Below are 54,333 nucleotides of genomic sequence, written 5' to 3' on the forward strand. Positions count from 1 at the left end.
CTGTTCATCGCCATTCGGCCGCGGGGGCGGCCTCCCACAAAGTGCCTCAGATCACTTTGGCCACGTTTTTCAGCTTGTCCACCAGCGTGGCGACGTCAGGCACCTTGATGCCGGCGCTGCGCTTGGCGGGTTCTGCCACCTTGAGGGTCTTGATGCGGGGGGCCACATCGACGCCCAGGTCTTCCGGCTTGAAGGTGTCGAGCTGCTTTTTCTTGGCCTTCATGATGTTGGGCAGCGTCACGTAGCGCGGCTCGTTCAGGCGCAGGTCGGTGGTGACCACCGCAGGCAGGCTGATGCTGAGCACTTCCAGGCCGCCGTCGATCTCGCGGGTCACTTGCGCTTTGCCGTCCACGATCTCGACCTTGGAGGCGAAGGTGGCTTGGGGCAGGTCGGCCAATGCGGCCAGCATCTGACCGGTCTGGTTGCAGTCGTCGTCAATGGCTTGCTTGCCCAGGATGATCAGGCTGGGTTGCTCTTTGTCCACCAGGGCCTTGAGCAGCTTGGCCACGGCCAGGGGCTGCAGGTCCAAGTCAGCGGGGGTCTCGACCAGGATGCCGCGGTCAGCACCAATGGCCATGGCGGTGCGCAGAGTTTCCTGGCACTGGGTCACGCCGCAAGAGACGGCGATCACTTCGGTGGCCAGCCCTTTTTCTTTCAGGCGCACGGCTTCTTCAACGGCAATCTCGTCAAAGGGGTTCATGCTCATCTTGACGTTGGCAATGTCCACGCCCGAACCATCGGACTTGACACGGACCTTGACGTTGTAGTCCACCACCCGCTTGACGGGAACGAGAATTTTCATGAAAGCTTCTCCATTGATATCAAAACCCAAGCACCTGTCAACGCCACGATGTCATTGACGTTACGTAAACGTCAATTGTGCATCAAAACCACCAAACAAGCACCGCACATTTCTCAAAAAAGCACGACCGTTCGTATTTTAGACCGGTTTTTTGAAAACCATATTGATCATCTGTCTATCCTACCCCCGGGAATTCACCGACCAATCGGTAGGCAAATCAGGGTTAACATTAATTTTCATGATGATCGTTCAATATTACGATTATGTTTTGTAACCAAATCAATGGGGCAATTGGATGAAGAAAACTTTGATTTCCGTGGCTGTCGTTGCCTTGGCCAGCTTCACTGGCTTGGCTCAAGCTCAAACCGTCTTGACCGTATCCAGCTGGGTCCCTCCCACACACGGGCTGTCGATGTCCCAAAAAGAATGGTGCGACGACTTGGCCGCAAAAACATCCAACCGCGTGCGCTGCAACATCCTGCCCCGCGCTGTAACGCCTGCACCCGGCACTTACGACGCGGTCAGGAACGGCCTGGTGGATGTGTCTTTCACCGTTCACGGCTACACCCCCGGACGTTTTGTGCTGACCCAGATGGCCGAATTCCCATTTCTGGGCGACCGCGCTGAACCTCTGTCGGTGGCATTTCACCGCATCGCAAGCAAATACCCCGAATTCGCTGCCGAACACCAAGGCGTGAAAGTCTTGGGTTATTTCACCCACGGCCCAGGCATCGTATTCAACACCAAAAAACCGATCACCCGCGTAGAAGACCTCTCGGGCTTGAAGTTCAGGGTTGGCGGCGGCATGGTCAACGAGATCTCGAAAACGCTAGACATGAACGTGACCCTCAAGCCCGCACCGGAATCTTTCGAGCTCTTGTCAAGCGGCGTGATGGATGGCACCTTGTTCCCGGCAGAGTCCACAGACTCTTTCAAAATTGACAAGATCATCAAACACGCCACCCAGTTCCCAGGCGGTCTGTACAACACCAGCTTCGTCTTCATGATGAACCCGGCCAAGTACAACAGTCTGTCGGCGGACGACAAAAAAGTGGTGGACGAGTTGTCCGGTGAAGCCGTTGCGCGACGCTTTGGCAAAGCCTGGGACCGCGTGGACGATCTGGCCTTGAGCAATATGCAGAAAAACGGCGTGAAAGTCATCAAGGCCGACAACAACTTTGTCAGTGGTGTCACCGTTCGCGTGAACAAACTGGAGCGGGACTGGGCCCAAGCGGCCAAAGCCAAAGGACTGAAGGACCCTTCGGGCACTTTGTCTGAATTCCGCGCTGAAATCGCAAAGCTGCAAAAGCAAAAGTGATCTTTAATGCCCTGGGGAAATCACCCGGGGTGTGGGGACCACCAGCGGTATTTGCCCCTCAGCAAATACCGTTTTTTTATGGGTAACAAGTTGAAAAAAATTCTCGAAATCCTCTGTGGAACACTTTCAGGACTGGCCTTGTTCGCCATCATGGTGCTGACTTTTCTGGATGTCTCGGGGCGTAAAATGCTCTCCCACTCCATCACCGGTTCTTTGGAGTTGACCGAGTTGCTGATGGTGGTGGTCATTTTTGGGGCTCTGCCCTTGGTCTCTCTCAAAGGCGAGCATGTGGTTTTTGACTCACTGGACGCGGTGCTGCCGCATCTGGTCAGAAAATTTCAGCAAGGCCTGGTTCACCTGGTTTGCGCCGCCTTGCTGTTCGGACTGGCGTATTTGATGTGGCAGACAGGTGGGGAATTCGCGGTCACCGGCGAAACCACGGCCCAACTGAAAATCACCAAAGCACCTTTCATCCAAGGCATGGGGGTGTTGTGCGGCCTGACGGGTCTGGTGCACCTGGTCAAAGCGTTTAGATCAGACGACGAGACCGCCTCCGAAGGAGGCACGCTGTGACAGAAGCTTTGTTGGGTTTTTTGGCCATCTTCGTGATGGCCCTGTTGCGCATGCCCTTGGCTTTTTCCATGGGCCTGGTGGGCGTCGTGGGCATTGGTCTGACACGTGGCTGGTTGCCCGCCATGGCGAGCACCGCGCAAGTGGTTCATGAGACCGGTTTTGCCTACACCTTGTCGGTGATTCCCCTGTTCATCTTGATGGGCAATTTTGTGGCACGGGCGGGTCTCGCGCATGAATTGTTCCATGCGGCCTACACCTTCATCGGGCACCGCAAGGGCGGACTGGCGCATGCGACCATTGCCGCTTGCGCAGGTTTTGGGGCGATTTGTGGCTCATCGATTGCCACCGCTGCCACCATGAGCAAAGTGGCTTACCCATCGATGAAAAAACTGGGTTACAGCGATGCGATGTCAACGGGCGTGATCGCAGCGGGCGGTACCTTGGGCATCATGATTCCACCCTCCACCATTTTGGTGATCTACGGCATCATCACCGAAACCCACATTGGCAAACTGTTTGCGGCAGGGGTGTTGCCCGGTATTTTGACGGCCTGCCTGATGATGCTGGCGGTGGTGCTGATGACCTGGCACGACCCGGAACATGCACCCGCTGGCGAGAAATTCAGCTGGCGTGAACGGTTCAAAGCGGTGCGTGGCATCTGGGGCGTGCTGCTTTTGGTGGTGCTGGTGCTGGGTGGCATTTATGGCGGATTTTTCACCGCAACCGAAGGCGCAGGCATGGGGGCTACTGGTGCATTTTTCTTCGCCTTGGCTCGCAAGGCATTGACATGGAAAGTTCTGGTGCAGGTGCTGGTGGAGTCGGCACGCACAACGGCCATGTTGTTCACCTTGCTCATTGCAGCCACGATCTTTGCCAACTTCGTCAACTACACCAGCTTGCCATTTGAGCTCAAAGACTGGATCACCGGCCTGGGCCTGTCGCCCATCATGATCGTGGCAGCCATGATGCTGATTTATGTGCTGCTGGGCACCGTCATGGAAGAGCTCACCATGGTCTTGCTGACCATTCCGCTGTTCTTTCCGATTGTGGTGCAGCTGGGGTTTGACCCGGTCTGGTTTGGTGTGCTGATCGTGATGGTGATTCAGATCGGCCTGATCTCACCACCCGTGGGCATGAACCTGTTTGTGCTCAACACCTTGCTGCCCAGTGTAGGCTTGGGCACCATCTTCCGTGGCGTCTGGCCGATGGTGCTGGTGCTGGTCATCACCTTGGCCATCTTGCTGGCCTTTCCGGCCATCAGTCTGTGGCTGCCTTCGATGATGGACTGACCATGTGCATCACCCGCTGCGGGTATGGGATCTCGATCTTGTGCTCGCGCAGCGCGGCCAAAATCAGCATATTGATGGTCGAGCGCAAGGCCAATTGGCCGTTTTCCGGGTCGGCTATCCAGTAACTCACGGTGAACTCCAGACCGTCAGCGCCGAACTGGCTCAGAAAAGCATTTGGGGCGGGGTCTTTGAGCACCCGCTCCTGGCTCGCGCAGGCTTCAATCAAGAGTCGCCGCACCAAGTCCACATCGCTGTCATAGGCCACCGATACGATGGTGGTCTGCGACAGCTTGGGGTCCATCAAGGTGAAGTTCTCCACCCGGCTAATGATCAGAAACTCATTGGGCACGATGGATTCGCGGCCATTGAAAGCGCGGATCACGGTATAACGCGCCTTGATGTCGACGATGCGCCCCTCAAAACCGTCCACCAGCACCATGTCCCCGATGCGCATGCTGCGCTCGGCCAGGATGACAAAACCGCTGACGTAATTGGAAGCCAGCTTTTGCAGGCCAAAGCCGATGCCCACGCCCACCGCGCCGCCCAGCACCGACAAAGCCGTCAGGTCAATGCCCACCGCAGAAAGCGCCATCAACAAACCCACGAACATGAGCAAAGCCCGCACCGTGTTGCTGATGACCTTGCGCAGCGACAGATCACTGCCCGTGGCCGATTTGAGCAAACGCGCCTCGATGGCCGCTGACACCCACAGCGCCACAATCAGCACCGCCCCGGCCGTGAGCGCCCCCTCGATCAAGGTGCGCACCGACAACACGCTGCCGCCGATTTTCCAGCTGATCTGGTCCAGTTCATGGAGCATCAGCGGCAAAATACCCGTGACCCAAAGCACCACCGCGCCCCAGGCCAGCCAGGAAATCGTGCGCTCCAGCACCCGCACAAAAGGCGCATTGGAAAACGCCACCTGCAGCACTTTCACGCCCAAGCGGATCACCACCAACGAAATGCACACGGGCAACAAGACAGCAAACATCGGCGCAGGCTGGTGCTGGGTCAACACAATGCGCGCCACAAAAGTCAGGCCGAGCAGCAGCACTGGAAAAAGCACCCCGTCGATCAGTTTGTGACCCAGCAAAATGGCCAGTTCCTCACCGTTGAAAATCCGGCGCACACCCCAGACCATCAGCCAGGCCAGCACCAGGCAAGCGGCAAAAGCGCCCAAAGCCATCAGGGATTCGGGCCGCGCCAATGCGACCACCAGACTCATCGGATCGAGCACCGCCGTGTTGCTCACGCCCGCCATGAGGGATTCCTTTTCTCGATGAAGGCCAACACGCCCTCTTGTGCCACATCGTTCATCATGTTGCAGGCCATGGTTTGGCCCGCCAGCTGGTAAGCGGCTTCAATGCCCATTTCGCGTTGTTGGTAAAACAGGGCCTTGCCCAAACGCACCGCTTCACGCGGTTTGGCCAAGACGGCCTCCACCAACGCATCGATCTGAGCGTCCAGCTCTGACGCTGCACACACGCGGTTCACCAAGCCCCGGCTTTGCGCCTCGGCCGCCGAAATGAAGCCCCCTGTGAGCAGCATTTCCATGGCCTGCTTGGCGTGCATGTTGCGCACCAGCGGCACACTGGGCGTGGCACAAAAGAGGCCCACGTCGATGCCATTGACGCCGAAGGTGGCACTGTCCAACGACACCGCCAGATCACACTGCGCCACCAGCTGGCAACCCGCTGCAGTGGCCAGCCCTTGCACGCGGGCGACCACTGGCACAGGCAGCTTCTGAATGGCCAGCATCATGCGCGTGCACTGGGCAAACAGCTTTTGGTAATAAGCCAATTCAGGCTGTGCCCGCATTTCTTTCAGGTTATGCCCGGCACAAAAAGCCTTGCCTGCAGCCCCCAGCACCACCACACGGGCCTGCTCGTCCTGCGCGATGGCATCCAGGGCTTTTTGCAAAGCGGTCAGCATCGCCTCGCTCAAGGTATTGAAGCTGCCAGGGTTGTTCAGCGTCAGGCGGTGCACACCACGCGCATCGCGCTCGTGTAGCAGCAAATCGTGAACATTGGGAGTGTTTGAATCGGTCATGGCTTCGATTGTGCCAAACCCTCACCCCCAGCCCTTGTCAAACGTCGGCCAAGACGCGCAAGTGCGCTTCCACACTGCGACCCAAAGCGCTGAGGTTGTAGCCGCCTTCCAGGCAACTCACAATGCGGCCTTTGGCATGGCGCTGCGCCACTTCCTTGATGCGGTGGGTGATCCAGGCGTAGTCCTGTTCCACCAAGCCCATCTGGCCCATGTCGTCTTCGCGGTGGGCATCAAACCCCGCACTGATGAAGATCAGCTGGGGCTTGTGCGCCTCCAGGCGCGGCAGCCACATCATGTCGATCAACTCGCGGATGTCCATGCCCTTGGTGTAAGCGGGCACAGGCAGGTTGACCAGATTGGCCGCATTCGATGTCGAGCCGCCTTCCGGGTAAAACGGGTGCTGGAAAAAGCTCACCATCAAGATGCGCTCGTCGCCCGCCACGATGTCCTCTGTGCCATTGCCGTGGTGCACATCGAAGTCCACGATCGCGACACGCTGCAGGCCATGGCGCTCCAGCGCATATTTGGCTGCAATGGCCACGTTGTTGAAAAAACAAAAACCCATGGCCTTGTCTCGGCAAGCATGGTGCCCCGGGGGGCGCACGGCGCAAAACGCGTTCTCCAGTTCGCCCGCCAAAACGGCGTCGGTGGCATCGATGGCTGCGCCTGCCGACAACAAAGCCGCGTCCCAGGTGTGGGTGTTGATCAGGGTGTCCGGGTCTAAGGCGGTGTGCGTGGGTCCGCCTGCGGCCATGTCTTCGCGCAGCACATCGCCCAAGCCGCGCAGCGCAGCGACATGCATGCGGCCATGGGCCAGTTCAATGTCGGCCAGGGCCGCTGGGGTGGGCTCTCGGCGTTGCAAGGCCATGTCCAGCCCGGTGATCAGCAAGCGGTCTTCGATGGCGCCGAGGCGCTCCGGGCATTCGGGGTGCCCTGCGCCCATCTCGTGTTTCCAGCAGGTGGGGTGTGTGAAATAACCTGTCGCGCCCATACGGCTTGTCTTCCTGCATACCAGCCAGGGGCTGGTGCTGTTGGTTTTCTTGAGAACTTCAAATTTGCAGGTTTCAGCTTATCACGCCCACGCCACGCATCGCTCGATGGCCTGCGCGGGCTCCATTAAACTGGGCACCGCATGATTTTTCTCCCTCACCCCTCGAAAAAGCCCCCGCGGCACCACCTCCACGCGGTTTTGACCCTCTTGTTTTGTCTCATGCTGCCTTTGGCATGGCTGGGCGAGGCGCAAGCACAAAGCGCCAAAAATTCACCCGACAAGCCTGTCCGTCAAGCGGGCACCAAAGCCAAAAAGAAAAACACCCAAGCCAAGCCCCCATCCACCACCCAGCGCCAGCGCCTGGCCCGTAAAACTGCGGCCACGGTCGGCGTGCCCCTGACCGAAAACCCCGAGGTCGCCCTCTGGGCACAAGATGCCGCCACGCGCCTGCAACTCGACCCGGCTTGGGTTCAGCAAACCCTGGTCCAAGCCCAACGCTTGCCTGTGGTGGAAAAACTGGTCTTGCCCCCGGCCAGCCCCGTGGCCAAAGACTGGGGTGCTTACCGAGCCCGCTTCATCGAGCCCGTGCGCATCCAGGCCGGACAGCGTTTCTGGCGTCAACACCAGGCCACCTTGGCGCGGGCCGAGCGGGAGTACGGCGTGCCTGCGGCCATCATCGTCGGCATCATTGGCGTGGAAACGCTTTACGGTCAAAACACAGGCAACTTCCGCGTGGTGGACGCCTTGGGCACACTGGCCTTTCATTTCCCGCTGGCCCACCCCCGAGCCGCAGACCGCCAAGCCTTCTTTCGCAGCGAGCTCGAGCAGTTCTTGTTGCTGACTTCGCGCAGCGGCGCAGACCCACTGGCCATCCGCGGCAGCTACGCCGGGGCTTTGGGTTTGCCGCAGTTCATGCCCTCGAGCTGGGCCAAATTTGCGGTGGATTTTGATGGCGATGGCCGCATCGACCTGTTCGGCAGTCCTGCAGACGCCATCGGCTCGGTGGCCAATTACTTCAAGGCCTTCCAATGGCGCACGGGCATGCCCACGCATTACCCCGTCACCTTGACCCCGGGCCAGACCGACATGGACACCCTGATGGCCCCCGACATCCTGCCCACCTTCAGCGTGGCGAGTTTTGTGGCCAAAGGTGCGGCCCTCGAAGGCGCAGCCCTCAACCACACCGGGCCACTGGCCCTGATCGAGCTGCGCAACGGCCCCAACGCCCCGAGCTACGTGGCGGGCACCGAAAACTTCTACACCATCACACGCTACAACTGGAGCAGTTATTACGCGATGGCGGTGATTGAGTTGGCCGAAGCGGTAGGGCGTGAGATGAACAAGCCCTGAGGGCCTTCACCCATGAACCCCTTGAACCCCAAAAAAATGCTGCTGACCAAATGGACAGCGGTGAAACCCGTGGCCAAGCAAAAACACTTTTTGGTCAACCGGGTGATTCAACCTGAGCAGCCCACCGACCCGATTGAATCGGTGGAAATCGAAGCGGTGTTCTCCAAGGCCACGCAGGTGATCCGGTGGCGTGAACTGCAAGACGACAGCGTGTGGCGGCAGGGATGGGTTTGATTTCACCCAGCCCCATGCGCCTTCATCGCCTTGCCCACTTCCAGCGCTCCCTGCTCTGAGCCCGAGCGTGGCACCAGCTCGCCTTGACGGTCGGTGACTTGCGCCATGGCTGCAGCCAGGCGCTCGGCGGTGTCCGGGCCTGTGCCCAGGTGCACGCCCCGGGTCAGGGTGATGTGTGCCACCTCGAAGCTGCCGGCACCTGCGCAGATGATGGTGCGGTTGGGCGCGTCCTCGCTGGCCATGACCAGCATGGCGGGCACCACGGCGCTGGGGTCCAGCGCTTGCAGCACGGCCTCGGGCATCAGGCCTTCGGTCATGCGGGTGGCGGCGGTGGGGGCCAGACAGTTCACGCGGATGTGGTGTTTCTCGCCCTCGATCGACAGGGTTTGCATCAAGCCCGCCAGCGCCATCTTGGCAGCACCGTAGTTGGCCTGGCCGAAGTTGCCGTACAGGCCGCTCGACGAGGTGGTCATGACGATGCGCCCGTAGTTTTGCGCCTGCATGAGGGGCCACACCGCCTTGGTGCAGTGCACCGCACCCATGACGTGCACGTCCATCACCAGCTTGAAGTCGGCCAGCTCCATCTTGGCAAAACTCTTGTCGCGCAAAATGCCCGCGTTGTTGACCAGAATGTCCACCCGGCCCCAAGCGTCCACCGCCTGCTGGACCATGGCTTTGACGGCCTCAAAGTCGGTGACCGATGCGCCGTTGGCCATCGCCTCGCCACCTGCCGCACGGATTTCGTCGACCACGGCCTGCGCGGCCGACACCGAGCCGCCCACGCCGTGCACATCGCCGCCCAGGTCATTGACCAGCACTTTGGCCCCGCGTGCAGCCAACGCCAGCGCGTGTTGCTTGCCCAAACCGCCCCCTGCGCCCGTGACGATGGCGACGCGGCCTTTGAAATCGATGCTCATGTGGTCTTCCTTGATTGAATGCGTGTGAATGGGTGACAGGGCACGACGACACCATCTGATAATCTGGCCGCTGTCTGAAAACTCGCCCGACTTTAAAACAAGCAGCCCCGAGGCTGTGTTGCACGATTGACACCTGCGCCATGGAACTGAACCACGACATCATCACCACCCCGCCGCTGGACTCCGCATCGGTGGTCTTGCTGCGCGACAGTGCGCAGGGCCTCCAAGTGCTGCTGCTCAGGCGGCACCAGGCCTCCAACGTGCTCGGCGGTGCCCATGTGTTTCCAGGTGGCAAACTGGACCTGGCCGACCAAAGCCCGGCCTTGCTGACCAAACTCAGCCAAGACCCGTCCACCTTGCACCAGCGGCTGGCCGAGCCCGAACTGAGCACAGAGCGTGCAGCGGGCCTGTTTGTAGCGGCCATTCGCGAGGCCTTTGAGGAGTGCCGCATCCTGCTGGGACAGACCGGCACGGACTTGCAAGATCTGTCCGCGCTGCAAAGCGCTTTGGCCAGTGGCCAAAGCTGGTCAGAGGCGTTTCAAAGCCTGTCGCTGCGCCTGCGCACCGACGCGCTGGTGCCCTGGACGCGCTGGATCACGCCGCGGCAGGCCTCGGTGACCCACAAACGCTTTGACACCCGTTTTTTCATGGCCCGCGTGCCCGAAGGCCAAACCGCCGAACACGACAACTTTGAGGCGACCGAAACCCTGTGGATCACCCCGCGCGAGGCACTGATCCGGTATTGGGACCGCCAAATTGAGTTGGCCCCGCCGCAGATCATGGGTCTGGTGCAGTTGGCCAGGCACACGGACACCCACAGTGCGCTGGCCGAAGCCCAGAGCCGCCAGCCGCCCGTGGTGGAACCCGAACCTTTTGAACAAGACGGTATCCGGACCATTTGTTACCCCGGTGACCCCCGGCACTCGGTGCAGCAGTCGGCGTTTCCTGGCCCGACCCGCCTGATGTTCAAAAACAAACGCTTTGAGCCAGAGACGGGTTTGGCGGGTTTGCTTGATTAGAATCAGGTCTATTACAATTTGTAACCTTTATGGATACGCCCCTGCCTGTATGAGCCAAGCTGCTGCCCCTGTTTATCTGTCCGTCGAACGGGCCATGGAATTCATTGGCGACGCCAACGGGGTTTTGTCACTTCTGAACACCTTGCACCAAACCCTGGGCGAAGACCTGCCCAAAATTCAGGCCATGCTGGACAAAGACGATATGCACGGCGTCAACCGCCTGTTGCACCAGCTCAAAGGCTTCACCCCGGTGTTTTGCGTGGACAGCCTGGTGGAGCTGGTGGTCAGCGTTGAAAACCTGAGCAAGCATGGCGACTCAAACGACATCCGCGCCGCTTACAGCCGCCTGGCCCCTCAACTGGAGCAGTTACGCAGCGAAGTGGCCACTCACCTGAGTCTGCACCCTCAGGCCTGAGCGGCCAGCCACTGGTCGATCTTGACCGGATCGTGCAACAAACGCAGCTGATCAAAAGCTTCCTGGGCCTCCGGGTACACCCGGCGCAAATAATTGAGCCATTGCTTGAGCCGTCCGGCCCGGTGGCGCGGCGCCACCCGGAGGGCAATGCCCTGCCAGAACAGCCGCATCAAACCCACAATCTGCACCCACGTCACGGCACTTGATGCTGCGCCGCTGGCCATGGCGTCGTGCTGTGCAATCGACAAAGCCAGACCCGGATCGGCCACCATGCCGCGCCCGATCATCAGACGTTCACACCCGGTCACCTCTCGGCAACGCAAGGCATCCGCCAAAGTCCAGATTTCGCCATTGGCCACCAAAGGCACGCGCACGTGCTGGCGCAAATCGGCAATGCGTTCCCAATACGCAGGCGGGCGGTAACCATGGGCCTTGGTGCGGGCATGCACCACCAAATCGCTGGCCCCTGCGGCTTCGATGGCCAAAGCACACTCTTCTGCGCGGCTGTCGTCGTTGTAACCTAGCCGCATCTTGGCCGAGACCGGGATGTGCGCAGGCACCGCCCGGCGTACCGCCGCCACGATCTGGCCCACCAGCTCGGGCTCGTCCAGCAGCACAGCACCACCGCGGTGCTGGTTCACGGTTTTGGCTGGGCAACCAAAGTTCAAATCAATGCCCGCGGGCGCCAGCTCGGCCAAAGCCGCGGCATTGGCCGCCAAATAATCGGGGTCAGACCCCAATAACTGCACCCGCACAGGCACGCCCGCCACGGTGCGGCTGCCATTGAGCAGTTCTGGCGCGACCCGAATGAAAGCGCGGCGCGGCAGCACCGTGTTGGTGACACGGATAAATTCGGACACGCACAAATCCACCCCGCCCACCCGCGTGAGCATGTCGCGCAGGGTGTGGTCCAGCAGCCCCTCCATGGGAGCCAGCAGGATGCGCGCCCCAGAAGGTGTCAGGGGCATCAGCCCAGCTTGCGCTTGAGGCGCACTTCTTCGACCTTCACGCCGCCCAGCGGCACGGTGCGGGCGGTGTTCATCTCGCGTTTGAAGCCCGCCAACTCATGAAAGCGCAGGGTGCGCTCGTGCAGCAGCGGCAACCAGACCGTCACATCGGTGCAGTCTTCGTCTTGCAGGCCTTCACGGGCCGCGTCCCACAAGGCCAGGCCAATGCCTTGGCCAATGCGGTCGGGCGCGGCGTAGATGGCCCAGATCTCGCCCGTGGTGTTTTTGCTCTTGGGGTCGCGCGAGCGGTCAAAGCCCACAAAACCCACGATCTCGCGGCCATCGACCGCCACCATGACTTGCGGCTCACCGTACTCGATCGCCTCTTTCCAGAACGACACGCGTTTGGGCATGGGCGTGGCGCCCCAATGGGCATCGGGCACTTGGCCTGCGTAGGCGGCGCGGCAGGCGCCCACATGCAATGCGGCCACGGCGGGGGCGTCTTGTAGGGTGGCGAATCGGACTTGGATATCGGACATGGCTTGGTCAGAAAAAGAAAAAACAACGCACTGGGGCCACGGGGCTTTCGGCGCAAAACCCGACATTGTCGCCGCTTCGGTTATCTTCAGCGGATGAGGACGTATTTGAACCGCCAAAATTTCGCCATTCCCCGGGCCGCAGCCGATTTGTCAGGCCCCAGCCACACCCGTTTACAAGCCGCCAAAGCCTGGTTTTTCAAAGGCTTGTGGTGTGCCACAGGACTCATCGCGGTCGGCCTGGCCAGCGCCAAAACCCCTGCACGCTTTGCCGACGACATGGCCGAACGCACCCGCGCCTGCACCGCTTGCCACGGCGAGCAAGGCCGCGCAGGCCCCGATGGTTATTACCCCCGCCTGGCGGGCAAACCGGCCGGTTACCTGCACAACCAGCTGCGCAATTTCGCGCAAGGCCGCCGCCATTACGAACTGATGGCCCGCATGGTCGACCCTTTGACCGATGCCTACCTGGGCGAGATGGCGCAATATTTTTCGGAACTGAAATTGCCCTACCCCGCCCCCACGGCCAACAACACCATCACGCCCGAGCGCCTGGCCAAAGGCCAGCAACTGGTGACGCAAGGTGACGCCACACGCGGCCTGCCCGCTTGCACCCAATGTCACGGCGTGCGCCTGACCGGGGTGCAACCCAACGTGCCAGGGCTGCTGGGCTTGCCGCTAGACTACCTGAACGCGCAGCTGGGTGCCTGGCAAACCAAACAGCGCCGTGCCCACGCGCCCGACTGCATGGCCGAGATCGTCCAACGCATGCCCTCTGAGGACCTGATCGCCGTCTCCAGCTGGCTGGCCCGCCAGCCGCTGCCTGTCGAGACACGACCGGCCGAACGCCCACCTGCCGGACCCGCCTTGCCTGAAGCCCTGCGTTGCGGCAGTGCGCCTGAACTCTCGGCCACACGCTCAGCCCCAGCCCAGTCAAGGGGCCGACCATGACCAACGCTTTGCTCAAAATGCACCCGGTCAAACGCCTGGGCTGGGTCACGCTGACCAGCCTGCTGGTGCTGGCTCTGGGTGTGGTGTGGGACAACTGGGGCGACCTGCTGGGGCCAAAATACCCAAACACAGCCCTCACAGCCCCAGCCACCGAAGCCCAAATCGAACAAGGCCGCTATCTGGCCCTGGCGGGCAACTGCATGGCCTGCCACACGACCCGGGGCGGCACACCTTTTGCGGGTGGACGCCGCATCGACACCCCCTTTGGCGGCGTTTACAGCAGCAACCTCACGCCAGACCCCGAGACGGGCCTGGGCCGATGGACAGCCCAAGACTTCTGGCAAGCCATGCACCGGGGTCGCTCCAAAGATGGGCGCTTGCTGGCCCCGGCTTTCCCCTACAACCACACCAGCGTCATCACGCGCCAGGACAGCGATGCGATCTTTGCCTGGCTGCGCACCCTGCCCCCGGTGGTGCAGGCCCAGCCGGCCCACAACCTGGTTTGGCCCGTGGGCACGCAGCCCGCGCTGGCTGTTTGGCGCAGCCTGTTTTTTGAGCCCAGCCCCTTCCAGGTCAACAAAGCACAAACCGCCGAATGGAACCGGGGCGCTTACCTGGTGCAAGGCCTGGGCCACTGCGCCGCCTGCCACAGCCCGCGCAATGCGCTGGGGGCCAGCGGCGCGGTGAACGATTTGTCAGGTGGCCTCATGCCCGTGGTGAACTGGTACGCGCCTGACCTGACGCGCGACACCGAAAGCGGCATGGCCAGCACACCCCTGGCGGAGATCGTGCGGCTGCTGCGCACAGGCGCGTCCAACACCGCCCAAACCAGCGGCCCCATGGGCGAAGTGGTACAGCACAGCCTGCAGCACCTGAACGAGACCGACTTGCAGGCCATGGCCGTGTACCTACAGTCCCGTGCCCAAAGCACGGCTCAGCCCACTGCAAAGGCCCCACCCGCCCGCATCAGCCTGCAAGTGGCGACGCAGGGCGCCAAGGTCTACGAAAACCAATGCCTGCAATGCCACGGCGAGCAGGGCGAGGGCGTCAAAACCGCATCGGGCGAGGTGGCCTACCCCGCCCTGGCGGGCAACCGAGCCGTGCTGCTGAACGACCCCACCAACCTGGTGCAGCTGGTGCTGTACGGTGGCTACGGCCCCGCCACCCAAGGCCACCCCCGCCCCTTTGGCATGCCGCCTGCGGTGCTGGAGCTCGACGACCGCGACATCGCGACCGTGCTGACCCATCTGCGCACCCGCTGGGGCAACCAGGCCAGCGAAGTCACGCCCCTGCAGGTCAACCGGATCCGGGCAGCGCAAGGCGGTTGAGCCCAGACCCACTCCTTGTCAACTGCGGCACCGCCTGATCGGCCCAAAGTCTCTAACATGGCCCCTATGACCTCACACCTCTATATCCTCACAGGCGCTTCACGCGGCATGGGCCTGGCCATGGCCGAACAACTGCTGCAGCGCGGCAACGCCCTGCTGTGCATCTCGCGCCACGCCAACCCCGATCTGGCTGCCGCCGCCCAAAAGGCGGATGTGCCGCTCACGCAATGGACCCACGACCTGGCCGATGGCCAGGGCGCCAGCGAACGCCTGCGCGAATGGCTGCGAAACCAGAACCCGGCGGATTTCGCCAGCGCGAGCCTGATCAACAACGCGGGCGTCATCCCGCCCATCGCACCGCTGCGCCAGTCCCAGCCCGCAGACCTGGCCTTGGCCCTGCGCGTTGGCCTGGAAGCCCCCATGGCGCTGAGTGCAGCGTTTTTAGGGGCGACGCAGGATTGGCCCGTTCCCCGCAAAGTGCTCAACATTTCATCGGGCCTGGGCCGTTACCCAATGGCTTCGCAAGCGGGTTACTGCGCCGCCAAAGCGGGCATGGACCATTTCACCCGCTGCCTGGCGCTGGACGAAGCCTTGCACCCCAACGGTGCCAAAGTCTGCTCGCTCGCCCCCGGCGTGATCGACACCGACATGCAGGTGCAGCTGCGCGGTGCGGCGGGCGAGGCTTTTCCGGACCAGTCGAAGTTTTTGCAGCTCAAAGCCCAAGGCCAGCTCAGCTCGCCCGCACAGGCCGCCGAGCAGGTGCTGCGCTTTTTGGCCCGGCCCGACTTCGGGCGCGAACCCGTGGCCGATGTGCGGGGCTGAAAAGCCTGAGCGAGTCCAAACACCCCCTTGTCAGGCCGCTGTAGCCATTGCGCCGGACACTGGTCGGCGTTGTACCCCATCCCCATTTGTCAATTTTTTTAAATCTGGAGACCTCCCATGAGCCGTGAAGTTGTTGTTGTCAGCGGTGTGCGCACCGCCATTGGTACCTATGGCGGCAGCCTCAAAGACATCCCCCCCACCGAGCTGGCCGCGCAAGTCGTGCGCGAAGCCCTGTCCCGCGCGGGCACCGAGGGCAAGGACGTGGGCCATGTGGTGTTCGGCCACGTGGTCAACACCGAGCCCAAAGACATGTATTTGTCGCGCGTAGCGGCCATCAACGGCGGCTGCGCCGAAGGTACCCCCGCCTTCAACGTCAACCGCCTGTGCGGCTCGGGCCTGCAGGCCATCGTCAGCGCCAGCCAGTCCATCCTGCTGGGTGACTGCGACATCGCCATTAGCGGCGGCGCGGAAAACATGAGCCGTGCCCCCTACGCCAGCCTGGTGTCGCGCTGGGGTGCCCGCATGGGCGATGTGAAGATGGTCGACATGATGGTCGGCGCCTTGCACGACCCCTTCCACAACATCCACATGGGCGTGACCGCCGAAAACGTGGCCGCCAAATACGGCATCACCCGTGAAATGCAGGACGCCCTGGCCCTGGAAAGCCACAACCGCGCCGAACGTGCCACAGCTGAAGGCCGCTTCAAGGACCAGATCCTGCCCGTCATGCTCAAGAGCAAAAAAGGCGATGTGGCCTTCGCCACCGACGAGCACTTCCGTCCCGGCTGCAAGCTCGAAGACATGGCCAAGCTCAAGCCCGTGTTCGTGAAAGAAAACGGCACCGTGACCGCGGGCAACGCCTCGGGCATCAACGATGCTGCAGCGGCTGTGGTGCTGATGGAAGCCGGTGCCGCTAAGGCCCGGGGTGCCAAGCCCCTGGCCCGCCTGGTGGGCTACGCCCACACGGGCCTGGACCCCAAGATCATGGGTGTGGGCCCGATCAGCGCCACACAAGCCGTGCTCAAGAAAACCGGCCTGAGCGTGAACGACCTGGACGTGATCGAAGCCAACGAAGCCTTTGCCGCCCAAGCCTGCGCCGTAACGCGCGAGCTGAGCCTGGACCCGGCGAAGGTCAACCCCAACGGCTCGGGCATTTCACTGGGTCACCCCATTGGCGCGACCGGTGCGCTGATCACCGTCAAAGCCCTTTATGAGCTGCAGCGCATCCAAGGCCGCTATGCGCTGGTCACCATGTGCATCGGCGGCGGTCAGGGCATCGCGGCGATTTTTGAGCGCATGTGAAGCCCTGGCCTTTGTCACACCCGACTTGATCGGGTGCCCATGCAACCATCTGTCACCCCGGACTTGATCCGGGGTTCATGCCTTCGACTGTCATGGATACCCGCCTTCGCGGGCATGACTGAGCAAGACGGGCACGACAGTACAAGATGGGCATGAACAACCATTTGTCACACCCGACTTGATCGGGTGTCCATGCCTTCGGCTGTCATGGATACCCGCCTTCGCGGGTATGACCACCCTCTGTGCCCAAGACCCTCTTACGCCACCGCCGCAGTGACCACCACCTCGATCAAATAGGCCGGATTGGCCAGCGCTGCCTGCACCGTGGCGCGGGGTGGCGCACTGCCGGCCACCACCCAAGCGTCCCAGACTTCGTTCATGGCGGTGATGTCGGCGATGTCTTTGAGGTAAATCTGGGTGCGCAGGATGCGGGTTTTGTCACTGCCCACCTCGGCCAGGCGCACATCAATCTGCCGCAACACATCGGCGGTTTGGCTACGGATGTCGGTGGCTTCGCACTCGGGGACCATGCCCGCCAGGTACACCACACCATTGAAAACAGCCGCTTCGCTGTAACGGGCTGTCACGTGCAGCCTCTGAATATCTTGGCTCATGCTTTTTTCTGACCCAGTTTGGATTCGGTGCCCGCCAGCAGTCGGTTGATGTTTTCACGGTGACGCCAGACCAGCAGCAAGGCCATGACGGCGAGGCTCAAGACCTCGGGCGAAGTGGCGTGCCAGGCCACGCCGTCGCCAAACAGGTAAAAAACAGGCGCGAACACCGCAGCCACCATCGAAGCCAGGGACACGTAGCGGCTGAAGTACAAGACGATGGCAAAGCTCAGCACCGTGGCCAGGGCCAATGAACCGTTGACCCCCACCAGCACGCCCACCGCAGTGGCCACGCCTTTGCCGCCGACGAAACCAAAAAATACCGGGTAGAGGTGCCCCAAAAATGCAGCCAAACCCGCCAAGGCGGCGGTGCTGGCACCCAAACCCTGTTCTGGCCCGTAAGTCAGCACCAGCGCCACCGGCAGCCAGCCCTTGAAGGCGTCCAGCAACAAAGTCAGGATGGCCGCTTTTTTGCTGCCCGAGCGCAGCACATTGGTGGCGCCGGGGTTTTTGCTGCCATAGCTGCGCGGGTCGTTCAGCCCCATCAGGCGGCTCACGATCACCGCGAAGCTGAGCGAGCCCATCAAATAACTGGCCAACACCACGGCCACTGGAATCACCACATCCATCAAAAGCTCCCTTGTTATCGTTCGGGCGTCATTCTGCCAGCGCACAGTTCACGGGCTGGGCGCCCAGCAGCTGCACACACACCTGCGGGTCGATGCCCACCAGATAACCGCGCCTGCCACCGTTGATGCAGATGCGCGGCAAAGCCAGGATGCTTTCTTCGATGAAGACCGGCATGGCACGGCGCGTGGCAAAGGGCGAGGTGCCGCCCACCAGGTAACCGCTGTGCCGGTTGGCCACCTCGGGGGCGCAAGGCTCGACCGACTTCAAACCGATCTGCCGCGCCAGATTTTTGGTGGACACCTTGCGGTTGCCGTGCATCAGCACCACCAAGGGCTTGGCATCATGGTCCTGCATGATCAGGGTTTTGACCACCGCAAACGGGTCCATGCCCAACACCTGTGCGCTGTGCTGGGCACCACCGTGTTCCAAATACTCGTAGGGGTGCTCGGTGAAGCTCACCCCGTGCTGACGCAAGAGCGCTGTGGCGGGGGTTTCGCTGACTTTGTCTTTCTTGGCCATCGCCCGATATCACCCAGCCACGTCACAAAGCCGGGTCGCGCATTTCCCAGCGGATGTCGTCGATCGCCTTGAGCACTTCGGGCGTCAACTGCGTGTTCCAGGCGGCCAGGTCTTCGTTGAGCTGCGCCAGCGAAGTCACACCGATGATGGTGCTGGCCACGCTCCAGCGGTGGTAGCAAAACGCCAATGCCATCTGGGTCGGCGTCATGCCGTTGTCGCGGGCCAGCTGGTTGTAACGGCGGGCGGCAGCCAGAGCCTCCGGGCGGCCCCAGCGCTGTTTTCGCATGGAGTCGTAGCGGGCGATGCGTCCACCATCAGGCACCAGCGGACCTTTCAGGTCGTCGTTGTCGTATTTGCCCGTGAGCAGGCCAAAGCCCAGCGGCGAATACGCCAGCATCGACACATTCAGGCGGTAGCAAGTTTCGTCCAGACCGTTGTCATAGGTGCGGCTGACCAGGCAGTAAGGGTTTTGCACCGTGGCCACACGTGGCAGCCCATGCTGCTCGGCCAGGCGCACAAACTCATGCACGCCGTAAGGCGTTTCGTTGGACAGACCGATGTGGCGCACCTTGCCCGCCTTGACCAGTTTGGCCAGGGCTTCGAGTTGCTCATGGATCGAGGTGACCGATTTGTCCTTGGCCGGGTCGAAATAGGTCATGCCAAAGACCGGCACATGGCGCTCGGGCCAGTGGATCTGGTACAGGTCGATCACATCGGTTTGCAGGCGGCGCAGGCTGCCGTCGCAGGCGTTCAGGATGTCTTGCCCCGTCATGCCCGAACCTTCACGAACCCAGGGCATGCCACGTGAGGGGCCTGCCACTTTGGTCGCCAGCACCAGCTTTTGGCGGGCACCGGGGTGCTTGGCGAACCAGTTGCCGATGAAGGTTTCCGTCGCGCCGCAGGTCTCGGCCGAAGCGGGCACGGCGTACATCTCGGCCGTGTCGATGAAGTTGATGCCCGCTTCCAGCGAGCGGTCCAGGATGGCGTGCGAATCGGCTTCGTTGACCTGCTGGCCAAAGGTCATGGTCCCGAGACAGATGGGCGTGACTTGCAAATCGGTCTGGCCGAGTTGAACGAGTTTCATAGTGTGTCCTGTTGTATTTTGAAAAAAAGAGGGGGCCATCTCAGGACGGCCCCAGAATCCGCAAGCCCTGCGGGCTTGGACGCATGGGCAAGAAGTCTATTTTGTCACGGCCTTTTGGCCAACTCGGTGGCCCTGGCCTCTTCTTGCAGCCGCAAGACGCGTCGCTGCACTTTGCCGGTGGTGGTCATGGGCAGCTGGTCGATGAACTCGATTTCTTTGGGGTATTCATAGGGGGCCAGCAAACCCTTCACATGGGCTTGCAGTTCGCGGCGCACCGCGTCGTCAAAGTCAGCTTGCTGCACACCCAAAGGCCTGCGGGCCAGCCAATCGGGCGACAGCACCACATAGGCCTTGACCACAGCGCCCCGGTCGGCGTCGGGCTTGGGCACCACGGCGGCATTCTGCACGGCCGGGTGCTTGACCAGGCAATTCTCGATCTCACCCGGCCCGATGCGGTAACCGGCGGCCTTGAACATGTCGTCGGTGCGGCCCTGGTACCAAAGGTAGCCGTCCTCGTCCGCCACCGCCATGTCGCCCGTGCGGCACCAGTCGCCCGCGTACTTGGCCTGCGTGGCTTTGGCGTTGTTCCAGTAACCCAGAAAGAACACCGGGTCCGGGTGGCCGTGCACATCGAAGCGGTTCACGGCCACTTCGCCGGGTGTGCCGGGCGGGCACAGCTGCCCGGCCTCGTCGATGACCGCAACCTGGTGGCCGGGGTAGCCCTTGCCCATGCTGCCGGGCTTGGCGGGCCACAAGCAGGTGCAGTTGCCCACCACGTAGTTGATCTCGGTCTGACCAAACATCTCGTTCACCGTCACGCCCATCTGCTGCTGGACATACGCAAACACCGCGTCACCCACCGCCTCGCCCGCGCTCATCATGGCTTGCAGCTTGAGCTTGTAACGGGCCTTCACGTCGGGTACGGCCTTCATCATGGCTTTGAGCGCCGTGGGGAACAAGAAAGTGTGTGTCACGCCGTGACTTTGCAAAATCTCAAACGCCGCTTCGGGTGAAAAGCGCCCGTTGAAAGCCACGATGGGCCGCCCAAAATAGAGGCTGGGCAGTAAAGCGTCCATCAAGCCCCCGGTCCAGGCCCAGTCGGCGGGCGACCAAAAAACCGCTTTGGACGGGCGGCTGGCATCAAACGGGTCAAAACCAAACCAGTTCTGGCTGCACACAAAACCCGTGAGGTTACCGATCAACGCCCGGTGCGGGATGAGTGCGCCTTTGGGGTTGCCGGTGGTGCCGCTGGTGTAAATCAACACCGCCGGGTCTTCGGCCAGTGTGCTCACGGCTGTGAACGATGCCGCCTGACTGCTCACGGCTTGTGCGTAGTCGAGGTCGGCCGAAACCCCTGCCTGCCCGACCCCGATCAGGGTTTGCAAACCAGGGCAGTCGGACCGCGCCTGCTGCAAGGCTTGCACGGTGGATTCGTCGCACACCGCCACGCGGGCCTGGCTGTCGTTGATGCGAAAAGACAACGCCTCCGGCCCAAACAGCATGGACAGAGGCATGGCCACTGCGCCCATTTGCAGCACCGCCATGTAGGCCACGGCGGTTTCAAAACGCTGGGGCAACACAATCGCCACCCGGTCGCCGCGTTTCACGCCCTGCGCCTGCAGCACACGGCTCAAGCGGTTGGCCGCGGTTTGCAGCTGGCCGAAGGTCCAGCTCTGGCCCAGGCCCCGACCCGCCACATGCTCGCGGATGGCGACGTGCCCGGCCGTAGCGGACTGCACGGCCCATTGACCACAGCAAGCCTGCGCCATGTTGAAGCGCTTGGGCACTTTCCAGCCAAATCCCTGGTGAACGGCTTGATAACGGTCAGCAGCAGCTTTCTTCGGGTTATGGGCTTGGCGGTCCTGGTTGCGACTGACGCTCATCGTGTGTCTCCTTATGATTGAAAGTATGTACCAAGTTCAACGCGAATCACAAAGCCACTGGGTGCCGCTGCGCGGCTGCCGCTACCACGTCCGCCAGTGGGGCACGCCCACACCCGGAGCCACCCCGCTCGTTTTGACCCACGGCTGGATGGACGTGGCCGCCTCCTACCAGTTCATGGTCGATGCCTTCAGCGAGGCTTTTGTCAGCCAGCGCCCCATCATCGCGATGGACTGGCGCGGTTATGGCCTGACCGAGACCCCACTCACCGACAGCTACTGGTTCCCCGACTATTTAGCCGATCTGGACGCCCTGCTTGATGCGCTCTACCCCGGGCAAGTGATCGATTTGGTCGGTCACAGCATGGGCGGCAACGTGGTCATGATGTACGCGGGCACCCGCCCCGAGCGCATCCGCCGCCTGGTCAACCTCGAAGGGTTCGGCATGGCCGGCACGCAGCCTGCCCAAGCCCCCACCCGCATGGCAAAGTGGCTCGATGAGCTCAAAGCCCAACGCGCGGGTGACAACACCCTCAAAGCCTACCCGGACGCTGCGGGCGTGGCCGCGCGCTTGAAGAAAACCAACCGCCGCCTGGGCCAGGACAAAGCCGATTGGCTGGCCCAGCATTGGGCCCGCCCAGGCCCCGATGGCCAGTGGCGCATCCTGGGCGACTCGGCGCACAAGGTCATCAACCCGTATCTGTTCCACGTCGAAGAAGCGCTGGCCATGTACCGCCGCATCAGCGCCCCGGTGCTGGTGGTGGAAGCCTCGGACGACTCGCTCAGCCAGTGGTGGAAAGGGCAATACACCTTGGCCGAGTTCCACGAGCGCTTGAAGTCCGTGCCCCAGCTGGAACAAGCCGTGATCCAGGACGCCGGGCACATGCTGCACCACGACCAACCACAGGCCCTGGCAGCCTTGCTCGAGAAGTTCATGGCCTGAGAGGCCCTAAAATCAGGTTGTTTTAGTTTTGATGACTGTTGGCCATGTCCCTCTCCACCCTCTCCCGTTTCTGCCTGGTTGCGGCCTTGTCTGTGTCGTTCGCTTCGGCGCATGCAGACGCCACCAGCCGCTATTGCCCTGACTTTCTGGCCGTCCAAGGCGCCCCTGAGCCCGCACACCGGGGAGAGTTCACGTTTTCGCCGTACACCCACCACTTCAGCAACAACCCGGAACACAAAAAAGTGGTCCTGGTGGCGATTGACGAACAACTGCCAGGCGACCGCTTGTGCGGTGTGAGTTTTTTCAGCAACTCGTTTGGACAGCCTTCGGTGTACGTTTACGCCGGTCAGCAGTTCAACAATTTGTGGGGCGTGCCCCAGCTGTTCGCCAAAGTCACGGGCGGCATCATGTACGGCTATGTGGCGCCGTATGAGAACAAAGTGCCCCTGAACTACAAAGGCTTCAATCCCGCCATCATTCCGTCTGTGGGTTACAAACTGACCCAGCACGATTCGGTGCAGCTCAAGTTTCTGGGCACGGCGGCCCTGATGTTCTCTTACGGGCGCCAGTTTTAAGCCACCCGGCAGGCGGGCGCGCAGCCAAGTCATGAGAAAATGCCCGGTTTACCGAACCGGACACTTTCATCATGGACGCAGAACGCATCAACCAAATCGGCGCATCCCTCACAGACCTGACCGCTCGTACCCACGAGTTACGGGGGTATCTTTGACTACGATGCCAAATCTGAACGGCTGAGAACCGTCAACGCATCGCTCGAAGATCCCACAGTCTGGAACGACCCCAAGAAAGCCCAGGAACTGGGCAAAGAGAAAAAAGCGCTCGACAGCGTGGTGGTCACCATCACCACCTTGACCAACGAGCTGGCCGACAACCTTGAATTGTTCGAAATGAGCAAGGCAGAAGGCGACGACGACGGTCTGCTGACCATCGAAGCCGAGACCGCCAAGCTGGCCAAGCTCGTGGAAGACCTCGAGTTCCGCCGCATGTTCCGCCACGAGGCCGACCCGCTCAACTGCTTCATCGACATCCAGGCGGGCGCTGGTGGCACCGAGGCCTGTGACTGGGCCAGCATGCTGCTGCGCCAGTACCTCAAATACGCCGAGCGCAAAGGCTTCAAAGCCACGGTGGAAGACGAAACCCCGGGTGACACCGCGGGCATCAAGGGCGCGACCATCAAGATCGAAGGCGAATACGCTTTTGGCTTGCTGCGCACCGAGACTGGCGTGCACCGTTTGGTGCGCAAGAGCCCGTTTGACTCGTCGGGCGGTCGCCACACCTCGTTTGCCTCGCTGTTCGTTTATCCCGAGATCGACGACTCGATCGAGATCAACATCAACCCGGCCGATGTGCGCACCGACACCTTCCGCGCCAGCGGCGCGGGCGGTCAGCACATCAACAAGACCGACTCGGCCGTGCGCCTGACGCACATCCCCACGGGCATCGTGGTGCAGTGCCAGGACGGCCGCAGCCAGCACAGCAACCGCGACGTGGCCTGGCAACGCCTGCGCTCGCGCCTGTACGACTTCGAGATGCGCAAACGCATGGAAGAACAGCAAAAGCTGGAAGACACCAAGACCGATGTGGGCTGGGGTCACCAGATCCGCAGCTATGTGCTGGACAACAGCCGCATCAAGGATTTGCGCACCAACGTCGAAATTTCGGCCACCCAAAAGGTGCTCGATGGCGACCTGGATGCGTTCATCGAAGCCTCACTGAAACAAGGCCTCTGAGTTGCTCAGACCACAACCCAAACGGAGTTCCTGATGCGTGAAGGACAACCCACCGCGATTCAACGGGCGGCGTATACCGCCCCGGCTTTCTGGATCGACACGGTCGATCTGACCTTTGATCTGGATCCGGCCAAAACCCGCGTGCTCAACAAGATGCGTCTGCGCCGCAACCCCGATGTGGCGGCCCAGCCCCTGCGTCTGGATGGCGAAGACCTCAATTTGGCCCGCGTGCTGGTCAACGGCGGTGGCACCTCGTTCAAGATGGACGGCAACCAGCTGGTGCTGGAAAACCTGCCCGAAGGCCATGACGCCTTCGATCTGGAAATCTTCACCACCTGCAACCCCGAGAAGAACACCCAGTTGATGGGCCTGTACGTCAGCAACGACTCGTTCTTCACCCAGTGCGAGGCCGAGGGTTTCCGTCGCATCACCTACTTCCTGGACCGCCCGGACGTGATGGCCAGCTACACCGTCACGCTGCGTGCCGACAAGGCCAAATACCCGGTGCTGCTGAGTAACGGCAACCTGGTTGAGCAAGGTGCACTGGAAGACGGTCCCAACGGTCCGAGGCATTTCGCCAAGTGGGTCGACCCACACAAAAAGCCCTGTTACCTGTTTGCTCTTGTTGCAGGCCAACTGGTCACGCGCGAGCAGCGCATTGTCAGTCGCAGTGGCACTGAACACTTGCTGCAAGTGTTTGTGCGCCCCGGCGACCTGGACAAGACCGAGCACGCGATGAACTCGCTCATGGCCAGCGTGGCCTGGGACGAAGCGCGCTTTGGTCTGCCGCTGGACCTGGAACGCTTCATGATCGTCGCCACCAGCGACTTCAACATGGGCGCCATGGAAAACAAGGGCTTGAACATCTTCAACACCAAGTACGTGTTGGCCAACCCAGCCACCGCCACCGACATGGATTTCGGCAACATCGAATCGGTCGTGGGCCACGAGTACTTCCACAACTGGACCGGCAACCGCATCACCTGCCGCGACTGGTTCCAGCTCTCGCTCAAAGAAGGCCTCACGGTCTTCCGCGACCAGGAGTTCAGCCAGGACATGGCGGGCGAGGCCAGTGCCCGCGCGGTCAAGCGCATCGAAGACGTGCGCGTGCTGCGCACCGTGCAGTTTGCCGAAGACGCCGGCCCCATGGCCCACCCGGTGCGACCTGATAGCTATGTGGAGATCAACAACTTCTACACCGTCACCATCTACGAAAAAGGCTCTGAAGTCGTTCGCATGATGCAGACCCTGGTGGCCACGCCCACTGACAGCCTGGGTCGCGACGGTTTTGCCAAGGGCATGAAACTCTACTTTGAGCACCATGACGGCCAGGCCGTGACCTGCGACGACTTTGCGCAAGCGATTGCCGATGCCAACCCCGGCTCGGCACTGGCTCTGCACCTGGACACCTTCAAACACTGGTACAGCCAGGCCGGTACACCACGCCTTCAAGCCACGGGCGCCTACAACGCGACCGAGCGCACCTACACCCTCACCCTCAGCCAAAGCTGCCCAGCCACACCCGATCAGGACCGCAAAGCGCCCTTCGTGATCCCGGTGACTTTGGGTCTGCTCAGCCGCGATGGCGCTGCCCTGCCCTTGCAGCTGGCAGGCAGCAGCGAAGCCGCGGCTCAGCACACCCTGGTGCTGACCGAGGCCAGCGCCAGCTACTCCTTTGTCAACATCGACAGCGAACCCGTGCCTTCACTCTTGCGCGGTTTCAGCGCCCCGGTGGTGCTCGAAGACGGCCTGAACGCCGACGACCTGCTGATCTTGCTGGCCCACGACAGCGACCCCTTCAACCAATGGGAAGCTGGCCAGCGCCTGATGCTGCAAAGCGCCCTGGATGCCATCCAGCAAAACAAGGACTTGACGGGCCAGCCCGTGCTGTCCGACGCCCTGGTGGCAGCCCTGCGCAATGTGCTGCGCCACCCCACACTGGATGCGGCCTTCAAGGACCTGGCCCTGACGCTGCCCTCCGAAAACTACATCGCCGACCAGCTGGATGTGGTGGACCCGCAGCGCGTGCACGCCCTGCGCGAAACCATGCGCCTGCAACTGGCCACGGCCTTGCAAACCGACTGGCAATGGGCCTGGGACGCGCATAAAAACAATGGCGCTTACTCGCCCGATGCCAAGTCGGCTGGTCGACGTGCCCTGGCCGGTCTGGCCATGACCATGCTGTGTGTGGCCGCCGTGCAAAGCGGTGACGCCGTCACGCCCGGCCGCGTGTACCAGCAGTTCAAGGACGCGGGCAACATGACCGACCGCTTCAACGCCTTGTCGGCCCTGGTGGTCAGCGGCCATGCACTCGCACAGGACGCCTTGGCCTTGTTCCACAAACTGTTCCAGCACGAAGCGCTGGTCATCGACAAGTGGTTTGCCTTGCAGGCCGGGGCCCCCGACCGGGCAGGCGATGTGCTGCCGCGTGTGCGCCAGCTCATGCAACACCCCGACTTCAGCCTGCGCAACCCCAACCGCGCCCGCAGCCTGATCTTCAGCTACTGCAGCGCCAACCCGGCCGGATTCCACCGCCCGGACGCCGCAGGCTATGTCTACTGGAGCGAGCAGGTGCTGGCGCTGGACGCCATCAACCCGCAAGTGGCCGCACGCCTGGCCCGCGCCATGGACCGCTGGAGCCGCCTGGCCGAGCCTTACCGCAGCGCAGCCAAAGTCGCCATCGAGCGCGTGGCGGCCAAAACAGACCTGTCGAACGACGTGCGCGAGGTCATCAGCCGCGCCTTGAGTGCAGCCTGAAACGCGCCGCTGAAATCCAAGGAATCAACATGAGCAGCAAAATTTCCCTCTCACGCTACCTGGTGGAGCAGCAACGCGACAAAGGCCACATCCCGGCCGAGCTGCGTCTGCTGCTCGAAGTGGTGGCCCGCGCCTGCAAAAGCATCAGCCACGCCGTCAACAAAGGCGCTTTGGGCGGTGTGTTGGGCAGTGCCGACAGCGAGAACGTGCAAGGCGAAGTGCAAAAGAAACTGGACATCATCGCCAACGAAGTGCTGATCGAGGCCAATGAATGGGGCGGGCACCTCGCGGCCATGGCCAGCGAAGAGATGGACAGCATCTACCTGGTGCCCAACCGCTACCCGCAGGGCGAATACCTGCTCATGTTTGACCCGCTGGACGGCTCGTCCAACATCGATGTCAACGTCAGCATCGGCACCATTTTCAGCGTGCTCAAAAAGGCCGATGACAACCAGGGCGTGACCGAAAAAGACTTTTTGCAGCCCGGGAAAAACCAGGTCGCGGCCGGCTATTGCGTGTACGGCCCGCAAACCACCTTGGTGCTCACCGTGGGCGATGGCGTGGCCATGTTCACGCTGGACCGCGAACAAGGCTCTTTTGTGCTGACACAAGAAAACGTGCAAGTGCCTGCCGACACCAAAGAGTTCGCCATCAACATGAGCAACATGCGCCACTGGGACGAACCCGTGCGCCGCTACATCGACGAATGCCTGCAAGGCCAGGAGGGCCCACGCGGCAAGGACTTCAACATGCGCTGGATCGCTTCCATGGTGGCCGACGTGCACCGCATCCTGACCCGTGGCGGCGTCTTCATGTACCCCTGGGACAAGCGCGAGCCCCACAAACCCGGCAAGCTGCGCCTGCTCTACGAAGCCAACCCCATGAGCTGGCTGATCGAGCAAGCCGGGGGCGCCGCCACCAACGGCAAGACACGCATCCTCGATTTGCAACCGAGCCAGTTGCACGAACGCGTGAGCGTGGTGCTGGGCTCCAAAAACGAAGTCGAACGCATCACCCAATACCACGCCCAAGCTTGATGCCCGGTCATGGGCAGCAACGCTGCAGCCCATAGCGCAAAGCATGGGCAGGTCAGCGCCCGGCTGCGCCCAACCGACCACCCAAACAAAAGCCCCGGTGCGCGAGCACCGGGGCTTTTTACTTCATCCCGCACGGACAAGCCGTCCCAGGGTTTTATTCGTCGGTATCGGGGGGCAAGCCTTCCCGTGCCGGTGCGGGCAAAGCCGCAGGCTCCGCCACCACGGCACGCAGGGTTTCGCGCAACATTTTCTTCTCTGGCAGGCTCAAAGCACGGGCCAGGCGCTGGCGCATGCGCAGCAGCAGCTGACGGTCCACCTCTTGGGGGATGCCCCGGCTGATCTGCAAGGCATCGCGCAGGTCTTCGCGCAGGTCTTCGGGTTCATCGACCCACCAGGCGGTGATGACTTCGTGCATCGACTTGCGCAACTCTTCCACGTCTTCCACCGCCAGGCCCATGCCCGTGGGCAGTTTGCCTTGCAGCATGTCGGCCAAGGCCTGGGAGTTGACCACCACGCGGCGATCGGCCTGGGCCAGCAGGCGGGCCCAGCCTGGATCGGTGCGCACCATTTGGGGCATGTTGCGGGCCGACTCGTCGGCCAGCAGGTGCACGCTCAGGCCGCTCAACTGGGCCTCGTCGATGGTGGCCAAAAAGCGTTCGTCGTCACTGGCCACCAGCACGTGGTCGCAGGCATGGTGCTCGGCCAGTTGTTTGAGGTCATGCCCCAAGGAGCGCAGCAAGGACGCGCCGCCATCGGCATCGTGCGTTTGCACCAGACGCACGATCTGGTCGTCAATGATCAGCCCGTCCGAGCGGTCGCTGTACCAGTAAATGCGGCGCAAATCGACATCCAGCCCGGCATGCGCCAGCGCTTGCGACAACAAATTGAGCAGGCCCTGTCGATTGACCGACTCGCCCGTGGTCCCCACCGCGCCTTGCTGGGCCATCCAGATCAGGAAACGGCCATCGATCAGCGCCATGCAGGTGCCGGATCGGTGTTCGCCAAAACGGCGGTCGGACGGGGTGTTGTGAGAAAAATAATCACGCTTCATGGTGTCAACCTATATGGATAAAAATAGCGCTGCTAAAAGGTGCAGCGGCGCTCATTCTAAAGGCGACGGCTTCTGTCTCGGTTATAAATACCCACTGTGTCCAGTCCTTTGTCTTTTGATCCCCGCAATGTTCCGGTTTGGCGCATCGACCACGATATGCCCGCGGTGCCGTCGGCCCACTTGTTGCCCGATGCCCTTCGCGCCCGGTTTGCAAAGCCTCCCATCTGGCAACCCGAAGTCGAGCGGGAAAGCTCTTTTTCCACACGGGAGCCGGCCCCGGCAGCGGTGTTGGTGCCGATCGTCATGCGCGGCCCCAATGTGTCTCAGTCAACCGTGTTGCTCACCCAGCGTGCCAACCACATGGCCACACATTCCGGGCAAATCGCCTTTCCAGGCGGCAAGGTCGACCCCAGCGATGCCAGCCGACAAGCGACGGCACTGCGTGAAGCTCAGGAGGAGGTGGGCCTGGAACCCCATCACGTGCAGGTGATTGGCGAATTGCCGGTGTACGTCACGGGCACTTCTTTTTGGGTCACGCCCGTCGTTGGCCTGGTGTCACCCGAGTTCAAGCTGAGCCCGAACGCGGACGAAGTCCAGGATGTGTTCGAGGTGCCACTTGAATTTTTGATGAACCCGGCGCACCACCGTCGTCATGCGTTCGAGTGGCAAGGTGCCCGGCGGCAATGGTTTTCCATGCCTTACCAAGAACCGCGTATGACGCCCGACGGTCAATGCGATCCGGTCGAGCGGTTTATCTGGGGGGCGACAGCCGCTATGCTTCGTAACTTCTACCGTTTTTTGGTCGTCAACCCCGCCCCATGAGGACGCCATGAGTTTTTTTGCAATCCTGTTGGCGCTGGTGCTGGAGCAGGCCCATCCACTCAACCCCGTGAATGCGATCTACACCGCAGTCAAGCGTTGGGTTGCCTGGGTCGCCCGCACGTTTGACGCGGGCGTGCGGCATCAAGCCTGGATCACTTGGGGCATCACGATCATGGGACCGGCGCTGTTGGCCATGCTGGTGCACTGGGCCCTCGAATGGAGTTTGGGCTGGCTCTTGGCCGTGGTCTGGAACGTGGCCCTGCTCTATGTCACCTTGGGCTTTCGCCAATTCAGCCACCACTTCACGGCGATTCGCGAAGCCTTGGAAAACGGCGACGAAAACCAAGCCCGTGAACTGCTGGCCGAGTGGCAACAGGTGCAGGTCGGTCAGATACCGCGCAGCGAGATCGTTCGGCATGTGATCGAGTTTTCCATGATCGCAGCCCACCGCCATGTGTTCGGCGTGTTCTTTTGGTATGCGGCCCTGTCCATCATTGGCTTGGGGCCTGTGGGTGCGGTGGTTTACCGCCTGACCGAACTGGCGCAACGCCTTTGGCAGGAGCCCACCACCGACGGCTCGGTGGTGAGCGAAGCCTTGCGCTCTGTGGCTTCCAGAGCCTGGCAGGCCATGGATTGGCTGCCCTCGCGCATGACCGCTTTGGGCTTTGCGATTGTAGGCAGTTTTGAAGACGCCATGGATGGTTGGCGCAACCATGCACAGAACTTTCCGCAAGACAACGATGGGGTGATCCTCGCCGCCACGGCGGGTGCCATCAACATCCGCTTGGGCGGTGCTGCCCTGCAGCAGGACAAGGCGGACGACGAGAGCCAAGAGATGACCGGCGGCAGCAGCACGCCAGGACGCATTCCCGAAGTGGCCCACTTTGCCCAAGTGGTGGGCCTGGTCTGGCGGACGGTGATCATGTGGTTGGTGCTGGTGGCCCTGCTGACCATGGCCAATCTGGTGGGCTGAGAGGGCCCATGCCCTCACCAGCGTTGCTGGCCCAATTCCTCAAACAGCTGCGCGTAGATGCGGTGCCGCCGCGCGCTGATGGTGCCGGGGTGCTCGGCGGTTTCGATCTGCGCCAACACGGCGCAACCGGGCTCGTGCAAATGCGTGCAGTTGTAGAACTTGCAGCCGCCGAGGTGCTTACGCAAATCGGGCATGCAGTCGGCCAGGCGGGTTGGCTCGATGTGGTGCAGGCCAAACTCCTGAAAACCGGGTGAATCGATCAAGGCTGTGCGTGCAGCGCCCGTTTCAGCGCCCACTTCAGTTGACGCATCGAGCGCAGGCACCCAATACCAACGTGTGCTGGTCGTGGTGTGTTTGCCCGAGTTCAGGGCCAGCGAAATCTCGCCAGTCTCGACCTGCGCATCGGGCACCAGGCGGTTGATCAACGTGCTTTTGCCACTGCCCGAAGGCCCCAGCACCAAGGTGGTCAAACCCTGCAAGTGCTTGCACAAGGCGGTCACGCCATCGTCGGCCACCGGGCTGCGCGGGCTCAGGCTGATGGGCATGACGCTGTAGCCCATGGCACGGTAAGGGGCCAGGCGCTCCCAGGCTTGGGCGAAGGGCTGGGCCAGGTCGCTTTTGTTGAGCGCGATGATGGGCGTGATGCGTTCGGCCTCGGCCGCCACCAGGGCGCGAGACAGCTGGCTTTCGGAATACTCGGGATCGGCCGCGATCAGGATCAGCACGCGGTCCAGATTGGCAGCAAAGGATTTGGTGCGGATTTCGTCTTGCCGGTAAAACAGGTTGCGGCGTTCTTGCAGTTTTTCGATGCTGCCCTCGTCGCCCGCGATTTGCCACAGCACCTGGTCGCCCACCACCACCTGGTTTTTCTTGCCCCGGGGGTGACAAATCAGGCGACGGCCTTCGGGTGTCTCCACCAGGCAGTGGCGGCCATAGGTGGCCACGACCAGCCCTGGCTCCAGATCATGGACTGGGGGCGAGGTGCGCGCTTTGGCTTTATGCATGCAGGCTCATGCCGGTAACAAGGCATCGGTCTGGGTGGCGGCCTCGAAGTCGAGTCGGCTCAGGCCGCGCACATCGTGCGTGTTCCAGCGCACCACACACCGTTTGTAGGTCAGCACCAGCTCTGGGTGGTGGTTGAGCTTTTCAGACAACCAGCCCACGCTGTTGACGAACAACAACGCGTGCGTGTGCAGGGTAAATTCAAAGGTCTTCTCGATGGCCACCTGATCGCCATCGCCCGACAAACGCCAGCCCGGAATCTGGCCGAGCGCCATGATCACCTCGGTGGGTTGGAGGGCGCGGATGTTCGAAGTGCTCATGCGGTTTTCATCCTCAGCAAACGCTCGCTGGCCGGGGGGTGCGAGTAATAAAACTTCACGTACCAAGGGTCGGGTGTCAAGGTCGAAGCGTTGTCCTGGTAGAGCTTGAGCAAAGCCGAGGACAAGTCCTTGCCCGGTGTTTGCGACACCGCATAAGCATCGGCCTCGAACTCTTGCTGGCGCGAGCGCCATGAAGACACAGGCGCAAAGAACAAAGTGAACACGGGCGTGACCAGCATGAACAAGACCAGCGCCAGCGCATCGTTGCTGCTCGACAAATTCGGCATCACGCCCAGGCCCGTGTAAAACCAGACCTGCTGCGCCAGCCAGCCGAGCAGCGCCAAGCCCGCCAGCGTCATGGCAAAGTTGATCACCATCATCTTGACGATGTGCTTGTGCTTGAAGTGGCCCAGCTCATGGGCCAGCACCGCTTCCATTTCGGCCGGGCTCAGCTGCTTGAGCAAGGTGTCAAAAAACACCACGCGCTTGCCGGCCCCAAAGCCTGTGAAAAACGCATTGGAATGCGCCGAGCGGCGGCTGCCGTCCATCACAAAAAAACCTTTGGCCGTGAAGCCTGCACGCTGCATCAGGCTCTGCACGCGGGCCTTGAGCGATTCGTCTTCCAGGGGCGTGAATTTGTTGAACAGGGGCATGATCACGTTCGGCGCAATCGCCATCAAAAACAGCTGCCAGCCCACCAACACGCCCCAGGCCCACAGCCACCACCAGGTGCCTCCGGCTTGCATGAGCCACAACACCACCCACAGCAAAGGCAGGCCCAGGGCCAGACCCAACACCAGGCCCTTGGCCATGTCGGCCAGCCACAAGGCTGGCGTGATCTTGTTGAAGCCAAAGCGCTGTTCCACGCCAAAGGTTTGCATGAGCGACAAGGGCAATCCGATCAGACCGCCGACCAGCATGAAGCCCAGCACCAGCGCGATTTGCTGCGCCATGCCCGGGCCCATCCAGCCCAGCAGCAACTGGTTGAGCGCATCCAGCCCACCCAGCAGCGTCCAGCCCAGCAGCACTGCCGCATCGAGTGCGATGTCAATTTGCGACAGGCGGGCTTTGGCCAAGGTGTAATCGGCGGCTTTTTGGTGGTCGACCAGGGACATGGTGTCGGCGTAAGCCTGTGGCACCGCATCGCGGTGGCGGGCCACATGCCGCACCTGGCGGGCGTTCAGCCAGAACTTGAGCGCCACATGCGCCAGCAAGGCCACGACCAAAGTCAGGGTCAAAGTCAAAGAGGGATTCATGCGCCGATTGTAGAAGCAGGCCCGGCCTGCACGGCTTGTGCAAGGGCATGCCCGCGGCTGCGCATGCACCTGAGCGCCTGCGATCGCTTTAGTTGCGCCCGATGCGAGGGACATCATCGGCGACAATTGCAGGATGTCTCAAGTGAACACCTCCCCCACCCCAGAATCGAACGATCTGCCCAAATCCGACCAAAACCTGGTCTGGATCGATTGTGAAATGACGGGCCTGGACCCCGAAAAAGAACGCTTGCTGGAGATTGCCGTGATCGTGACCGGCCCCCACCTCTCGCCCCGCATCGAAGGGCCGGTGCTGGTGATTCACCAAAGCGACGAGTTGCTGAACCAGATGGACAAGTGGAACAAGGGCACCCACGGCAAGAGTGGGCTGATCGACAAGGTCAAAGCCTCCACCACCAGCGAAGCCGATGCCGAAGAGAAAATCCTGGCCTTTCTGAAAAAGTACGTTCCCAAAAACAGCTCACCCCTGTGCGGCAACACCATCAGCCAGGACCGGCGTTTTCTGGTCAAGTTCATGCCCAAGCTGGAAGCGTTTTTCCACTACCGCAATCTGGATGTGAGCACCCTCAAGGAGCTGTCGCGCCGCTGGAAGCCCGAGGTGTATGCCAATTTCAAGAAACAGCAAAAACACACCGCGCTGGCCGATGTGCACGAATCCATCGATGAACTGGCGCATTACCGCGAGCATTTCATCCGTTTGTGATTTTTCAGGGAAAACCCTAGCGATTTTTTCTGATCCGTGCCATAATCACTAACTCACTGCACAAGAGTGCAGCGTTTCACACATCTCCCTTCATGCCTTGACCCAACGATAGGGTCACTCACAGCGGCCAGGCTCTACGCCCAGCGCCCCTCGCGAGCACCGTTTGATGGTTGATGTCTTTTCAACCTTGCGGTGCCTGCGGCCCCCATGCAACAGCTTTTCTGTTGACGGCCGTTGTTCCGTGCGAGTTTTTTATACACACATGACTGACACTTTGAACACAGTGCAGAACGACTTGTCGTCTGCCGAAAACACATCCATCGCCACCGAGACCGTGGCACAAATGGCCCCAAGCAAGCTGGCCACTGACATCATGCTCGCGGCTGCGGCCGAGATCACACCCGAAGCCACTGCAGAAACCGCCACGGAAGAAGCCATTGCCGACGTGCCCAACGGCTTCATCGAACTGGGCCTGGCCCCAGAGCTGGTGCAGGCCGTAGCCGACCTGGGCTACACACAGCCCACCACCGTGCAATTGCGCGCCATTCCTTTGGCGCTGCCCACGGCGGGCGACTCCAAAGACGGCAAGTCCAACGGCTACACCGACCTGATGGTCTCCAGCCAGACCGGCAGCGGCAAAACCGCCGCCTTTTTGCTGCCCGTGCTGCACACCCTGATTCAGCAAATGGCTGAGCAGGAAGCGGCCGATCGTGCCGAATTTGAAAAAGCCTGCGCCGACGCGGCCGCCAAGGGCGAGCCAGCCCCCAAGCGTGCCAAGCGCAAAGACCCCACCAACCCACGCAACTTCAAGGCCCCAACACCTGGTGCCCTGATCCTGTGCCCCACGCGTGAACTGGCCCAACAGGTGGCGCAAGATGCCATCGAGCTGGTCAAGCACACACGTGGCTTGCGCGTGGCCAACGTGGTCGGCGGCATTCCTTACCAGCTGCAAATTGCCAAGCTGCAAAACGCCAACCTGGTCGTGGCCACCCCTGGCCGTTTGCTCGACCTGCAACGCTCCATGCAAATCAAGTTGGACCAGGTGCAGTTTTTGGTGGTGGACGAAGCCGACCGCATGCTCGACCTGGGCTTCTCGGACGATCTGGCCGACATCAACGACATGACCAGCCAGCGCCGCCAGACCATGATGTTCAGCGCCACCTTTGCCCCGCGCATTCAGCAACTGGCCATGCGCGTGATGCACGATGGCGGCTCTTCGGTCCAGAAAATCCAGATCGACAACCCGCAAGAAAAGCACAACAACATCAAGCAGGTGCTGTTCTGGGCCGACAACGCCCAGCACAAGCGCCAGATGCTCGACCACTGGTTGCGTGACGCCACGATCGATCAGGCCATCGTGTTCTCCAGCACCCAGATCGAGTGTGACGGCTTGGCCGCCGACCTGCAGCAAGACGGCTTCTCGGCTGTGGCCCTGCATGGTGCCTTGAGCCAGGGCATGCGCAACCGCCGCCTGATGGCGCTGCGCAATGGCCAAGTCCAGATTCTGGTGGCCACCGACGTGGCCGCTCGCGGCATTGACGTTCCCACCATCACCCACGTCTTCAACTTCGGCTTGCCGATGAAGGCCGAGGACTACACCCACCGCATTGGCCGCACAGGCCGCGCTGGCCGCGACGGCCTGGCCGTGACCTTTGCCGAAATGCGTGACCGCCGCAAGATCGGCGACATCGAAGCCTACACACGCCAGCCCTTCAAGGCCGAAGTGATTCCGGGCCTGGAGCCCAAAATGCGCATGCCCGAAGCCCGCAAGCCCATGGGCCGTGGCGGTGACCGATTTGGCGGTGAGCGCAATTACGCCAATGCAGGCGGTGGTTTCCGTGGCGGCCGCCCGGCAGGTGGCCGGGACTTCGGTGGCAACCGCGATCGCGATGGCGGCGGGTTCGACAACCGCGCCCCGCGTGGCCACTTTCGCGACGAGCAGCCCCGCTTTGAGCAGCGCAGCGAACCCCGCTTCGATGCACGCAAAGGCGGTGGCCGTTTTGACGGTCCCCGCGGTGAGCACCGTGGCGGCGGTGACCGCTTTGAACAGCGCGGCGCACCTGCACACCCTTGGGACCGTGGCGACAGCCGCCCTGCCCCACGCCAAGACGCCCGTCAGGACGGTCCACGTCAAGGCGGCCGCTGGGAAGACCGTGGTGGTGACAACCGCAACGCCGCCCGCCCCGCCCCTCGCGGCGCAGCCGGTGACAAGTTCTCCCGCGGCCCCAAGCAGTTTGGTGCCAACAACTTCAAGCCCCACGCCGCTGGCGAAGGCCCTGCAGGCAAACGCGGCGGCACACGCGTGCTGAAAATCACGCGCGCCTGATTGTTGTCCTGGGCTCAACCCAGGACTTCAAGCGCCTCACGAAGGCCTTGCCCTCACCGGCAAGGCCTTTTTTCATGGCTGGGCGGATGGCACATGGGTTTTGAAACACCCATAAAAAAACCGCCCCGGGCGCAAACCCGGGCGGTTTTTTCGTATGTGCGGAAAGGCTTTACGCTTTGGCAGCAGGCGCTGCTTTGCGCTGAGGCAACTTTTCCTTGATACGTGCCGACTTGCCGCTGCGGTCACGCAGGTAGTACAGCTTGGCGCGGCGAACATCACCACGGCGCTTGACTTCGATGCTGGCAATCACGGGGCTGTAAGTCTGGAACGTACGCTCCACACCCTCGCCACTGGAGATCTTGCGCACAGTGAAGCCGCTGTTCAGACCACGGTTACGCTTGGCAATCACAACACCTTCGTAGGCCTGGACACGCTTGCGCGCACCTTCCACCACGTTGACGTTGACGATCACGGTGTCGCCGGGGGCAAATTCAGGAATGGTTTTACCCAAACGGGCAATTTCTTCCTGCTCAAGAGTTTGAATCAAATTCATTTTTGAACTCCGTCCGATCATGCCTCGCTACACAAGGGGCGTTCTGTGCTGTAAGGGCCATGCATGCGCATGACTGAGCCAGATCGCGGCGGGTAGAGGATCGAAAAGCCCTTGATTATAGCTTTTTCGCGGCCGGGGTCTGGTCAGCACCGGTCAAGCTGCCGAAGGCCTGCCTCAAGAAGGCTTCGTCCTGGCGGCTGAGTTGCCCAGCCTGTCGGGCTTGAGCCAACAACTCGGGGCGGTGCAAGGCTGTCAGGCGCAGGCTTTGTTCGCGCCGCCAACGCGCGATGTGCGCATGGTGGCCCGACATCAATTCGGGCGGCACCGCTTGGCCTTGCCAGACTTCAGGCCGGGTGTAGTGTGGACTGTCCAGCAAACCATCGAGCGCCGGGTTGAAGCTGTCGAGCTGGTGGCTGCCCTCGTCGTTCAGCACACCCGGCTGCAAACGGGCGACTGCGTCCAGCAAAGCCATGGCCGCGATTTCGCCACCCGAGAGCACAAAGTCGCCCAGACTGATTTGCTGGTCGACGTAGTGGTCAATGAAGCGCTGATCCACGCCTTCGTAGCGGCCGCAGAGCAACACAGCCCCCATGCTGGCCGACCATTGGGCCACCGAGCTGTGGTTGAGAGTCTGGCCAATCGGCGAAAACAGCACCAAGGGTGCAGGCGTTTCTTCTTGCCGCTCGGCACGGATGGCGCTCAGGCACTTGAACAAGGGCTCAGCCAGCATGACCATGCCTGGGCCGCCGCCAAAGGATCGGTCGTCCACACGACGGTAATTGCCTTCGGCGTGGTCGCGGGGGTTCCAAAAATGCACATCGACCAAGCCGCTTTCGTAGGCACGGCGCGTGATGCCGCTGGTCAGCAGGGGCGCAAACAACTCGGGGAACAGGGTGATGATGTCAAAGCGCATGGGGATGGCCCTCCACGGCCGGGGCGGCTCAGTAGTCGGGCTGCCAGTCGACCGTGATGCGCTTGGCGGGCAAGTCAACACCGTCGACGAATGCCGAAACAAACGGGATCATGCGCTCGACAGGTTTACCGCCCTCTGCCTCGGCAGGGGCCTCGATCACCAGCACGGTTTGCGGGCCGGTGGACATGAGGTCGCGCACCTGGCCCAGGTCCACACCTTCGCGGTTGACCACTTGCAGGCCAATCAGGTCCACCCAGTAGTACTCGCCGTCGGCAGCCGCTGGGAAGCTCGAGCGTGGCACAAAAATTCGGCCACCGCGCAAGGACTCAGCCGCATTACGGTCGTCCAGGCCTTGGGCACGCGCCACCACGGTGTCGGAGTGGTCTTTGACTTCGAGAATGTTGAGCAGCAAAGGTTCGCGCCAAACCTGCTGAGAAGAGGCTGCGGCCTCTTGGCCACGCTGGGGCTTCATGGGCCGATCGGGCGGCAGCAGAAACCAGCTTTTGGCAGAAAAAAGCGCCTCGGGGGAGGCGCTGTGGGGCAAGACCTTGAACCAGCCTTTGATGCCCCAGGCATCGGTGATGCGCCCGATTTCGATGGCATCAGCCGGCAGTGCGGCTGTTTCCAAAGGCGGACGCATGACCCGTGCGGACCGATCAGGCGGCGGCTTTGCCGGCTTGACGGATCAGGCGTTCCACGGTGGGAGAAGCCTGGGCGCCCACGCTCTTCCAGTAGGTCAAGCGGTCTTGTGCAATGCGCAGACCTTCTTCGCCGCCTTTGGCTGTGGGGTTGTAAAAACCGATGCGCTCCAGGAAGCGGCCATCGCGACGCACGCGCTTGTCGGCGACGACGATGTTGAAGAAAGGACGTGCTTTAGAGCCGCCGCGGTTCAGACGAATAACAACCATGATTTATCCTTGGGTGGTTGGGCTTCTTGGGAACAATTGCCCAGATGCCCGGTATCCTTCAGCGTTTGAGACACGCAACTGGCCACCCGGCCAGTGACACACTGAAAAGCCAATCATTATACAACGGGAGCCCTGCCTTGCCTCTGATCCGACCCAGCCGTGATGAAGACATCCCGGCCATCACCGCCATCTATCGCCACCACGTCCTGACCGGTACCGGCACTTTCGAGATCGATCCCCCCACCGAAGCCGACATGGCCAGTCGCCGCGCCGATGTGCTGTCCAAGGGTTTGCCTTATCTGGTGGTCGAGGACGGGGGCCGCGTGATGGGGTTTGCCTATTGCAATTGGTTCAAGCCCCGCCCGGCTTACCGCTTTTCTGCCGAAGACTCGATTTACATGGCCTCGGACGCCCACCGCAAAGGGATGGGGCGGGCCCTTCTGGCCGAGTTGTGCACGCAGGCCGAACGCGCAGGCGTGCGCAAATTTCTGGCCGTCATCGGCGACTCGGCCAATGCGGGGTCCATCGGCGTTCACACCGCCTTGGGCTTCAGCCACGTCGGCGTGCTCAAGTCCTGCGGCTGGAAGTTTGACCGCTGGCTCGATGTCGTGATGATGGAAAAGCCTTTGGGCGCGGGCGACAGCAGCCCTCCGCAATAATCGCCCCATGAAAAACAAAACATTCGCGACCTGGCTGGCTTTCTGGACCGGCCCCTTGGGCCTGCACCGCTTTTATTTGTATGGATGGACGGACATATTGGGCTGGCTGCTGCCGATTCCAACGGCTCTTGGCTTTTACGGCCTCGAGCGTGTTCAGCAATTCGGGCAAGACGACACCCTGAGCTGGATGCTGATCCCCCTGCTGGGCTTCACCCTGGCCGGCTGCGCCTTGAACGCCATCATTTACGGTTTGACACCGATCGAAAAATGGAACGCCAAGTTCAACCCCCTGGCCGATGCACTGACACCATCGGGCCGGACAAATTGGGGCACGATCATTGGCATCGCCACCGCCCTGCTGTTGGGCACCACCGTTTTGATGGCCAGTCTGGTTTTCAGTTTCCAGCGGTACTTTGAATACCAAATCGAAGCGGCTCGGCTGATCAGCCAATGAAAAATGCCGCCCGACTTGAACATTCGGGCGGCATGCGTTGAGCCAAATGATTGGACCAGACGCCTGAAACAGGCAGCCCTTCAGTCAAAAATCTGAAAGCTGACCCAGTAAGCCATGGCCGCCACAAAAGCACTGGCGGGAATGGTCAAAATCCACGCCCAGATGATGTTGCCCGCCACGCCCCAGCGCACGGCGCTGGCCCGTTGGGTGGAGCCAACGCCCACAATGGCCCCGGTGATGGTGTGTGTCGTAGACACCGGGATGCCCAATGTGGTGGCCAAGAACAAGGTCATTGCCCCCCCGGTTTCGGCGCAAAAGCCGCCCACAGGCTTGAGCTTGGTGATTTTCTGACCCATGGTCTTGACGATGCGCCAGCCACCAAACATGGTGCCCAAGCCAATCGCCAGATAGCAACTGACGATGACCCAGCCCGGAGGCGCGGCATCGGCCGTGGTGGCGTAGCCTGTGGCAATCAACAGCAGCCAGATGATGCCGATTGTCTTTTGCGCATCGTTACCGCCGTGGCCCAGGCTGTAAGCCCCGGCCGACACCAGTTGCAGACGACGGAACCATTTGTCCACCTTGGAAGGCCGGGCACGCCTGAAGAGGTGCGCCACAGTCACCATCATCAAGGAGCCGAGCAGGAAGCCCAGCAAAGGCGACACGAAAATGAAGGCCACGGTTTTCAGGATACCGGCCGAAATCAGGGCACCTGCGCCAGCTTTCGCAATCACCGCACCCACAATGCCGCCAATCAAGGCGTGCGAGGAGCTGCTGGGAATGCCGTAGTACCAGGTGATGACGTTCCAGGTGATGGCGCCCACCAACGCACCGAAGACCACATGCGTGTCCACAATACCCGGTTGGACAATCCCTTTGCCCACGGTGGCCGCCACGCTCAGGTGGAAGACAAAAATGGCAATGAAGTTGAAAAAGGCGGCAAAGATGACCGCTTGCCCCGGCTTGAGCACGCCCGTCGAGACCACGGTCGCGATCGAGTTGGCGGCATCATGAAAGCCGTTCATGAAGTCAAAAATGAGCGCCAGGGCGACCAGCAAGATCACCACCCACAAGGCGGCTTGTACGGTTTCCATGTTCAGGATTCCCGGTTCGGATCAAGAGTTTTCGAGGACGATGCCCTCGATCTGGTTGGCCACGTCTTCACACTTGTCGGTGATGGTCTCCAGCAATTCGTAAATGGCCTTGAGCTTGATGATCTCGCGCACATCGGCCTCTTCGCGGAACAGCTTGCTCATGGCACTGCGCATCACGCGGTCGGCATCGGACTCCAGGCGGTCGATTTCCTCGCAGGTCTTCAAGGCAGCTTCGGCCACAGAGGGCTCGCCAATCTTGGCCAGCAACTTGACTGCATCCTGCACACGCTCGCAGCACTTGACCGACAAATCGGTCAGGCGGGTGATTTCATCGGTCATGTGCCGCACGTCGTACAGCGCCATGGTCTCTGCCGAGTCCTGGATCAAGTCGGCCACATCGTCCATGAGGTTGATGAGGGCGTGGATTTGTTCGCGGTCGATTGGGGTGATGAAGGTGGTGTGGATCAGGCGGTTGACTTCCTGGGTCACGCGGTCGGCCGCGTGCTCGGCATTGTCCACATCGCGGTTGTATTTTTCCCGCAGGTGCGTGTCGCTGTAATTGGCCACCAGGTTGGAAAAGGCCCGCGCCGCCTCGACGATGCGCTCTGCGTGTTGGTTGAACAGTTCGAAGAAGTTGCCTTCTTTGGGCAGCAATTTGCCAAACAGCATGGGTGAGCTCCTGATATCGGGAAAGGGTCTAAGGTGACAATTTTGTGACAGCGGCGAGTTTAACCGCTCGATCTGTGCCGATTCCCTGCGAACCGCTCAGTGACTTCGGAAAATGAAATAAACCGCACCCACCATGCACAAGGCGGCCCACAGGTAGTCCAGCTTGAAGGGTTCCTTGAGGTAGAAGATCGCAAAAGGCACAAAAACACTCAAGGTGATGACCTCTTGCATGATCTTCAACTGCCCCACGCTGAACTGCGTGTAACCAATGCGGTTGGCCGGCACCTGGAACATGTATTCCAACAAGGCAATCCCCCAGCTCGCCAAGGCCGCGGTATACCAAGGGGCCGTGGCCATGTGGCGCAGGTGGCCGTACCAGGCGAACGTCATGAACACATTGCTGGCCAGCAAAAGTACGACGGTCTGCAAGGACACAGGCCACTGGGTGAAAAACGTCATGGCAACTCCTGGTCCATTGGTGGCAAGCGCTCAATGGCTTGATCTGCCACGCGCACCAAGTCTTGCGGACTGACGCGCTGCGGCCACACATCGGCCAAGGGGTAGAGCACAAAAGCCCGCTCGCGCCAGCGCGGGTGCGGCAAGTTCAGGCGGGGGCTGTGCATCTGGGCGTCGCCATAAAACAGGAGGTCCAGGTCCAGGCTTCGCGGCGCATTCAGATAGGGGCGCAAGCGGCCCGCCTGGTTTTCGATGGCCTGCAAAGCGTCGAGCAAATCGGGCGCAGTCAGGCGGGTGTCGATGCGGGCCACCGCGTTGATGAAGTCTGGCCCTTGGGCTTCATAGGGTGCCGTGCGGTACAGCGCAGAGCGGCCTGTGACTTGCGTGCCGGAGATCGAAGCCAACGCCTGCAGGGCTTGCAGGACGGCGGCCCGCGCCTGCCCCAAATTGGCGCCCAGCGCCACATAAGCGGTCACGGGGTCGCGCAACATCGACGCCACCGTCACCCCACGGCCTCACTCGGCGCTGGCACCATCGCCCGCCGAGTCACCACCAGCGCCGGGCTTACGGCGGCGACGGCGGCGCTTTTTGGGGGTACCCTCGTCTGCGCCATCGGCCTCTGTGGCTGCATGTGCGGCAGGACGGCTTGAGGCCTGCGCAGACACCTCAGCGCCTTCAGGACGAGGGGCACGGCGCACACGGGGCTTGGCCGATTGCAAAGCCTGTTGCTCGGCCTTGGCCGCTTGCACCAGGTCTTCGCGCTCCGAATCGCTGGCCATGCTGAACTCTTGCCACCAGTCGGCCAGGCGCACATCCACCTCTTCGATGTCGGCACGCAAACGCAGAAAGTCGAAACCGGCACGAAAGCGGGGTTGCTCGACCAGGCCGAACGGCGTGCTGCCCACCCGCTTTTCAAAGCGCGGCTGCATCATCCAGATCTCGCGCATGTCAGCGGCCAGCTTGCCACGGCCGGACACATCGCCAATGCGGGCATCAAACACCTCGTCGATCGCATCCTGCAAAGCGGGATGCGGGTGCTCCCTGCGCGCCAGGCGTTTGGCCCAGCCCTCGCGGACATCGGCCCACAACACACAGGCCAGCAAGAAGCTCGGGGCGACCGGCTTGCCTTCGCCCACGCGGCGGTCGGTATCGGCCAAGGCCACCTGCACAAAGGGGCTGTCTGCACGCTCCACCACCACATCCAGCAAGGGGTAAATGCCGGTGGCCAGGCCCAAATGTTTCAGCTGCGCGATTGACGCTAGCGCATGCCCGGTTTGCAGCAGTTTGAGCATCTCGTCAAACAAACGGCTTTGCGGCACATCGGCCAGCAAGGCGGCCGACGGGGTGAGGGGCTTGGCGGTTTTGGCCTCCAGCTTGAAGCCCAAGGGGCTGAGCTTGGCCGCAAATCGGACGGCACGGATGATGCGCACCGGGTCTTCGCGGTAACGGGCCACCGGGTCGCCGATCATGCGCAGCACCCGCTTTTTCGCGTCCTGGATGCCGCCGTGGTAGTCCACCACGATCTGTGACTCGGGGTCGTAATACATGGCATTGACCGTGAAATCGCGGCGCGTGGCGTCTTCGTCCTGCGGGCCCCAGACGTTGTCGCGCAGCACACGGCCCGACGAATCCACCGCGTGCTTCATGCCAGCCAGTTCGCTCTTGCTGGTGCGCTCGTTGCCCTTGACCTGCTCGGCTGCCGCGTTGTCCAGGTGTGCACGGAAGGTGGACACCTCGATCACCTCGTTGTCACGTCCCCGGCCGTAGACCACATGTACGATGCGAAAGCGCCGACCGATGATGAAGGCGCGCCGAAACAGGCCTTTGACCTGCTCGGGCGTGGCGTCGGTGGCCACGTCGAAGTCTTTGGGACGCAGGCCCAGCAGCAGGTCACGCACCGCACCGCCCACGATGTAGGCCTCAAAACCGGCTTGCTGCAAGGTGCGCGTCACATGGATGGCGCGTTCGTCCACCAGATTCGGGTCGATGCCGTGAACCGATGCAGGCACTTCGGTGCGGCGGCCAAAATGGGGTTTGTTGCCTTTGGGCGTCTTGCCCATCAGCTTGTCGATGAATTGTTTGATCATTCTTGAAAGAGTTCGAGGATGCGCCAGCCACGCTCTGTGGCCAGCTGACGCAACCGAGCGTCAGGGTTCGTTGCCACCGGATGGTGGGCTTTTTCCAGAAGCGGCAAGTCGTTCGTGGAGTCCGAGTAGAAAGTCATCTCCACATCCCCCCAGTTCAGGCCTTTTTGGCCCAGCCACTGCGCGACGCGGGTGACTTTGCCCTCGCGAAAGGACGGTGTGCCCCGGATCTCGCCTGTGATCCAGCCACTGGCATCGCGTTCCAGCTCCACCGCGATCAGCTCGCTGACCCCGAAAGCCTGGGCAATCGGGCGGGTCACAAATTCGTTGGTGGCGGTCACGATCATCACCGTGTCGCCCGCATGCTGATGCGATCGTACCAGCGCCAGGGCCTCGGGCGTGATGCGGGGCCGGATCACTTCGTCCATGTAGCGGGCATGGGCGTGGGCAGCCTCGGTCGCACCGCGCTCGCGGGCGGCGCGGGTAGCAAAACGCACGTAATCGTGGATGTCGAGCGTGCCCGCCTGGTAGTGGGCATAAAACTCGTCATTGCGTTGGCTAAACACCGCCGGATCGGTCCAGCCCAATTCGGTGGTGAATACGCCCCAGGTGTGGTCAGAGTCCAGCGGCAGCAAGGTGTGGTCCAAGTCAAACAACGCGAGTTTCATTCGTTCTCCAGCATCGCACGGACCAACGGAATGGTCAGGGCGCGTTGCGTTTGCAAGGCGTAGTGGTCCAGGTGATCCAGCAGCTGCATCAAGCTGCCCAAATCGCGCGAAAAGCGCTTGAGCATGTAGGACATGACTTCATCGCTCAGGAACAGACCGCGGGCATCGGCCTCTTGGCGCAAGACGGCGCGGCGCTCGGGCTCATGCAGCACCTGCAAGGCATGGACATGGCCCCAACCCAGGCGCGTGCGCAGGTCGTCGCGCAACTTCAAATCGGCGGGTGGCAATGCGCCTGCGGCCAACACCCAGCGGGGCGTGCCGCTGCGGGGTGTCAAGGCATTCACAAACCAGTTGAAGGCGGTGTGCTGTTGCTCGGCGTTGTACTGGTGTACATCGTCCATCAAGACAGCCGCCCAGGCGTCGTTGAACTCGGGCGGGTGCATGGTGTGGGCATCCAGCCAGCCCACCTGAGCACCCTGCCCCCTCAAAGCGTGGTGCACCGCATGCAACAAATGCGTCTTGCCCGAGCCGCTCTCACCCCACAGGTAAGTGGGTACAGGAGAGCGGCTGACCGAAGCGGTCCACAGTCGCAAATGGCTCACCGCCGCGTCGTTGGGGCCTGCAAAGAAGTTGTCCAGCGTGGGGCTTGATGCCAGCCCGATGTCCAGTGCCAGCTGCTTCATGCCTGCTCGGGTCCTTGCTCGGCAGCACCCGAACCGCTTTTTTGGTACAGATCGCTTTGCAGATATTGGTGGCGCAAACGGCGCAGGCCCACCAACAAAACCGCGCTGGCGGGCAAGGCCATCAACACCCCCACAAAACCCAACACCTGACCAAACGCCATCAAGGCCAAAATGACGGCCAGCGGGTGCAAACCGATGCGCTCGCCCACCAGTCGGGGGGTGAGCACAAAACTCTCGAGCAGTTGTCCCAGGCCATACACCACCGCCACCATGACCACGGCCTGCGCCGAAGCAAACTGCAACAAGCCCGCCAACAGCGCCAGCACCAGCCCCAAACCAAAACCCAGATAAGGCACAAACACGGCCAGACCGGTGAACACGCCGATCGGCAAAGCCAGATCCAGGCCAAACAGCTTCAGCCCGGCGGCATAAAACACCGCCAATGCCAGCATCACCAGCAACTGACCTCTCAAATATTCGCCCAGCACCTGGTCGCAGTCCTGCATGAAACCATCAAAACGCTCACGCCAGGCCGGGGGGACCAACTCGACCACACTGTTGACCAGCCGCGTCCAGTCGTAGAGCATGTAAAACAAGGCCACCGGCACCAGCACCGCGTAACCCAGCACGGCCAGGGCCACACTGCCGCCCAGCTTGATGGAAGACATCAGTGGCGCCCACCAATCCTCTCGGTTGGCACTCAGGTACGAGACCAGCTGGGTTTTCAGGTCGCGCAGGTCCAGCGACACGTTCAGGCCCAGCTGGGCCAACAGGGGGTTGATGGCATCCCCCAATTTGTCCAGCAAGACAGGCAATTGCTGCTGGAGCAGTGGCCACTCTCGCACCAGAATCGGCACCAGCAACAACAAAACGCCCAACAAAGCCAGGATGGCCAAGAACTCAACGAACACCACGGCCAAGGCCCGTGGCAATCGCCCTGCGGCCAAGCCCTCCAGACGAAGCACCAGAGGGTGCAGCACGTAGGCCATGACCGCAGCGATCAAAAAGGGGGCCAACACGGGTGCCAGCAGCCAGAACACCAGCACCGCGACCAAGGCCACACCCAACCAGGCAGCCAAGCGGGTCATCAAAAATGGAAGGGGTGCGTGCATTCGGTCTCGTGTTTTGCGGGGGACAGTCCCAAGCGATCAGGGCTAACCCTTAAAATAAGCCTTGATTTTAGTCTGCCAGCCCGTTTATTGGCCCCCCGTTCCCCATTTACATGCCCCATTCGGGCCAAAACCATGAGCCAAACACCCCTCTCCTACAAAGACGCCGGCGTGGACATCGTTGCCGGTGACGCGCTGGTCGAGCGCATCAAGCCCCTGGCCAAGAAAACCATGCGCGAAGGCGTGCTGGCCGGCATCGGCGGTTTTGGCGCCCTGTTTGAAGTGCCCAAGCGCTACAAGGAGCCCGTGCTGGTGAGCGGCACCGACGGCGTGGGCACCAAGCTCAAGCTGGCTTTTGAGTGGAACATGCACGACACCGTGGGCATCGACCTGGTGGCCATGAGCGTGAACGACGTGCTGGTGCAAGGTGCCGAGCCCCTGTTCTTCCTGGATTACTTCGCCTGCGGCAAGCTGGATGTCGACACCGCCGCCGCCGTGGTCGGGGGCATTGCCAAGGGCTGCGAATTGTCGGGCTGCGCCCTGATCGGCGGCGAAACCGCCGAGATGCCCGGCATGTACCCGGCAGGCGAATACGACCTGGCCGGTTTTGCCGTCGGCGCGGTCGAAAAATCCAAAATCCTCACGGGCCAAAACGTGCAAGCCGGTGACGTGGTGCTGGGCCTGGCGTCCAGCGGCGTGCACTCCAACGGTTTCAGTCTGGTGCGCAAGTGCATTGAGCGCGCAGGCAGCAACGCCCCGGCCACACTGGACGGCAAGCCCTTCAAGCAAGCCCTGATGGAGCCCACCCGCCTGTATGTGAAGAACGTGCTGGCCGCATTGGCCGCCCACCAGATCAAAGCTTTGGCCCACATCACAGGCGGCGGCTTGCTCGAAAACATCCCCCGCGTGCTGCCCGAAGGCCTGGCCGCCCATCTGCAAAAAGGCAGCTGGCCCCAGACCGAACTCTTCGCCTGGCTGCAAAAAACAGCGGGCATCGACGACATCGAGATGAACCGCACCTTCAATAACGGCATTGGCATGGTGGTGGTGGTGGGTGCTGACACCGCAGAAAGCTGCGCTGCCACTTTGCGCGCTGCGGGTGAACAGGTCTACACGATTGGCCGCATCGCTGCGCAAGGCCAAGGAGCTCAGGTGGTCGTGGCCTGAAGCCACGTGATCAAGTGCCCGAGAGCTCGTCGATGCGGTGCCTCAGCGCCGCCTGATCGGGCGCTTGGGGTTCGGCCTGCAAATAAACCTGCAGGTCCTGCAAAGCCTCTGTGTTGCGCCCCAACTCGGCCAAGACCAGTCCCCGGTCTCGCCTCTCGGACCAGGCTTCAGGCAAGAGCACGATGAGCCGGTCCAGCACGCTCAGCATGCGAGGCCAATCTTCTTGCGAACGGAAAACCTCTTTCAGGTTGCGCAACATGCGGGCCAACAAATCGCGCGGCGGGCAGGGTTGTAAATAAAGTCCCAGAGGCGTTTCGCCCTCGTCCAGATCCGCGCCGGTTGTGGGCCCCATGTCTTCGCGGTAAGGCCCCAGCCTTTCCGACAAGTTGTCGATACCCAACGAGTCGCCGGTCAAAGGGTCCAGCACCACCAAACCGCCCTGCAGCGTGATTTTGACCAGGAAATGACCTGGGAATGAGACGCCCTGTGCCTGCAAGCCCAGCCCCTGGGCCAACTCCAGCCACAGCACGGCCAGCGAAATCGGCAAGCCACGCCGGGTGCGCAGCACCTCGTGCAAATAGCTGTTTTCGGGCGCGTAGTAATCGTTGGCGTTCACGCCAAAACCCATTTCCTTGTAGAAAACCTGGGTCAAGATGGCCAGGCGCGTCAGGTCGTCCGCATCTGCCGGCAAGCGGCCCTTGATCCGTTTGAGCAAGCGCGCCACATCGTCCAGCACCTGCTGCACATCCAGCGTGGGCTCTTCGTCCTGCGCAAGGCTGGCCGCTGCCTCGAGTACAGGAAAATCCGTGTCACTTTGCACCAGACTGGCGAAATAGCTCAGCGGCGTTGGGACTGAAAAATTCAAAGACATGTTCATCCGTCAAGCATCAGCGTTTGAGGAAGGCCTTGAGACGCAAACCTGTGGCCCACAAGACGCCAAAATAAAGGAGGGCCGAGCACAGCAAGGTCGCGAGCATCCAGCCGATACGCCACCAGGCCTCTTGACGCATGGCCACCCAAGGCAAATGGTTCGCGGTGAACCACAGCAGGCACGTCAACAAGCCCGTGGCCAGCAGCACCTGAGCAGCAAAGCGCCACCAGCCAGGCTGCGGCTTGTAACTGCCCCGGCGCAACAAGCCCAGCAGCAACCACAAGGCATTGACCAGAGCGCCCAAACCGATGGACAGGGCCAGCCCGGCGTGGGCCAAATGAGGCACCAGCAGCAGGTTGAAAATTTGGGTGAGCACCAGCACCGCCACCGCGATGCGCACCGGGGTGCGGATGTCCTGGCTGGCGTAGTAACCCGGGGCCAGCACCTTGATCGCGACCAAACCCAGCAAGCCCACACCGTAGCCGGTCAGGGCCAAAGTGGTTTGCTGCACGTCGCGGTCGGTGAAGGCCCCGTAGTGGTAGAGCACCGACACCAGCGGCTGCGAAAACACCAACAAAGCCGCTGCACAAGGCAACGCCAGCAACAACACCAGGCGCAAACCCCAGTCAAGCATGGCGGCGTAACGCTCGCTGTCGCCTGTGGCTTTGGCCGCAGCCAACTGCGGCATCAGCACCACGCCCAGTGCCACGCCCAAAATGGCCGTCGGGAACTCCATCAAACGGTCGGCATAGGTCAGCCAGCTGACGCTGCCCGGGGCCAGGTGCGAGGCAATTTGCGTGTTGATCAACAAGGAAATCTGCGCCACACCCACCCCCAACAAGGCCGGCCCCATGAGACGCAAAATGTTCAGCGTGGCCGGGTTGGTCCAGGCCTTTTTGACGGCAGTAGGCCCCAAGCCCAAGCGGGGCAGCAAGCCCAGACGATGCAATGCCGGAATCTGCACCACCAGCTGTAAAAAGCCCCCCAGCATCACCCCCACGGGCAAAGCGTAAATGGCCTCCACGCCTTGCTTGGCGAGCCAAGGTGACAACAGCCAGGCCGCTGCGATCACGCTCACATTGAGCAGCACGGGTGTGGCCGCGGGCACGGCAAAACGCTTCCAGGTGTTCAAGATACCGGCCGACAAGGCCACCATGGACATGAAGGCGATGTAGGGGAACATCCAGCGCGTCATGTTCACAGCCGCGCCGTAACCCCGGGCATCTTGCTGCAAGCCACTGGCCAGCGCCCAGACCAGCCAGGGTGACGCCAAGACCCCCGACACCGACAAAGCCAGCACCGACCAGGCCAAGGCCGTGGCCACGCTATCGATCACTTCCTGGGTGGCTTCTTCCCCATGCTGGGCACGGCTGGCCGCCAGCACCGGTACAAAAGCCTGGCTGAAGGCCCCCTCGGCAAACAACCGCCGAAACAAATTGGGAATGCGAAAGGCCACATTGAAAGCGTCGGTCAAGGCACTGGCCCCGAACAGGGAGGCGATGAGCAACTCGCGCACCAAACCCGTGACCCGGGAGGCGAGGGTAAAAATCGACACGACAGAGGCAGATCTGAGAAGGCTCACAGTGGGCGAGTGTAGCGGTCCGCTGGATGGCCCAAGGAGGAGTCATACCCCGCCCCAGTGATGTCCGCCTGTTGTCCCCGGCTGAGCCCGTCAACGGCTCTGCTAGAATGTTGGGTTCGTTGGACATCATCCTCAGACACTGAAAGAACTTATATATGGCATCCGCTAAACCCAAAAAGAAGAACCCCCGTCTTGCCTCCGGCCGCAAACGCGTCCGCCAAGACATCAAAATCAACGCCGCGAACTCTTCGCTGCGTTCCAAATACCGCACTGCTGTGAAGAACGTCGAGAAAGCCGTTGCAGCAGGCGACAAGACCAAAGCCACCGAGTTGTTTGCCAAAATGCAAACCGTGGTGGACACCATTGCCGACAAGGGCATCTTCCACAAGAACAAGGCTGCTCGTGACAAGAGCCGCCTGAGCGCCAAAGTCAAGTCTTTGGCTCTCGCCGCAGCCTGATCCGCTCCACCAGATCAACAGCCCGGCGAGGCTTTGTCCTCGCTGCCGTTTGAAACGGGTGCGCTGTCCGCGAAAACTGAACCGCCCAGGTGCAAACCTTGGCGGTTTTTTCATGCTTTTCTCGGCATGACGGAAGCTGAGTTGGAGCTGTCGCCGGACTCCTCATGACTCGCTTCGCTCGTAAAAATCGTCATCCGACGACAGCCCCAACTCAGCGGGTTTCATCTGGGCATCCACACCATCAACAAATCAGGACACATGAAAAAACCGCCCGAAGGCGGTTGGTCGTGTGGTTTTATTTTTTCGGGGGTGGGTCGGGCAGCAAGCAAGCTTCGACCACCTGCAAGCCATTGTCTCGGGCGAAGTTCATCACAAAGTCCCAGGCCATCACGTCGTGGTCGCGCAGGTCGCGGTGTACGACGACACACTTGACATGGCCCATGGTGGTCGGAATGCACCAAGGCGAATAACTCAAGTGGCTGCCTGGAACAGCGCCGCCCGGACGGAACTGGCTCATCACGCCTGCCAAGCGCTCAGCCCAGTCGCTGGGTCTGAAGGTCTTTCCGTCCTCGGTGATTCCCTGGATGAAGACTTCTTTGGCAGTGTTGGAGACCATCGGATAGAGGGGGTGAAGTGGACACCAAAAGCACCGGGATCGCCAGTGCTTTCGTTAGACAAGTATTGTATCTTATATAAGACTTTAGCCTTGTGACAAAATCCGTTGAACCGTCACGCAAAGCCTCTAAAATATTCGCTCAACGGCCCTCCACCATTGGGCCGATTTTTATTTCAGGAGTTCACGCATGACCGCTCACATTGAAGCCGCCTCACCGCACACCATGAACACCTATGGCCGACTGCCAATCGCACTCAGCCATGGTCAGGGTTGCCGAGTCTGGGACGTCAATGGCAAGCAGTACCTGGATGCTTTGGCCGGTATCGCCGTGAACACCCTGGGTCACAACCACCCCGATCTGGTGCCTGCCTTGCAAGACCAGGTCAGCAAAATGATCCACAGCTGCAACTACTTCCATGTGCCCAACGCGGAAGTGCTGGCGGCCAAGCTGGTCGAACTGTCAGGCATGACGAACGTGTTCTTCTGCTGCACAGGTCTGGAAGCCAACGAAGCCGCCATCAAGCTGGCGCGCAAATACGGCCACGACAAGGGCATCGACAAACCCGAAATCGTGGTTTACGAAAAAGCCTTTCACGGTCGCAGCATCGCCACCCTGAGCGCCACCGCCAACGAAAAACTGAAAAAAGGCTTTGGTCCCATGTTGGAGGGCTTTGTGCGCGTGCCGGTCAACGACATCGAGGCCCTGAAAAAAGCCACCGAAGGCAACCCGAATGTGGTGGCGGTGTTCATGGAAACCATTCAGGGTGAAGGCGGCATCAACCCGATGCGCATCGAATACCTGCAGCAAGTGCGCGCCCTGTGTGACCAAAAAGACTGGCTGATGATGATCGACGAAGTGCAGTGCGGCATGGGCCGTACCGGCAAATGGTTCGCCCACCAGTGGGCAGGCATCTTACCCGACGTGATGCCGCTGGCCAAGGGCCTGGGCTCGGGTGTACCGATTGGCGCGGTGGTGGCCGGCCCCAAGGCCGCCCACATCTTCCAGCCCGGCAACCACGGCACCACTTTTGGCGGCAACCCGCTGGCCATGCGTGCGGGGGTCGAAACCATCCGCATCATGGAAAAAGACGGCCTGATGGCCAACGCAGCGAAAGTGGGCGCGCATTTGCGCGGTGGGCTGGAGAAGGCTCTGGCTGGCGTGCAAGGCGTGAAAGAAGTGCGTGGCCAAGGCCTGATGTTGGGCATTGAACTCGAGCGCCCCTGCGGCCCGATCTGGAGCCGCGCGGCCGAAGCCGGCCTGCTGCTGAGCGTGACGGCCGACAGCGTGATCCGCCTGGTGCCGCCGCTCATCATGACCGAGGCCGAGGCCGACGAAGTGGTGGCCATTTTGGTGCCCCTGATCAAGACCTTTTTGGCGGAGTCAGCATGAGCCAGACCCCACCTGTGCCTGTGCGGCACTACCTGCAGTTCACCGACCTCACGGCCGACGAGTACGCACACCTGTTTGCACGCGCCGCCGAGATCAAGCGCAAGTTCAAGGCCTACGAAAAGTACCACCCGCTGGCTGACCGCACGCTGGCCATGATTTTTGAAAAAGCCAGCACCCGCACGCGTGTGAGCTTTGAAGCGGGCATGTACCAGCTGGGCGGCTCGGTGGTGCACCTGACCACGGGCGACAGCCAGCTGGGCCGCTCCGAGCCCATCGAAGACAGCGCCCGCGTGATCAGCCGCATGACCGATCTGGTGATGATCCGCACCTTCGGCCAGGACAAAATCGAGCGCTTTGCCGCGCACTCGCGCGTGCCTGTCATTAACGGCCTGACCAACGAGTTCCACCCCTGCCAGATCCTGGCCGACATCTTCACCTACATCGAGCACCGCGGCTCGATTCAAGGCAAAGTGGTGGCCTGGGTGGGTGATGGCAACAACATGGCCAACACCTGGCTGCAGGCGGCCGAGTTGCTGGGTTTCACGGTGCACTTGAGCACACCCAGCGGTTACGAAGTGGACCAGGCTGTGGCCGGTTTGCGCAGTGCCGACAGCTACAAAATCTTCAAAGACCCCGAAGATGCCTGCCGGGGTGCTGACCTGGTCACCACCGACGTGTGGACCAGCATGGGCTTTGAGGCCGAAAACGAAGCCCGCAAGAAAGCCTTTGCCGAGTGGTGCGTGGACGAAGCCATGATGCAAGTGGCCAAGCCCGACGCCCTGTTCATGCACTGCCTGCCCGCCCACCGTGGCGAAGAAGTCAGCGCCGAAGTCATCGATGGGCCGCAATCGGTGGTCTGGGACGAAGCCGAAAACCGCATGCATGTGCAAAAAGCGCTCATGGAGTTTTTGCTGCTGGGCCACGTGAACGCCTGATCTGTCACCCCGGCTTGATCCGGGGGCCATCCCCCGCTTTTCACCCCATGTCCCACTGCACCACCTGCGGCGCTTGCTGTGTGAGTTTTCGGGTGGACTTCTCCGTGTACGAATACGAAGAAGGTGGCGGCCATGTGCCTGCAGGCTTGGCCTCGCCCATCACCGAGCACACCTGCCGCATGCGCGGCACCGACCACAGCCCGCCGCGCTGCGCCGCGCTCTATGGCAAAACCGGTGAAAAAGCCATTTGCGGCATTTACGAATGGCGGCCATCGCCCTGCCGTGAATTTGAAGAGGGCAGCCCGGCCTGTGAACAAGCACGCCGCCGCCATGGCCTGCCTGCGTTGGACGTCTGAAGTCTTTTTCACGGGTGTTGGAAATAACCGACACCACGGTTTTTTGTGGGGTGCTACCTTCGCACACCATGAAAAAACTTTGGGACATTTCTCCACCTGTGGATACGCAAAGCCCGGTCTTTCCGGGCGACACGCCTTACACCCAGCAATGGGCCGCCACACTGACTGACGCATGCCCCGTG

59 protein-coding genes (1 of these 59 only partly in view) are annotated in these 54,333 nt (G+C 61.5%); 28 read left to right on the top strand and 31 right to left on the bottom strand.

The features are described from left to right. Positions 1-46: 46 nt before the first annotated feature. Positions 47-802, bottom strand: a complete 756-nt coding sequence (locus tag B9Z34_RS06835) for an electron transfer flavoprotein subunit beta/FixA family protein (protein ID WP_108427374.1) — start codon at positions 800-802, stop codon at positions 47-49. Positions 803-1,097: 295 nt separating this feature from the next. On the opposite strand from B9Z34_RS06835, the gene B9Z34_RS06840 reads away from it, so the two are divergent. The 3 genes from B9Z34_RS06840 to B9Z34_RS06850 all read left to right on the top strand — a co-directional run bounded on the left by B9Z34_RS06840 (position 1,098) and on the right by B9Z34_RS06850 (position 3,982). Continuing rightward, positions 1,098-2,120: a TRAP transporter substrate-binding protein gene (locus B9Z34_RS06840; protein ID WP_108427375.1), complete on the top strand. Its 1,023-nt coding sequence runs from the start codon at positions 1,098-1,100 to the stop codon at positions 2,118-2,120. 138 nt (positions 2,121-2,258) lie between these two features. Then, positions 2,259-2,693 (top strand): TRAP transporter small permease, encoded by a 435-nt coding sequence (locus tag B9Z34_RS06845; protein WP_233249466.1) that lies wholly within the window; start codon positions 2,259-2,261, stop codon positions 2,691-2,693. Continuing rightward, a complete protein-coding gene (locus B9Z34_RS06850) occupies positions 2,690-3,982 on the top strand; it encodes a TRAP transporter large permease (RefSeq protein ID WP_108427377.1) in 1,293 nt (430 codons plus the stop codon). The genes B9Z34_RS06845 and B9Z34_RS06850 overlap by 4 nt, the downstream gene beginning before the upstream one ends. Here the strand turns inward: B9Z34_RS06850 and B9Z34_RS06855 are convergent. The 3 genes from B9Z34_RS06855 to B9Z34_RS06865 are packed head-to-tail and all read right to left on the bottom strand — an operon-like array spanning position 3,951 to position 7,022. Then, positions 3,951-5,243 (bottom strand): mechanosensitive ion channel family protein, encoded by a 1,293-nt coding sequence (locus tag B9Z34_RS06855; RefSeq protein WP_108427378.1) that lies wholly within the window; start codon positions 5,241-5,243, stop codon positions 3,951-3,953. The genes B9Z34_RS06850 and B9Z34_RS06855 overlap by 32 nt on opposite strands. Continuing rightward, a complete protein-coding gene (locus B9Z34_RS06860) occupies positions 5,231-6,031 on the bottom strand; it encodes an enoyl-CoA hydratase (RefSeq protein ID WP_108427379.1) in 801 nt (266 codons plus the stop codon). The genes B9Z34_RS06855 and B9Z34_RS06860 overlap by 13 nt, the downstream gene beginning before the upstream one ends. Before the next feature lie 37 nt (positions 6,032-6,068). Then, entirely contained in the window at positions 6,069-7,022 is a 954-nt protein-coding gene (locus B9Z34_RS06865) for a histone deacetylase family protein (protein WP_108427380.1), read from the bottom strand. Between the two features lie 219 nt (positions 7,023-7,241). Here B9Z34_RS06865 and mltB point away from each other — a divergent pair, with 219 nt between their 5' ends. Both mltB and B9Z34_RS06875 read left to right on the top strand, forming a co-directional pair. Continuing rightward, on the top strand, positions 7,242-8,372 hold the full coding sequence (gene mltB / locus B9Z34_RS06870) for a lytic murein transglycosylase B (RefSeq protein ID WP_233249468.1): 1,131 nt from the start codon (positions 7,242-7,244) through the stop codon (positions 8,370-8,372). A 12-nt stretch (positions 8,373-8,384) separates the two neighbouring features. After that, entirely contained in the window at positions 8,385-8,606 is a 222-nt protein-coding gene (locus B9Z34_RS06875) for a TIGR02450 family Trp-rich protein (RefSeq protein ID WP_108427381.1), read from the top strand. 2 nt (positions 8,607-8,608) lie between these two features. Here the strand turns inward: B9Z34_RS06875 and B9Z34_RS06880 are convergent, their stop codons facing one another. Then, positions 8,609-9,523, bottom strand: coding sequence for an SDR family NAD(P)-dependent oxidoreductase (locus B9Z34_RS06880; RefSeq protein WP_108427382.1), 915 nt, complete (start codon positions 9,521-9,523; stop codon positions 8,609-8,611). 140 nt (positions 9,524-9,663) lie between these two features. Between B9Z34_RS06880 and B9Z34_RS06885 the strand changes: the two genes are divergently transcribed. Beyond that, on the top strand, positions 9,664-10,542 hold the full coding sequence (locus B9Z34_RS06885) for an NUDIX hydrolase (RefSeq protein ID WP_108427383.1): 879 nt from the start codon (positions 9,664-9,666) through the stop codon (positions 10,540-10,542). 49 nt (positions 10,543-10,591) lie between these two features. Further along, entirely contained in the window at positions 10,592-10,957 is a 366-nt protein-coding gene (locus B9Z34_RS06890; RefSeq protein WP_233249470.1) for an Hpt domain-containing protein, read from the top strand. On the opposite strand, the gene B9Z34_RS06895 is transcribed toward B9Z34_RS06890, so the two are convergent. Both B9Z34_RS06895 and B9Z34_RS06900 read right to left on the bottom strand, forming a co-directional pair. Then, positions 10,948-11,925, bottom strand: a complete 978-nt coding sequence (locus tag B9Z34_RS06895; protein ID WP_108427384.1) for a tRNA-dihydrouridine synthase — start codon at positions 11,923-11,925, stop codon at positions 10,948-10,950. The two genes, B9Z34_RS06890 and B9Z34_RS06895, sit on opposite strands and share 10 nt — an antisense overlap. Further along, complete coding sequence (locus tag B9Z34_RS06900; RefSeq protein ID WP_108427498.1) at positions 11,925-12,443, bottom strand: GNAT family N-acetyltransferase; 519 nt, start codon at positions 12,441-12,443, stop codon at positions 11,925-11,927. The genes B9Z34_RS06895 and B9Z34_RS06900 overlap by 1 nt, the downstream gene beginning before the upstream one ends. 276 nt (positions 12,444-12,719) lie before the next feature. Between B9Z34_RS06900 and B9Z34_RS06905 the strand changes: the two genes are divergently transcribed. The 4 genes from B9Z34_RS06905 to bktB all read left to right on the top strand — a co-directional run bounded on the left by B9Z34_RS06905 (position 12,720) and on the right by bktB (position 16,843). Next, positions 12,720-13,391 (top strand): c-type cytochrome, encoded by a 672-nt coding sequence (locus B9Z34_RS06905; protein ID WP_233249486.1) that lies wholly within the window; start codon positions 12,720-12,722, stop codon positions 13,389-13,391. After that, complete coding sequence (locus tag B9Z34_RS06910; protein ID WP_233249471.1) at positions 13,388-14,719, top strand: c-type cytochrome; 1,332 nt, start codon at positions 13,388-13,390, stop codon at positions 14,717-14,719. Before B9Z34_RS06905 ends, B9Z34_RS06910 begins: the two co-directional genes overlap by 4 nt. 66 nt (positions 14,720-14,785) lie before the next feature. Further along, a complete protein-coding gene (locus B9Z34_RS06915) occupies positions 14,786-15,541 on the top strand; it encodes an SDR family NAD(P)-dependent oxidoreductase (protein WP_108427386.1) in 756 nt (251 codons plus the stop codon). Positions 15,542-15,658: 117 nt separating this feature from the next. Continuing rightward, positions 15,659-16,843, top strand: coding sequence for a beta-ketothiolase BktB (gene bktB, locus B9Z34_RS06920; RefSeq protein WP_108427387.1), 1,185 nt, complete (start codon positions 15,659-15,661; stop codon positions 16,841-16,843). A gap of 257 nt (positions 16,844-17,100) precedes the next feature. On the opposite strand, the gene B9Z34_RS06925 is transcribed toward bktB, so the two are convergent. The 5 genes from B9Z34_RS06925 to B9Z34_RS06945 all read right to left on the bottom strand — a co-directional run bounded on the left by B9Z34_RS06925 (position 17,101) and on the right by B9Z34_RS06945 (position 21,570). Beyond that, positions 17,101-17,457, bottom strand: coding sequence for a RidA family protein (locus tag B9Z34_RS06925; RefSeq protein WP_108427388.1), 357 nt, complete (start codon positions 17,455-17,457; stop codon positions 17,101-17,103). Then, positions 17,454-18,083, bottom strand: coding sequence for a glycerol-3-phosphate 1-O-acyltransferase PlsY (gene plsY / locus B9Z34_RS06930; RefSeq protein WP_108427389.1), 630 nt, complete (start codon positions 18,081-18,083; stop codon positions 17,454-17,456). The genes B9Z34_RS06925 and plsY overlap by 4 nt, the downstream gene beginning before the upstream one ends. Positions 18,084-18,111: 28 nt before the next feature. After that, entirely contained in the window at positions 18,112-18,603 is a 492-nt protein-coding gene (locus tag B9Z34_RS06935) for an aminoacyl-tRNA deacylase (protein WP_108427390.1), read from the bottom strand. A 22-nt stretch (positions 18,604-18,625) separates the two neighbouring features. Beyond that, positions 18,626-19,687 carry an aldo/keto reductase gene (locus B9Z34_RS06940; RefSeq protein WP_108427391.1) on the bottom strand — a complete coding sequence of 354 codons (1,062 nt, stop codon included), beginning with the start codon at positions 19,685-19,687 and terminating at the stop codon, positions 18,626-18,628. A 104-nt stretch (positions 19,688-19,791) separates the two neighbouring features. Further along, positions 19,792-21,570 carry an acyl-CoA synthetase gene (locus B9Z34_RS06945; protein WP_108427392.1) on the bottom strand — a complete coding sequence of 593 codons (1,779 nt, stop codon included), beginning with the start codon at positions 21,568-21,570 and terminating at the stop codon, positions 19,792-19,794. 25 nt (positions 21,571-21,595) lie between these two features. Here B9Z34_RS06945 and B9Z34_RS06950 point away from each other — a divergent pair, with 25 nt between their 5' ends. The 5 genes from B9Z34_RS06950 to B9Z34_RS06970 all read left to right on the top strand — a co-directional run bounded on the left by B9Z34_RS06950 (position 21,596) and on the right by B9Z34_RS06970 (position 28,055). Continuing rightward, positions 21,596-22,510 (top strand): alpha/beta fold hydrolase, encoded by a 915-nt coding sequence (locus tag B9Z34_RS06950; RefSeq protein ID WP_108427393.1) that lies wholly within the window; start codon positions 21,596-21,598, stop codon positions 22,508-22,510. Positions 22,511-22,554: 44 nt separating this feature from the next. Continuing rightward, positions 22,555-23,085, top strand: coding sequence for a hypothetical protein (locus B9Z34_RS06955; protein WP_108427394.1), 531 nt, complete (start codon positions 22,555-22,557; stop codon positions 23,083-23,085). A gap of 71 nt (positions 23,086-23,156) precedes the next feature. After that, a protein-coding gene (prfB, locus tag B9Z34_RS06960; RefSeq protein ID WP_108427395.1) for a peptide chain release factor 2 occupies positions 23,157-24,261 on the top strand; the annotation gives its coding sequence in 2 pieces (ribosomal slippage) (positions 23,157-23,237 and positions 23,239-24,261; 1,104 coding nt in all). A 33-nt stretch (positions 24,262-24,294) separates the two neighbouring features. Beyond that, positions 24,295-27,018, top strand: coding sequence for an aminopeptidase N (pepN, locus tag B9Z34_RS06965; RefSeq protein WP_108427396.1), 2,724 nt, complete (start codon positions 24,295-24,297; stop codon positions 27,016-27,018). A 29-nt stretch (positions 27,019-27,047) separates the two neighbouring features. Then, positions 27,048-28,055, top strand: a complete 1,008-nt coding sequence (locus B9Z34_RS06970; protein ID WP_108427397.1) for a class 1 fructose-bisphosphatase — start codon at positions 27,048-27,050, stop codon at positions 28,053-28,055. A 154-nt stretch (positions 28,056-28,209) separates the two neighbouring features. Here the strand turns inward: B9Z34_RS06970 and B9Z34_RS06975 are convergent, their stop codons facing one another. After that, positions 28,210-29,106, bottom strand: coding sequence for a hypothetical protein (locus tag B9Z34_RS06975; protein ID WP_108427398.1), 897 nt, complete (start codon positions 29,104-29,106; stop codon positions 28,210-28,212). A gap of 87 nt (positions 29,107-29,193) precedes the next feature. Here B9Z34_RS06975 and B9Z34_RS06980 point away from each other — a divergent pair, with 87 nt between their 5' ends. Next, a complete protein-coding gene (locus B9Z34_RS06980; RefSeq protein WP_108427399.1) occupies positions 29,194-29,928 on the top strand; it encodes a CoA pyrophosphatase in 735 nt (244 codons plus the stop codon). Positions 29,929-29,935: 7 nt separating this feature from the next. Beyond that, positions 29,936-30,901 (top strand): CobD/CbiB family protein, encoded by a 966-nt coding sequence (locus B9Z34_RS06985; protein ID WP_108427400.1) that lies wholly within the window; start codon positions 29,936-29,938, stop codon positions 30,899-30,901. 14 nt (positions 30,902-30,915) lie between these two features. Here B9Z34_RS06985 and rsgA read toward each other — a convergent pair whose 3' ends face one another. Genes rsgA through B9Z34_RS07000 form a run of 3 tightly spaced genes read right to left on the bottom strand, consistent with a single transcriptional unit; the run spans position 30,916 to position 33,479 of the window. Next, on the bottom strand, positions 30,916-31,905 hold the full coding sequence (gene rsgA / locus B9Z34_RS06990; RefSeq protein WP_108427401.1) for a ribosome small subunit-dependent GTPase A: 990 nt from the start codon (positions 31,903-31,905) through the stop codon (positions 30,916-30,918). Positions 31,906-31,911: 6 nt separating this feature from the next. Then, positions 31,912-32,223, bottom strand: coding sequence for a 4a-hydroxytetrahydrobiopterin dehydratase (locus B9Z34_RS06995; RefSeq protein WP_108427402.1), 312 nt, complete (start codon positions 32,221-32,223; stop codon positions 31,912-31,914). Then, entirely contained in the window at positions 32,220-33,479 is a 1,260-nt protein-coding gene (locus B9Z34_RS07000) for a M48 family metallopeptidase (RefSeq protein ID WP_108427403.1), read from the bottom strand. The genes B9Z34_RS06995 and B9Z34_RS07000 overlap by 4 nt, the downstream gene beginning before the upstream one ends. A 133-nt stretch (positions 33,480-33,612) precedes the next feature. Here B9Z34_RS07000 and orn point away from each other — a divergent pair, with 133 nt between their 5' ends. After that, positions 33,613-34,200 carry an oligoribonuclease gene (orn, locus tag B9Z34_RS07005; protein ID WP_108427404.1) on the top strand — a complete coding sequence of 196 codons (588 nt, stop codon included), beginning with the start codon at positions 33,613-33,615 and terminating at the stop codon, positions 34,198-34,200. 262 nt (positions 34,201-34,462) lie between these two features. Then, positions 34,463-36,526 carry a DEAD/DEAH box helicase gene (locus B9Z34_RS07010; RefSeq protein WP_108427405.1) on the top strand — a complete coding sequence of 688 codons (2,064 nt, stop codon included), beginning with the start codon at positions 34,463-34,465 and terminating at the stop codon, positions 36,524-36,526. Positions 36,527-36,695: 169 nt separating this feature from the next. On the opposite strand, the gene rplS is transcribed toward B9Z34_RS07010, so the two are convergent. The 4 genes from rplS to rpsP form a co-directional block, all read right to left on the bottom strand. Beyond that, positions 36,696-37,079, bottom strand: coding sequence for a 50S ribosomal protein L19 (gene rplS / locus B9Z34_RS07015; protein WP_108427406.1), 384 nt, complete (start codon positions 37,077-37,079; stop codon positions 36,696-36,698). A gap of 115 nt (positions 37,080-37,194) precedes the next feature. Beyond that, entirely contained in the window at positions 37,195-37,992 is a 798-nt protein-coding gene (gene trmD, locus B9Z34_RS07020) for a tRNA (guanosine(37)-N1)-methyltransferase TrmD (RefSeq protein WP_108427407.1), read from the bottom strand. A 28-nt stretch (positions 37,993-38,020) separates the two neighbouring features. After that, the gene (gene rimM, locus B9Z34_RS07025) at positions 38,021-38,632 is read right to left on the bottom strand and encodes a ribosome maturation factor RimM (RefSeq protein ID WP_108427408.1); all 612 of its coding nucleotides are present in this window, start codon (positions 38,630-38,632) and stop codon (positions 38,021-38,023) included. Between the two features lie 16 nt (positions 38,633-38,648). Further along, on the bottom strand, positions 38,649-38,900 hold the full coding sequence (rpsP, locus tag B9Z34_RS07030; RefSeq protein WP_019430383.1) for a 30S ribosomal protein S16: 252 nt from the start codon (positions 38,898-38,900) through the stop codon (positions 38,649-38,651). A gap of 137 nt (positions 38,901-39,037) precedes the next feature. Here rpsP and B9Z34_RS07035 point away from each other — a divergent pair, with 137 nt between their 5' ends. Further along, positions 39,038-39,559, top strand: a complete 522-nt coding sequence (locus B9Z34_RS07035) for a GNAT family N-acetyltransferase (protein WP_108427409.1) — start codon at positions 39,038-39,040, stop codon at positions 39,557-39,559. A gap of 7 nt (positions 39,560-39,566) precedes the next feature. Beyond that, positions 39,567-40,013, top strand: a complete 447-nt coding sequence (locus tag B9Z34_RS07040) for a hypothetical protein (RefSeq protein WP_108427410.1) — start codon at positions 39,567-39,569, stop codon at positions 40,011-40,013. Between the two features lie 80 nt (positions 40,014-40,093). Here B9Z34_RS07040 and B9Z34_RS07045 read toward each other — a convergent pair whose 3' ends face one another. From B9Z34_RS07045 to B9Z34_RS07080, 8 genes are all read right to left on the bottom strand, one after another. After that, complete coding sequence (locus B9Z34_RS07045; protein WP_108427411.1) at positions 40,094-41,107, bottom strand: inorganic phosphate transporter; 1,014 nt, start codon at positions 41,105-41,107, stop codon at positions 40,094-40,096. Between the two features lie 21 nt (positions 41,108-41,128). Then, on the bottom strand, positions 41,129-41,776 hold the full coding sequence (locus B9Z34_RS07050) for a DUF47 domain-containing protein (protein ID WP_108427412.1): 648 nt from the start codon (positions 41,774-41,776) through the stop codon (positions 41,129-41,131). Positions 41,777-41,872: 96 nt separating this feature from the next. Next, positions 41,873-42,235, bottom strand: a complete 363-nt coding sequence (locus B9Z34_RS07055; protein WP_108427413.1) for a DMT family protein — start codon at positions 42,233-42,235, stop codon at positions 41,873-41,875. Beyond that, complete coding sequence (folK, locus tag B9Z34_RS07060) at positions 42,232-42,723, bottom strand: 2-amino-4-hydroxy-6-hydroxymethyldihydropteridine diphosphokinase (RefSeq protein ID WP_108427414.1); 492 nt, start codon at positions 42,721-42,723, stop codon at positions 42,232-42,234. Before folK ends, B9Z34_RS07055 begins: the two co-directional genes overlap by 4 nt. A 24-nt stretch (positions 42,724-42,747) precedes the next feature. Further along, positions 42,748-44,319 (bottom strand): polynucleotide adenylyltransferase PcnB, encoded by a 1,572-nt coding sequence (gene pcnB, locus B9Z34_RS07065; RefSeq protein ID WP_108427415.1) that lies wholly within the window; start codon positions 44,317-44,319, stop codon positions 42,748-42,750. Beyond that, positions 44,316-44,984: an HAD family phosphatase gene (locus tag B9Z34_RS07070; RefSeq protein ID WP_108427416.1), complete on the bottom strand. Its 669-nt coding sequence runs from the start codon at positions 44,982-44,984 to the stop codon at positions 44,316-44,318. Before B9Z34_RS07070 ends, pcnB begins: the two co-directional genes overlap by 4 nt. Continuing rightward, entirely contained in the window at positions 44,981-45,667 is a 687-nt protein-coding gene (gene hda / locus B9Z34_RS07075; protein WP_108427417.1) for a DnaA regulatory inactivator Hda, read from the bottom strand. Before hda ends, B9Z34_RS07070 begins: the two co-directional genes overlap by 4 nt. Then, positions 45,664-46,779 carry an AI-2E family transporter gene (locus tag B9Z34_RS07080; RefSeq protein WP_233249474.1) on the bottom strand — a complete coding sequence of 372 codons (1,116 nt, stop codon included), beginning with the start codon at positions 46,777-46,779 and terminating at the stop codon, positions 45,664-45,666. Before B9Z34_RS07080 ends, hda begins: the two co-directional genes overlap by 4 nt. Before the next feature lie 132 nt (positions 46,780-46,911). On the opposite strand from B9Z34_RS07080, the gene purM reads away from it, so the two are divergent. Beyond that, positions 46,912-47,943 (top strand): phosphoribosylformylglycinamidine cyclo-ligase, encoded by a 1,032-nt coding sequence (gene purM / locus B9Z34_RS07085; protein ID WP_108427419.1) that lies wholly within the window; start codon positions 46,912-46,914, stop codon positions 47,941-47,943. 10 nt (positions 47,944-47,953) lie between these two features. Here the strand turns inward: purM and B9Z34_RS07090 are convergent, their stop codons facing one another. Together B9Z34_RS07090 and murJ are read right to left on the bottom strand one after the other, a co-directional pair. Further along, a complete protein-coding gene (locus tag B9Z34_RS07090) occupies positions 47,954-48,814 on the bottom strand; it encodes a SirB1 family protein (RefSeq protein WP_108427500.1) in 861 nt (286 codons plus the stop codon). 16 nt (positions 48,815-48,830) lie between these two features. Beyond that, the gene (murJ, locus tag B9Z34_RS07095) at positions 48,831-50,396 is read right to left on the bottom strand and encodes a murein biosynthesis integral membrane protein MurJ (protein WP_108427420.1); all 1,566 of its coding nucleotides are present in this window, start codon (positions 50,394-50,396) and stop codon (positions 48,831-48,833) included. 155 nt (positions 50,397-50,551) lie between these two features. On the opposite strand from murJ, the gene rpsT reads away from it, so the two are divergent. Beyond that, a complete protein-coding gene (rpsT, locus tag B9Z34_RS07100) occupies positions 50,552-50,854 on the top strand; it encodes a 30S ribosomal protein S20 (RefSeq protein ID WP_108427421.1) in 303 nt (100 codons plus the stop codon). A 295-nt stretch (positions 50,855-51,149) separates the two neighbouring features. Here rpsT and B9Z34_RS07105 read toward each other — a convergent pair whose 3' ends face one another. Continuing rightward, entirely contained in the window at positions 51,150-51,470 is a 321-nt protein-coding gene (locus B9Z34_RS07105; protein ID WP_108427422.1) for a DUF3579 domain-containing protein, read from the bottom strand. Positions 51,471-51,657: 187 nt separating this feature from the next. Here B9Z34_RS07105 and B9Z34_RS07110 point away from each other — a divergent pair, with 187 nt between their 5' ends. From B9Z34_RS07110 to kynB, 4 genes are all read left to right on the top strand, one after another. Then, positions 51,658-52,860: an aspartate aminotransferase family protein gene (locus B9Z34_RS07110; protein WP_108427423.1), complete on the top strand. Its 1,203-nt coding sequence runs from the start codon at positions 51,658-51,660 to the stop codon at positions 52,858-52,860. Further along, entirely contained in the window at positions 52,857-53,795 is a 939-nt protein-coding gene (gene argF / locus B9Z34_RS07115; RefSeq protein ID WP_108427424.1) for an ornithine carbamoyltransferase, read from the top strand. Before B9Z34_RS07110 ends, argF begins: the two co-directional genes overlap by 4 nt. Positions 53,796-53,842: 47 nt before the next feature. Then, entirely contained in the window at positions 53,843-54,151 is a 309-nt protein-coding gene (locus B9Z34_RS07120) for a YkgJ family cysteine cluster protein (protein ID WP_108427425.1), read from the top strand. Positions 54,152-54,219: 68 nt separating this feature from the next. Beyond that, a protein-coding gene (gene kynB, locus B9Z34_RS07125) for an arylformamidase (protein ID WP_108427426.1) crosses the window boundary here: on the top strand, positions 54,220-54,333 show its beginning. It continues 513 nt past the right edge of the window; only the first 114 of its 627 coding nucleotides appear in the window; the start codon lies at positions 54,220-54,222; the stop codon falls past the right edge of the window.

It is taken from the genome of Limnohabitans sp. Hippo3 (assembly GCF_003063665.1).
In the GTDB taxonomy this organism is placed as follows: Bacteria; Pseudomonadota; Gammaproteobacteria; order Burkholderiales; family Burkholderiaceae_C; genus Limnohabitans_A.

What these genes read in the sequence shown, in the direction of transcription:
- B9Z34_RS06835 (WP_108427374.1), bottom strand. Translation starts at nt 802, where the DNA reads ATGAAAATTCTCGTTCCCGTCAAGCGGGTGGTGGACTACAACGTCAAG.
- B9Z34_RS06840 (WP_108427375.1), top strand. Translation starts at nt 1,098, where the DNA reads ATGAAGAAAACTTTGATTTCCGTGGCTGTCGTTGCCTTGGCCAGCTTC.
- B9Z34_RS06855 (WP_108427378.1), bottom strand. Translation starts at nt 5,243, where the DNA reads ATGGCGGGCGTGAGCAACACGGCGGTGCTCGATCCGATGAGTCTGGTG.
- B9Z34_RS06860 (WP_108427379.1), bottom strand. Translation starts at nt 6,031, where the DNA reads ATGACCGATTCAAACACTCCCAATGTTCACGATTTGCTGCTACACGAG.
- B9Z34_RS06865 (WP_108427380.1), bottom strand. Translation starts at nt 7,022, where the DNA reads ATGGGCGCGACAGGTTATTTCACACACCCCACCTGCTGGAAACACGAG.
- mltB (WP_233249468.1), top strand. Translation starts at nt 7,242, where the DNA reads ATGCTGCCTTTGGCATGGCTGGGCGAGGCGCAAGCACAAAGCGCCAAA.
- B9Z34_RS06875 (WP_108427381.1), top strand. Translation starts at nt 8,385, where the DNA reads ATGAACCCCTTGAACCCCAAAAAAATGCTGCTGACCAAATGGACAGCG.
- B9Z34_RS06880 (WP_108427382.1), bottom strand. Translation starts at nt 9,523, where the DNA reads ATGAGCATCGATTTCAAAGGCCGCGTCGCCATCGTCACGGGCGCAGGG.
- B9Z34_RS06885 (WP_108427383.1), top strand. Translation starts at nt 9,664, where the DNA reads ATGGAACTGAACCACGACATCATCACCACCCCGCCGCTGGACTCCGCA.
- B9Z34_RS06890 (WP_233249470.1), top strand. Translation starts at nt 10,592, where the DNA reads ATGAGCCAAGCTGCTGCCCCTGTTTATCTGTCCGTCGAACGGGCCATG.
- B9Z34_RS06895 (WP_108427384.1), bottom strand. Translation starts at nt 11,925, where the DNA reads ATGCCCCTGACACCTTCTGGGGCGCGCATCCTGCTGGCTCCCATGGAG.
- B9Z34_RS06900 (WP_108427498.1), bottom strand. Translation starts at nt 12,443, where the DNA reads ATGTCCGATATCCAAGTCCGATTCGCCACCCTACAAGACGCCCCCGCC.
- B9Z34_RS06905 (WP_233249486.1), top strand. Translation starts at nt 12,720, where the DNA reads ATGGCCGAACGCACCCGCGCCTGCACCGCTTGCCACGGCGAGCAAGGC.
- B9Z34_RS06910 (WP_233249471.1), top strand. Translation starts at nt 13,388, where the DNA reads ATGACCAACGCTTTGCTCAAAATGCACCCGGTCAAACGCCTGGGCTGG.
- B9Z34_RS06915 (WP_108427386.1), top strand. Translation starts at nt 14,786, where the DNA reads ATGACCTCACACCTCTATATCCTCACAGGCGCTTCACGCGGCATGGGC.
- bktB (WP_108427387.1), top strand. Translation starts at nt 15,659, where the DNA reads ATGAGCCGTGAAGTTGTTGTTGTCAGCGGTGTGCGCACCGCCATTGGT.
- B9Z34_RS06925 (WP_108427388.1), bottom strand. Translation starts at nt 17,457, where the DNA reads ATGAGCCAAGATATTCAGAGGCTGCACGTGACAGCCCGTTACAGCGAA.
- plsY (WP_108427389.1), bottom strand. Translation starts at nt 18,083, where the DNA reads ATGGATGTGGTGATTCCAGTGGCCGTGGTGTTGGCCAGTTATTTGATG.
- B9Z34_RS06935 (WP_108427390.1), bottom strand. Translation starts at nt 18,603, where the DNA reads ATGGCCAAGAAAGACAAAGTCAGCGAAACCCCCGCCACAGCGCTCTTG.
- B9Z34_RS06940 (WP_108427391.1), bottom strand. Translation starts at nt 19,687, where the DNA reads ATGAAACTCGTTCAACTCGGCCAGACCGATTTGCAAGTCACGCCCATC.
- B9Z34_RS06945 (WP_108427392.1), bottom strand. Translation starts at nt 21,570, where the DNA reads ATGAGCGTCAGTCGCAACCAGGACCGCCAAGCCCATAACCCGAAGAAA.
- B9Z34_RS06950 (WP_108427393.1), top strand. Translation starts at nt 21,596, where the DNA reads ATGTACCAAGTTCAACGCGAATCACAAAGCCACTGGGTGCCGCTGCGC.
- B9Z34_RS06955 (WP_108427394.1), top strand. Translation starts at nt 22,555, where the DNA reads ATGTCCCTCTCCACCCTCTCCCGTTTCTGCCTGGTTGCGGCCTTGTCT.
- pepN (WP_108427396.1), top strand. Translation starts at nt 24,295, where the DNA reads ATGCGTGAAGGACAACCCACCGCGATTCAACGGGCGGCGTATACCGCC.
- B9Z34_RS06970 (WP_108427397.1), top strand. Translation starts at nt 27,048, where the DNA reads ATGAGCAGCAAAATTTCCCTCTCACGCTACCTGGTGGAGCAGCAACGC.
- B9Z34_RS06975 (WP_108427398.1), bottom strand. Translation starts at nt 29,106, where the DNA reads ATGAAGCGTGATTATTTTTCTCACAACACCCCGTCCGACCGCCGTTTT.
- B9Z34_RS06985 (WP_108427400.1), top strand. Translation starts at nt 29,936, where the DNA reads ATGAGTTTTTTTGCAATCCTGTTGGCGCTGGTGCTGGAGCAGGCCCAT.
- rsgA (WP_108427401.1), bottom strand. Translation starts at nt 31,905, where the DNA reads ATGCATAAAGCCAAAGCGCGCACCTCGCCCCCAGTCCATGATCTGGAG.
- B9Z34_RS06995 (WP_108427402.1), bottom strand. Translation starts at nt 32,223, where the DNA reads ATGAGCACTTCGAACATCCGCGCCCTCCAACCCACCGAGGTGATCATG.
- B9Z34_RS07000 (WP_108427403.1), bottom strand. Translation starts at nt 33,479, where the DNA reads ATGAATCCCTCTTTGACTTTGACCCTGACTTTGGTCGTGGCCTTGCTG.
- orn (WP_108427404.1), top strand. Translation starts at nt 33,613, where the DNA reads ATGTCTCAAGTGAACACCTCCCCCACCCCAGAATCGAACGATCTGCCC.
- B9Z34_RS07010 (WP_108427405.1), top strand. Translation starts at nt 34,463, where the DNA reads ATGACTGACACTTTGAACACAGTGCAGAACGACTTGTCGTCTGCCGAA.
- rplS (WP_108427406.1), bottom strand. Translation starts at nt 37,079, where the DNA reads ATGAATTTGATTCAAACTCTTGAGCAGGAAGAAATTGCCCGTTTGGGT.
- trmD (WP_108427407.1), bottom strand. Translation starts at nt 37,992, where the DNA reads ATGCGCTTTGACATCATCACCCTGTTCCCCGAGTTGTTTGCGCCCCTG.
- rimM (WP_108427408.1), bottom strand. Translation starts at nt 38,632, where the DNA reads ATGCGTCCGCCTTTGGAAACAGCCGCACTGCCGGCTGATGCCATCGAA.
- rpsP (WP_019430383.1), bottom strand. Translation starts at nt 38,900, where the DNA reads ATGGTTGTTATTCGTCTGAACCGCGGCGGCTCTAAAGCACGTCCTTTC.
- B9Z34_RS07040 (WP_108427410.1), top strand. Translation starts at nt 39,567, where the DNA reads ATGAAAAACAAAACATTCGCGACCTGGCTGGCTTTCTGGACCGGCCCC.
- B9Z34_RS07045 (WP_108427411.1), bottom strand. Translation starts at nt 41,107, where the DNA reads ATGGAAACCGTACAAGCCGCCTTGTGGGTGGTGATCTTGCTGGTCGCC.
- B9Z34_RS07050 (WP_108427412.1), bottom strand. Translation starts at nt 41,776, where the DNA reads ATGCTGTTTGGCAAATTGCTGCCCAAAGAAGGCAACTTCTTCGAACTG.
- B9Z34_RS07055 (WP_108427413.1), bottom strand. Translation starts at nt 42,235, where the DNA reads ATGACGTTTTTCACCCAGTGGCCTGTGTCCTTGCAGACCGTCGTACTT.
- folK (WP_108427414.1), bottom strand. Translation starts at nt 42,723, where the DNA reads ATGTTGCGCGACCCCGTGACCGCTTATGTGGCGCTGGGCGCCAATTTG.
- pcnB (WP_108427415.1), bottom strand. Translation starts at nt 44,319, where the DNA reads ATGATCAAACAATTCATCGACAAGCTGATGGGCAAGACGCCCAAAGGC.
- B9Z34_RS07070 (WP_108427416.1), bottom strand. Translation starts at nt 44,984, where the DNA reads ATGAAACTCGCGTTGTTTGACTTGGACCACACCTTGCTGCCGCTGGAC.
- hda (WP_108427417.1), bottom strand. Translation starts at nt 45,667, where the DNA reads ATGAAGCAGCTGGCACTGGACATCGGGCTGGCATCAAGCCCCACGCTG.
- B9Z34_RS07080 (WP_233249474.1), bottom strand. Translation starts at nt 46,779, where the DNA reads ATGCACGCACCCCTTCCATTTTTGATGACCCGCTTGGCTGCCTGGTTG.
- purM (WP_108427419.1), top strand. Translation starts at nt 46,912, where the DNA reads ATGAGCCAAACACCCCTCTCCTACAAAGACGCCGGCGTGGACATCGTT.
- B9Z34_RS07090 (WP_108427500.1), bottom strand. Translation starts at nt 48,814, where the DNA reads ATGTCTTTGAATTTTTCAGTCCCAACGCCGCTGAGCTATTTCGCCAGT.
- rpsT (WP_108427421.1), top strand. Translation starts at nt 50,552, where the DNA reads ATGGCATCCGCTAAACCCAAAAAGAAGAACCCCCGTCTTGCCTCCGGC.
- B9Z34_RS07105 (WP_108427422.1), bottom strand. Translation starts at nt 51,470, where the DNA reads ATGGTCTCCAACACTGCCAAAGAAGTCTTCATCCAGGGAATCACCGAG.
- B9Z34_RS07110 (WP_108427423.1), top strand. Translation starts at nt 51,658, where the DNA reads ATGACCGCTCACATTGAAGCCGCCTCACCGCACACCATGAACACCTAT.
- argF (WP_108427424.1), top strand. Translation starts at nt 52,857, where the DNA reads ATGAGCCAGACCCCACCTGTGCCTGTGCGGCACTACCTGCAGTTCACC.
- B9Z34_RS07120 (WP_108427425.1), top strand. Translation starts at nt 53,843, where the DNA reads ATGTCCCACTGCACCACCTGCGGCGCTTGCTGTGTGAGTTTTCGGGTG.